The sequence below is a fragment of the Mycobacterium sp. genome, from assembly GCF_036273375.1.
In the GTDB taxonomy this organism is placed as follows: domain Bacteria; phylum Actinomycetota; class Actinomycetes; order Mycobacteriales; family Mycobacteriaceae; genus Mycobacterium.
The window spans coordinates 1-57,037 of record NZ_DASUHS010000134.1; the positions used below are offsets into that span (position 1 = coordinate 1).

The following is a 57,037-nucleotide window of genomic DNA, read 5'->3' on the forward strand; positions in this document are numbered from 1 at the left end:
TCCGGCGTGCGCGCCACCTGCGCGGCGAACAAGACCGGAACCGACATCGGCGCGGTCCCCGGCTGGGTCAACACCGCCCGGTTACCAAGCTCCTCCAACCGGGCCCGCTCGGACTCATCGAGCACATCCACCGACGACAACCGCCGGGTCGGGTCGACGGTCATCGCCACCAACACCCGCTGTAGCCGCGCAATGAACGCCTCGATGCTGGCGGCCTCGAACACATCGGTACGAAACTCCACTGTTCCGCCGATGCCGGCGGGCTCACCAGCCTCGGTGAAGCGTTCGGCCAAAGAAAACGCCAAATCCATGCGGGCAGTCTGGGTCTCCACCGGCAGCGAACCGAGACGAAGGTCCTTCAATACCAGCTCCGCAGCGGGATCGCTGTTTCCCGCATACTGCCAGCTCACCATCACCTGGATCAGGGGATGATGAGCCAACGACCTAGACGGGTTGAGCCGCTCGACCAGCACCTCGAAGGGGACGTCTTGATGCTCGTAGGCGGCCAGGCTGCGGGCCCGCACCTGGGCCAACAACTCAGCGACGGTCAACTCACCTGTCAGCTCGATGCGCAGCACCAAGGTGTTGACGAAGAACCCGACCAGTTCATCGAGCGCCGCATCACCGCGTCCGGCGATCGGGAACCCCACCGCCACATCGGCACTGCCGCTGAGCTTGGCCAACAGCATCGCCAAGGCGGCCTGGATAACCATAAAACTGGTCGCGTTGTGCTCCCGACCCATCTCGCGCACCCGCTGCTGCAACTCCGCCGGCCAGTCCACGACCACACGGGCCCCACGCTGATCGGCCGCCAACGGATAAGGCCGATCGGTGGGCAGCGTCAGCCGCTCGGGCAACCCGGCCAACGCCTGCTCCCAATACGCCAGCTGCGCGGCGATAGGGCTCTCGGCATCGGCCAGATCACCCAACAATGCGCGCTGCCACAACGTGTAATCCACGTACTGCACCGGCAACGGCGCCCAATCCGGGGCGTGCCCGGCACACCGGCTGGCATAAGCGATACCCAGATCACGCAACAACGGAGCGATCGACCAGCCATCGGCGGCGATATGGTGCACCACTGGCACCAGTACATGATCCTCATCACCTAGACGGAAAAGTGTTGCCCGCAAAGGGATCTCCGACGCCAAATCAAAACTGTGGCGCGCCGCCGCGCCGATGGCCTCGTCCAGCCGGCTAGCCGACCAGGCACTGGCATCAATCACATCGCGCCCGAAGTCGACCCGCTCTACAGGGACAATTACCTGCTGGGGTATCCCCTCGGGTGCCACAAACAGTGTGCGCAGGCTTTCATGGCGGCCAGCCACATCGGTCAGCGCTGCACCCAGCGCCTCGGCGTCAAGCTTGCCGCGCAGCCGCAGCGCGGTCGCCATGTTGTAGACCGGTGACGGCCCCTGCAACTGGTCGATGAACCACAACCGCTGCTGGGCATACGACAACGGCACCACCGCCGGCCGCGCCACCGCTACCAGCGGCTCACGCCGCCGCGAACCCACACCGACACGACACGCCAACTGGGCCACCGTGGGCGCCTCGAACACGGTGGGTACCGAAAGGTCGGCGTCCAGTGCAATGTTGATCGCCGCGAACAGGCGCATCGCCAACAGCGAATCCCCACCCAGGTCGAAGAACGAGTCATCGACCCCGACCCGCTCGAGTCCCAGCACGTCGCCGTAGATGCCGGCCAGGATCTCCTCGACGGCGCTGCCCGGGGCCCGGTAACCATCAACATCCTGGGACTCCGGTGTCGGCAGGGCGCGGGTGTCCAGTTTGCCGTTGGGTGTCAGCGGCAGCGCATCAATTACCACCACCGCGGCCGGCACCATATACGGCGGGAGCCGCTCGCCCAGCTCCACGCGTATCTCGGCTGGGTCCGCGGTGCCGGTGACATAGCCGACCAGGCGTTTGTCGCCGGGGCGGTCCTCACGGGCGATCACCGCCGCCTGCTCCACTCCAGCCAAACTCGCTAGGGCGCTTTGGATTTCGCCAAGCTCGATGCGATACCCGCGAACCTTGACCTGCTCATCGGCGCGCCCCAGATACTGCAGCTGCCCACCAGTACCCCAACGCACCAAATCCCCGGTTCGATACATCCGAGTCCCCGGACCCCCGAACGGACACGCCACAAACCGCGACCCGGACAACCCCGCCCGACCCACATACCCCACGCCCACGCCGCGACCGGCAACATACAACTCACCGACCCCACCGGCCGGCACCGCCCGCAACCACCCGTCCAGCACAAACAACGCCGCCCCTGGTACTGGGGCACCGACGGGCACCACCTCCGAGCCCGCCGTCAACGGCGCACTGATCGCCACGCACATCGTGGTCTCGGTGGGGCCATAGGCATTGACCATCACCCGCCCCGGCGCCCACCGATCCACTACCTCGACCGGGCAGGCCTCACCCGCCATCACCAATGCTGCCGACTCCAAACCCTTACCCGAGAGCATCGCCACGGCCGACGGCGTCTGGGTCAGCACGCTGACCTGCTCGGCGACCAGCACCTCGCGGAAGTCTTCCGGTGAGCTCGCGATGGATTCGGGCACCACCACCAGCCGCCCACCGCGCAGCAGCGCACCGAAGATCTCCCACACGGACACGTCGAAGGCCAACGAATGACACAGCGGCCACACCCCCGCCGCCGGCAGGCCAGCATCCAACGACCCCATCAACTGGGTCACGTTGTGGTGGGTGATGGCCACCCCCTTCGGCACACCGGTGGTGCCCGAGGTGTAGATCAGGTAGGCGATGTCATCGTGGGCCGGCGCCGGCAACGCGGTGCTGGGCTGAGTCTCAATGCGGGGATCGCTGAGATCGATGACGGTCAGCCCGGCGCTATCGAGCCGGCTGGCCAGCCCGGTGGTCGTGAGAGCGGCGGTCGGCGCGGCATCCTCGAGCACGAACCGCATACGGGCCGTCGGCACCGCAGGGTCGATCGGTAGATACGCCGCCCCGGTCTTGAGCACCGCCAACATCCCCATGACCGCCTCGGCCGAACGCTCCGCCAGCAGCGCCACGCAGGCTCCCGGGCCCACACCCTGGCCGGCCAACAGGTGGGCCAACCGATTAGCGGCCTCATCCAGCTCGCGATAAGTCCGCGAACACCCCTCGCACATCAGCGCCACCGCATCCGGTGTCTGGGCCACCCGCGCGGCGAACAACACCGGAATCGACGCCGGCGCGGTCAGGGGCTTGCTCAACACGGCCCGGTTACCGAGCTCATCTAACCGGGCATGGTCAGCCTCATCGAGCGGATCCACCGACGACAGCGGCCGGGTCGGGTCGGCGCTCATCGCCGCCAGCACCCGCTCCAAGCGCTTCACTAAATCGCGGATATCACAATCCGAAAACAATTGCCCAGCACCCGCCGTGCTGAGAAAAACCCGATCATCGTCCCTATAAAAGAACAGTCCACACTGATCGACGAGGTTAGTATGGGTCAGGGTCGCCAATGCCGGAGCATCAGCAAAATCCAACAAATGCGTAGTGGGAATGTAATTAACAATTACCCGATTGGACGCGTGCCCGGAGCCGCGGAGACGTGTTTCATTCTCAACACGGCGCACCGGGAACCGCTGATGCTGCAGCGCTTCCCGCAGTCGAGTGTCGACATGTTCACAAAAACCAGCCACTGCAGACCCCGGCGAAGCTCTCAACACGAGTGGGACGTTGCCGGAAACCATGCCTGGCACCATCTGTATTTCCGGACGCACGCGCCTGCTTACCGCAAAATCGAGCACCACCTCTGAACTCTCGACGTCGAACCCACGCACCAGCAGCGCGCACGCCGCTGTAATCACCGACGAGCGACGCACCCCCAATGCCCGCGACAACGCCTGCATCCCGGCCACGACGACAGGGTCCAATTCAACTGGTACAGAGGACTCATAGGGATCACGCCCGTCCGCGGCGGGCAAACGAAAACGCGGTTCGCTTTCCGGCGGCAGATTCTTGGTCCAATAAGCCTGGTCGTCGAGATAATCGGTGGACGCATCGTATTCTAACTCGCAAGCAATCAGATCACTCAGCGGCCCAAAAAAAGCAGGCGGAATGGATACGTCCGAAGCCATTGCAGAATAGACGTCTGCGATCCGATGACAAACAAGAGCAAGGCCGACCCCGTCCGCCACTATATGGTGCCAGCACAAGAACCAATAAAATTCATCCACTCGCGTCTGAAACAACGCAAATTTAAACAGCGGTCCACTAAGCGGCATCAGCGTGCGCTGAATCGAGGATGTCAGCCGATAGGCTTCCTGGACAGGATCCTGCGAGCCCATTAGGTCATAGCAAGAAAGCTCAACATCCGGATAATCAACCGTCTTTTGGAAAACCTGGCCGTCCACTTCGAAAAAGGCAGCTCTAAGCGGTTCGGCCTCGCGCACCACATGAACGATCGCACGCTCAAGCAAACCAGGGTCTACCCTGCCCTCGATGCGCAAAAGCTCGCCCATCTGCCACCTCGCAGCGAAGCGACCCGCTTCCTGCGCAAGCCAGATGTCTAATTGCCCATGCGTGAGCGGAAGGGCTTGGCCATGAGTTGCATCCATCTACCCACCCTGAAGATGAACTTGCCTTTGCCTAGGCTCCCCGCCATCCGCCCCGCGCGGACATGAGTCAGGCGATGCCAACCCTACTGCCGCCGACAACGTCGGTCCGGCGTTTCGGCAAAGTTCCTGATAAAACCCTGAGACTTCGGCCCCCGCCGGTGCCGTGCCACAGGATTGTGCCGTTTGCGCTTCCCTCACTATCGCTCTGGCGATTTGTCGGCTTGTAGCGTTGCCGTATCCGGGGGACATGAAGCCCTTCCGAAAGAAGAACATTCGGCGCTCGCCAATACTGCATTCGGACATGCCTCACCCCTTTGCTGAATAGTTCAGCAAAGCCGGGCTAATAGGAATCCTCAGCGCCCGAAGACCCTGCAATGAGAGAACCCTGCAGGGCAGGTGACTTACCCTCAGGGCGTGGAATCCCCGATGCACACCGCTTTTAGCCCCGCTATCCAGGTCGAGGGTCTGACCAAACGGTTCGGGCGCGTCGTCGCCGTCGAGGACCTGAGTATGACCGTCGCCCCCGGCGAGGTGTTCGGGTTCCTCGGCCCCAACGGCGCAGGCAAGTCGACGACGATCCGCCTGCTGCTCGGATTGATTCGCTCCACGGCAGGCACTGCGGAGATCTTCGGTTGCCCTGCGGCTGACGTCCGTCGGTCCCATCGTCACATCGCATACGTGCCCGCTGATGTCGCGCTGTGGCCAGGGCTGACGGGCGCCGAAATCCTTGAGCTGCTTGGCTGCGTGGGCGCCGGTGTCGACGCGGCCTACCGCGACGAGTTGGTCGACCGTTTCGATCTCGAGCTCGACAAGCCAGCCAGGACATACTCGACCGGCAACCGGCAGAAGGTTGCCCTTGTCGCAGCATTCGCGAGACGGGCTCCGCTTCTGGTGCTCGATGAGCCTACAAGCGGCATGGACCCGTTGATGGAGCGAAAGTTTCGCGGCTGTGTCGCAGAAGCACGCGAGCGAGGCCAGACGGTTTTCCTCAGCTCTCATCAGCTGGCCGAGGTAGAAGCCATATGCGACCGCGTTGCAATCCTACGTGCCGGGCGACTCGTGGAAGTTGACAGCATCGCTGACTTACGGCGGTTGCACCGGACCGTGGTCGAGGTGTCCTATCACGGCGTTCAACCTTGCCTGGAGCATGTCGCCGGTGTGTCGAGTGTCGAGCGGTTGGACGGTAAGCGGTTGCGGTTCAACTTGACTGGATCGCCGATCGCCGCGCTTCGAGCGCTCGCCACAGCCGACATTACCGCGCTCACTATGCACGAACCGACACTCGAGGAGATTTTTCTCGCCTATTACGGAGAAGCTGCACGATGACCACCGCCTCGCCGCCCGGTTCGAGGGTGGCCGGCGGGCCGCAACTCGGGCCGGGCCGGACTGTGAGCCGGCTAGCTGTGCGCCAGCTTCGCCTTGGTGCCGTGGTGGTCGCCTTAATCTGCGGGGGAATGTCGGTGCTGGCCGCCAGCCAATACCGGCTGATTAACCACGTGCTGGATGCATCAGGTGTGCGCGCCCTTGCTGAGAATCCCGCCATAAGGACGTTGGCGGGGCCACCGGTCGCTCTCGACGATCCTGGCGGTTTTACTGTGTGGCGCACCGGCACAACCGTTTCGCTACTCGCGAGCGTATGGATCATGCTTGCCGCCACACGTTTTACTCGCGGTGAGGAGGATGGCCGGCGGTGGGATCTGCTCCTTGCGGGACGCCTGCGAATGGCTGATGTGGTTGTCCGCTACCTGGCCGCCCTCGTTGGTTCCGCGACGCTGATCGGCGCGGCCGTCGCGGCGGGCCTATTGGCGGCCCGTACTGAACTGACCGGGGCAGTGATCCATGCAGCGGGGATCACGGGTGTTGTTTTGACTTTTGCGACAACAGCTCTGCTCGCCGCACAAGTGATGCCGACGCGATCCGGTGCCACGGGACTCACGGTCGCAGCTATGGGCGTTGGCGTGATGCTGCGCATGATCGCCGATGGCTCGCATCAACTGGCATGGTTGGCATGGGCGACGCCGTTCGGGCTGACAGCCCGCTCGGCGCCATACGCCGATAATCGAATCGCTCCACTGATGGTGTTGGGCGCGTTTCCGATCGTGCTGGCCGCTGCGGCCCTCTTCGCGGTCGGTCAACGCGATTTGGGCGACGGGATTGTGGCGGTGCCGGACACCCGTGCTCCACGAACCCGATTGTTGCAGTCGATCGGCGGGTTCGCGCTTCGGCGGACTGCGCGGACCACGCTGGGGTGGGCGATGGGCATCGCCGCATACTTCTTTCTGGTCGGCGCGATGCTCGCCTATCTTCTCGAGTTGATCGAAAACAACCGGCGGTTCGCTGAACTCGCCGCGGCCGCCGGGCTGCGCGGCCATGAGTTGTATGTCGTCGCTGCGGCTATGTTCGGTGTGCTCGCAGTCCCAACCGGGCTGTACGCCGCAATGCGTCTTGCCGCGATGGTTGTCGACGAAAAGGCCGGGCGGTGGACCCTGCTCTTCGCCCAGCCAGTTTCGCGCGTACGTCTGTTGTGCACTGAGATGGCGATCACGGTTGGCGGGATAGTTGCCCTGCATTGCTCAGCCGCAGTCGCCCTTTGGAGCGGTGCCAAAATCACCGGCACCCCACTGCAGTTGAGCGATTCACTGGCGGGTGCGCTGAATTCACTTCCGGTGGCATTGCTCGCCGCCGGGGCCGCCACGGTGGGCGTCGGGTGGCTACCATCCGCCGCCGGCGCAATCGGTGCACTGCCGGTTGTGGGCGGATTTCTGGTGAACGTGATCATGCAGACCACGAACGCCCCTCGCTGGGTTGTCAACCTGTCGCCGTGGGCGCACCTCGCGCCCGTACCCGACACGCCGCCCAATTGGGCGGCCACTAGCATTCTGCTGCTCATCGGCGCGATCCTCACTGGGCTCGGAGTGTACGGGTACGTCCGGCGCGATTTGGCATCGTAAGTAAGCGATTTGGCAACGTAAGCAAAGGACACGCCATAAAACGATTCGCCGATCTTCGGCATGTCGTCTCACTGACGAAAAGGACGGCATGTCAGCGGCCGCTTTTCTAAAGCGGCATGGAATCGAAGAGGAAGCTATCAGCCTCCTCAGGCGCGCAGTCGCGGGACTGGAAAAGCTGCGGCAGAACAGAAGCGCGCCATGACCTGTACGCCGAACTTAATCAGGTCGCAGTGGCGCAAGCCCAAAACCTGACAGAGCTATAGCTACGAGCAAGCCCAAGTGGGCCGTGAGGCAGCTTTTGCGCCGTGTTGGCAATCACGAAGTCGGCGGCCCTTCGGCAACGGCGTCCTTACCCAGTGAAGCATCAGCCGCTCGAGCACAATCCCCCTGGCCCAATTCCTCAGCAGCGCCGAGAACGCTGGCAGAGTCGACGTCGAGCCTCGACGGCGGAGCCTGGATAGTCCCAACCGGTCGGCGTGTGACGGGCGGCAGGTTCTGCCGGCAGACCGCGTTGGCTCGGCGCAGTGGGCCTCGACCTGTCGCTGCTGCGTCTCGAGCGGGCTCAGCCGGCGCGAGGCGACCGCCGATGTGACGGCGCGCGAAGTCGTGCGCCCGCGCGCCGGTAGGCGCTACGCGCTGGCCGATGGTCTCGCCGGACTCGGGTTACGCCTCTTCCCATGGGGTTTTAGGCGGCTATTTCGGTACCTGTGCCGAGGCGCTTAACATTTCTTGTACTGCTAGGCGATGGAGGCGGATTGAGCGGACCCGAAAACCTGGATTTCTTTACCGACAAGTCGCTCGTCGATGACCCGTACGGCTACTACGACGCGATCCGTCGTTGCCCAGTATGGCGTGAGCCAGCGCACGGCGTGGTGATGGTCTCGGGGTATGAAGAGGCTGTCGCCGTGCAACGCGACGCCGAACAGAACTTTTCGGTGTGCAATATTGTCAGTGGACCGTGGTCCGGTATTCCAAGAGCAACCGACAGTGTCGACGTTTCAAATCTGATCGAACAGCACCGCCACAGGGTTACGTTCGGCGACTACTTCATAACGTTTGATCCTCCCAGACACACCGCGCACCGCTCGCTGTTGAACAGATTGTTTACGCCGAAGCAGCTGAAGAACAACGAGGATTTCCTGTGGCGTCTGGCCGACGAGCAACTCGACTGCTTCGTCGCGCAGGGCAAGTGCGAGATCGTCATCGACTACAACTTTCCGTTCACGCTCGTCGCGATTACCAATCTGCTGGGCGTGCCCGAGGCCGACCATGAGCGATTCCGCCGCGCTGCGACAGCCAGCAGGCTCGAAGGCGAACGTAGCGGCTTCGTTGGCGTGAAAGAGGATTGGTTCGTCGAGTACATTGAGGATCGTCGGCGCACGCCGCGCGACGATGTGCTCACCGAGCTTGCGCTGGCAAAGTTTCCCGATGGCACGACACCCGCCGCGATTGACGTTGCCCGCGTTGCCACGTTCATGTTCGCCGCCGGCCACGGCACCACGATCGATCTGCTGAGTCTCGCAATGCTAATGCTGGCGGAGCGACCGGACTTGCAAGAGCAGCTGCGCGAGGACCGCTCAAAGATCCCCGCGTTCATCGAGGAAATGCTGCGCTTCGAGAGTCCAATCAAATCGAACTTCCGCATGGCGCGGCGCACCACCAGGATCGGCAACGTCGATGTGCAAGCCGGCACCAGCGTACTTGTAATGAATGGCGCGGCAAACCGCGATCCAGGACGGTTCGACAAGCCGAGCGAATTCCGCCTCGAGCGCCCAAATATATTGCAACACATTGCATTTGGCCGTGGTATCCACACTTGTCCGGGTGCCCCGATTGCCCGCGCCGAAGTGCGGGTGAGTTTGGAGCGAATCCTCGACCGGATGGCCGACATCCGGCTTTCAGAAGCCGAGCACGGTCCGGCAGGCGATCGTCGGCTCAAATGGGACCGCACCTTCTTGTTCAGGCGCCTCAAGGAATTGCACCTCGAGTTCACTCCGGTTGAGTAAGCCATTCCATTGCAAAAACGCGGTTCATCGAATCGGGGTGGGACGACTTCCCACCCGGAGCCGGCCGCGCTGGCGGCCGTGCCGGGGGACGTGTCCATCAGATGGGTCGGCGGGGCGTCAGCGCCCCCCACACACCAGCGCGGCCGCCTCCGGGGGCGCGGGCGCTAATTGGTCATGGTTAGTTGGTCCTCGGTGTGGGCGAGGATTTCGGCGTCGACGAGGTAGTGGCCAGCGAGTTCACCGCTGGACCGACGTGGTCTCAGGTGCGTTGTAGACCAGCTGGGCTAGTCGGCGCGGGAGCCCATATTTCCTGCAGGCGGGGCGCGTCCTTCGGGGCCGGACGGGCGTTGGGCAGGAGTGGGGCGCGGGTGGCGCTGTCAACGCCGAGCCGACGGAAAGCTGGAGGCGGTTTCGGCCGCGACCGGGCGGGTGCGCGCCCTGGACGAGCTCGAAGAGCACGGTCTGCTCAGCCGCCACCAACGGTCCAGCAGCAGTGCTGGCTGTGCGGAGGTCAGTTCCACTGCCCAGCGGGTATCAACTAGTTCACTGCGAGCGGTCAATAGGGCGATTAATCGGGCTTACCCGGTGACCGAAAATGTTTATCTGGTCAGATTTGCGGATAACAACTCTTCAGATTCCGTAGGGTGCCGCTAAGCCGACTCTCACTGATGCAGAGTGGCAGTACATCACTGGACGACACAACGCGCGAAACGAGCCCGATGCCCGTCAAACCGACCACCCCAGGCCGTACCAACAGAGACCTCTCGTCGAGGCTGCCGCCTCGCTGGTTTGTCGCCGCGGTTATCGCGATCGGCGGCATGCAGCTGATGGCCACGATGGACGGCATGATCGCGGTCGTCGCCCTTCCTAGGATTCAGAATGAGCTGGGCCTGTCTGATGCCGGACGGAGCTGGGTGATCACCGGGTACGTGCTGACCTTTGGCGGGCTGGTACTGCTGGGCGGCCGCCTCGGTGACACCATCGGGCGCAAGCGCGCCTTCATCGTCGGCGTAGCGCTGTTCACAATCGTCTCAGCGATTTGCGGCATCGCCTGGAACGGGGGCGTCCTCGTTTTGGCGCGGCTGCTGCAGGGCGTGTCCGCCGCGATCATCGCGCCGACCGGCATGGCGCTGGTAGCAACGACCTTCGCGAAGGGGCGTTTGCGCAACGCTGCGATGGCGGTGTTGGGCGCGATCGGCGGTCTCAGTTCGGTGCTGGGTCTGGTGGTGGGCGGCTTGCTCACGGAGGTGTCGTGGCGGTTGGTGTTTTTGGTGAACGTGCCGATCGGGCTGGTGGTGCTTTATCTGGCCTACACCGCGCTGCGGGAAACGCAGAAGGAGCGGACAAAGCTCGACGCGGCTGGCGCAGGGTTGGCCACGTTGGTCTTTACCGCGGCGGTGCTCGGCTTCTCGATGGGGCCGGAGAAGGGCTGGCTGTCACCCGTCACGATCGGTTCGGGTGTGGTGGCCCTGGGCGCTCTCGTGGCGTTCGTGGTGGTGGAGCGCAGGGCTGAGAACCCCGTGGTGCCGTTTAACTTGTTCTCTGACCGCAACCGGCTGGCCATGTTTGCGGCCATGTTTCTGGCCGGTGGGGTTATGTTCACCCTGACCCTGCTGATCGGCGTGTATGTGCAGGACATCATGGGCTACAGCACGTTGCGCGCGGGCGTGGCATTCATTCCGTTCGCCGTCGCGGTGGGCGTTGGGGCGGGCGCGTCGTCGCGGTTGGTGATGTCGTTCCCGCCGAGGGTGGTGGTGATCATCGGTGGCCTGCTCGTGCTGGGCGCGGTGCTGTACGCCTCGACACTCCACCGTGGCATCCCATACTTCCCGAATTTGGTTGTGCCCCTTGTTATTTCCGGTATCGGCATCGGTGTGATCAATGTGCCGCTTGCGCTTTCGCTGATCGCCAGCGTCGGTTTGGACCAGATTGGGCCTATATCGGCGATCTCGCTCATGCTGTCCCGTCTCGGCGGTCCGGTGGTGCTGGCGGTGATCCAGGGCGTCATCACCTGGCGCACGCTGCAACTCGGCGGCACCACCGGGCCAGTGAAGTTCATGAACGCCGCCCAGTTGCATGCGCTGGACCACGGCTACACCTACGGTCTGAGGTGGCTGGCCGGGGTGGCCTTGCTGGTCTGCGGGGTGGGGCTGCTCATCGGCTACAGTGCGCAGCAGGTGGCGCATGCGGTGGAAGTCAAGAAAGCCTTCGACGCGGGGGAACTGTAGCTAAAACCAACGGGCACAAGAGGACTGGCTCGGCCGTCGCTACAGGTCCCGTTCACAGTCGAGTTTTCGTGCGCCCGCGAGATGGTGCCGCGACTGCCTATCGAATCATTCGACGGCCCCAGAGGAGCACACCGCGGCTTTCAAGCCATCAGAACGGAATTCGCAACACAGGTGGCGATGGTCCCGAGCACCATCGTTGAACTCAAAACCCTTACTACGCACCGCGGCGCGGTGATGGTCGAGCGCGAGGAACGATTTGTCATCGAAGGCAAGCCCATCGATCACGAAGTGGTCGGCGTCTTGATGTCGATGACGACGGACGAATTAACGCGCTGGCGCGACTACTACGACCTCACCTCGCTAGTCGACCGTTTTGTGGCCACAACTACCCCGTCAATTTAGTTCGCAACACGCCACCTCATGCAGGGGCCGAAACCCGGCCGCTGAACCACCTCGGCACCCGGAAATCCCGATGAGCGCAGTCATCCCGAATTTGCGCCGCGGCTCGCCAATTGGTCGCGAATTTGAGCACGCACTCGCAACCGCGGCGGCGCGGAAGGTGGCCGTCATCGAGTCAATGACCAACCAGCGGGCGGATCACGCAATGATTAGCAGCGGCTGAGCTAACCATTGGGATTCCGCCTCGGTCATTGATTACGCCGGGCGTTTATCGGCCAGGCGCCGTTAATACGCCTTTCCGATTGGGGCGGTCGGGAGGTCGATCGTTATGCAGCCCGACGACCCCAGCATCACACCGGTCAGAACCGCGACCACTGCGGCAGCTTTCAGCATTTTCTTGGTGCTCTTCGTCTTCATTGATCGCGCCTTTCTGCTGGTCGGGACAGCCGAGGCGGCTAACTACCGCCGGCTAGCTGATGCTATCCATTTTCTTTAAGCACGTGTCAAATACTGCGCAAATTGGGCGAACTTTTTTTGGAATAAAAAGGCTCACAAGATGAGGCTGGACCCGGATGGCCTACTAATGCTTTTGATGATTGAGGCTGATGAGGGGAAGCCTCTCGTTGCAACCCAGGCGTTTACATTCCCATGACAGGGATTCTGGAGCGGTTCTAGCCGCCGGTGCGACCGACAAGAATCGATTGCGCAACGGTTTTGTGGCACATGCATACCCTTTTCCCGCCGACGTGGCGCGGGGGAACCGGTCGGCCTGACCATCGATGTCATGACGAGTGAGTTGCTTTGTCCTGATCTCTGTCCCGAGTGCAGCTATCCCCAGCTCGTGCGCGGTCTGTGCTACTTCTGCCTTCCCGAAGTGGATACGTCAGTCATCGTGCTCTCGGCCGCCAGGCGGCCTCGGGAACCGCGCGCCGACGCTGAACGCAGCTTGTCCAACAGCGCGGTCAGTACCTTCGCTGCGACCGGCTGACTCGAAACCGCCCTGGGGATGTACAAGACCCACGCCAGCACCGCTGCGATGTGCGCCAGACTCCATTAGGCCGTTAGCAAACGAAAACGTCTAGCGGGAATGTTGCGTCTCATGTTTCAGAGCCCCCTGTCAGGATTGAACTGACGACCGCTCGCTTACAAGGCGAGTGCTCTACCACTGAGCTAAGGAGGCGGGGTAAAACCGGACCCAGCCTAATCGGTCACCCGTCGCTGTCGATCACGCCCGCTGAGCGCACTGCCCGCGACGAGGGACGCCGCCGCCCCGGCAGCGGAATCCGGTCGGCAATGTTGCTCAGCGGGTTGACCACCATGGTGAGCGCGATGACGGCGTCTTGCAGGGTGGCGATGGCGGGCTCGAGTGCCTCCATCCCGGGCGTCAGTCGAGCCAGGGTGTCGGCCAGGTCGGTGAGCTGATCCAGCGGCCCGTTTTTTGCCGTCAGCTTGTCGATAAGCCCGCCCTCGCTGAGCAGCCGGTCGGCCAGGCCGTCCTCGGCCAGCAGCCGCTCGATCAGACCGTCTTCGGCGACCAGCTGATCGGCCAGGCCGCCGGGCTGCAGCGTGCGCTGCAGGGCGCCGCCCTCGGCGGTCAGGCGGTCGAGCAGGCCACCCTCCGACGTCAGCATGTCGACCACCCCGCCCGGGCGCAGCAGGCGGTCGATCGGGCCGTCCGTGGCCACGGCCCGGCCCAGCGGGGCGTCGTCGTCGAGCAGCCTGGCCAGTCGGTTGGCCCGGACGATCGCGTCGTCGATCCCCAGCAGGGACGTCATCGCGGTGGTTCCGGCGGTCCCGCTCTCACCCACAGCCCGCTTCGCCACGCCGACGGCCGCGCTCGCGACGCTCAAACTCGCGTCCGCGGCGGCCAGTCCCACCCGGGCGGGGGCGGTCGCAGCCGACACGATGCTTCTGGTGAGGTTCATTCCAAGAGTCTATTCGCGACGCAGACAGGGTAAGGGCTTTACTTCCCAAGGCAATGCGATGAATCCTGGCAGACTACTATCAGTCCGTTGGCACTGAGCTTTCAGGAAGCGCACAACCTTCACATAGCAAACGTTCAAGTAAGGGACATGAGCATCTGATGACATCGGCAACCCCCACTGACACGAAATCCGAGGCTCGCGTCCTCGTCGTCGACGATGAAGCCAACATCGTCGAGCTGCTCTCGGTAAGTCTGAAATTTCAGGGGTTCGAGGTCTACACGGCAACCAACGGCGCCCAAGCCCTGGATCGGGCGCGCGAGGCGCGTCCCGACGCGGTGATCCTCGACGTGATGATGCCGGGCATGGACGGGTTCGGGGTGCTGCGGCGGCTGCGCGCCGACGGCATCGACGCCCCCGCACTGTTTTTGACCGCCCGGGATTCCCTGCAGGACAAGATCGCCGGCCTGACGCTGGGCGGCGACGACTACGTGACGAAGCCGTTCAGTCTCGAAGAGGTCGTTGCCCGGTTGCGGGTCATCCTCCGCCGTGCCGGCAAAGCGGGGGCCGAACCGCACAGCGCGCGCCTCACTTTCGCCGACATCGAGCTCGACGAGGAAACCCACGAGGTGTGGAAGGCGGGTCGGCCGGTATCGCTGTCGCCGACCGAATTCACGCTCCTGCGTTACTTTGTGATCAATGCCGGCACGGTGTTGAGCAAACCGAAGATCCTCGACCACGTGTGGCGCTACGACTTCGGAGGTGATGTCAATGTCGTCGAGTCCTACGTGTCGTATCTGCGTCGCAAGATCGATACCGGGGAAAAGCGGCTGCTGCACACCCTGCGCGGAGTGGGTTATGTATTGCGGGAACCGCGCTGAGCCGCCCCACGGTGAGCAGCGATAGCGAAGAAGCAGGTAGATGGTCACCAAGCCTCGACGTGGGTTGCCCCTCCGGATAGGGCTCGTCGCCGCCACCCTGGCCCTGGTCGCCTGCGGCCTCGCCGTTTCCGGCATCGCGGTGACGTCCATCCTGCGGCACAGCCTGGTCAGCCGCATCGACTCCACACTGCTCGACGCGTCCCGCGGCTGGGCGCAGGCCCCGCGGCGGCAATCGCCCTTCGACGGTCCCGACCCGGGCCGGCCGCCGTCGAAGTTCTATGTGCGTGGCGTCAGCACCGACGGCACGCCGTTCACCGCCATAAACGACCGCAATGCGGAACCTGCGCTACCGGCCGACAACGACGTGGGCCCCAACCCGACGACGCTACCGTCCGTGAACGGCTCAGACATTCAGTGGCGGGCCGTCTCGGTGCACGGTCCGCACGGGTTGACCACGGTCGCGATCGACCTGTCCGACGTCCAGCACACGCTCACCTCGCTGGTCTGGTTGCAGATGGGCATCGGGGCGGCGGTGCTGGCGGTGGTCGGAATCGCCAGCTTCGCGGTGGTGCAGCGCAGCCTGCGGCCGCTGGTCGAGGTCGAACAGACGGCCGCAGCCATCGCTTCCGGCCAGTTGGATCGCCGTGTGCCAGAACGAGATCCGCGGACTGAGGTGGGCCGGCTGTCCCAGGCCCTCAACGGGATGCTCGCGCAGATTCAGCAAGCGCTGGCGTCCTCGGAGTCCTCAGCGGAGAAGGCCCGCGGCTCCGAGGACCGGATGCGGCGGTTCATCACCGACGCCAGCCACGAACTGCGCACCCCGCTGACCACCATCCGGGGTTTCGCCGAGCTGTATCGCCAGGGCGCCGCCCGCGACGTCGCGATGCTGTTGTCGCGAATCGAAAACGAGGCTTCCCGGATGGGCCTGCTGGTCGACGACTTGCTGCTGCTGGCCCGCCTCGACGTGCAACGCCCCCTCGAACACCATCGGGTGGATCTGCTGGCGCTGGCCAGCGATGCCGTGCATGACGGGCAGGCGATGGACCCGGGGCGCACCATCACCATGGAGGTCCTCGATGGTCCCGGCACCCCGGAGGTGCTCGGTGATGAAGCCCGGATCCGCCAGGTGTTGAGCAATCTCGTCGCCAACGCTGTGCAGCACACCCCGGAAAGCGCCGACGTCACCGTGCGGGTGGGCACCGACGGCGACAACGCGGTGCTCGAAGTGGCCGACCAGGGACCCGGCATGAACCAGGAGGACGCGTCGCGCGTCTTCGAGCGGTTCTATCGGACCGATTCGTCGCGGGCACGGGCTAGCGGCGGTACCGGCCTGGGGCTATCCATCGTCGAGTCGTTGGTGCGCGCGCACGGCGGTCTTGTCAGCGTGACCACCGCGCCCGGCGAAGGCTGCCGCTTCCGGGTGACGCTGCCTCGCATCAGTGACGTGCCGGCGCACGAGCCGGTTCACGCCAACTGAGCCAGCGCCGCCTTGATCCTGGTCTGCGCCTCGTCCAGCGATTCCGCCGACGGGTTGCGGTCGACGTTGGCGAAGCCGAAGTCACTCAGGCTGCGGGTGGGAAAGACGTGCACGTGCAGATGCGGCACCTCTAGCCCGGCGATGATCAGGCCGGACCGCTCCGTTCTGAAGGCCTTGCACACCGCCTTGCCGATCAACTGGCTCACGGACATGACCCGGGCGAACGCCGACCCGTCGACGTCCTGCCAGTTGTCGATCTCGACGCGCGGCACGACGAGCGTGTGCCCCTGCGTCATCGGCTCAATCGTCAGGAACGCGACGACGTCGTCGTCCTCGTAGACGAAGCGGCCGGGAAGTTCACGGTTGATGATCTTGGTGAAGATCGACGCCATGGGCCCCAGCATAGGTGCGCCGGTCTGACGGGCCGGCCGCAGCCCGTGTCAGCCCTCCTTGCCGAACTCCATGACGTCGAGGTTCCAGTACCCGCGCATGTTGGTGATCAGTCCGGCTTCGTTGACCTTGTATGTGAACACGCCGCGGACCTTGCTGGTGATTCCACCTTCAAACTTGCTCTGCAGCACCAGAATATGGGCGATCTCGTCGGGCGAGCTCGACGGGAAGGTCTCCTCGCAGGTGATGGTCAGCTGGTTCTGCGCGATGTTGTTGTCGAAGAAGGCGCCCACCGCTTCCTTGCCGCGCACACCGCTGCCGTCGGGGTTGGTGACCGATTTGCCGATCGGGTCCTCGATGACGACATCGTCGGTCATCAGCGCCAGCCAGCCCTCCCGGTCCTTGCCTTGCGCGCAACGCCAAGACGACTGCGACGCGGTCAGTGCGGGGGATTGGGCGGTTTGGGTCATCGTGGTTTCTCCTGTCTTCCCAAATGGCGCACGCGGTGCGCCGGAGTCGCTGCGTGGTGATGGTCAACCCCGTTGGCGCCCAACGTGATCAGGCCGACACCGCCGCAAGCGCGTGCCGCGAAGTAGTCACGGGTGCGCTCCGAAGGCAGCCCATCCGGCGTGCCATACATCGTCTCCATTGAGGACATGACCAGGCGGTTGCGCACGCTCATGGCGCCGATTCGTCCCGGCGCCATGAGGTGGCCGAAGCCGGTCACTGAACGGACGCGGCTGATAGGTGTTTACCGGTCGGCGTCGGTGAACCGGATGACGCCGCGAATGTTCTTGCCGTCCAGCATGTCCTGGTAGCCGTCGTTGATCTGCTCCAGCTTGTACTGGCGGGTGATCATGTCATCCAGGTTCAGCTTGCCGGCCTTGTACATCGACAGCAGCTGCGGGATGTCGTACTGCGGGTTGCCGCCGCCGAAGATGGTGCCCTGCAGGTTCTTCTGCATCAGGGTCAGCATCGCCAGGTTCAGGTTGACGTTGGTGTCGAGCAGGCTGCCGATGGCGGTCAGCACGCAGGTGCCGCCCTTTTGCGTGATGTTCAAGTAGTTGTCGATGTCGGCGCCATGCAGCTCGCCCACGGTGACTACGACCTTGTGGGCCATCAGACCGTAGGTGACCTCAGCCATGCCCGCCATCGCGGCCATGATGTCGGGATAGACGTGGGTGGCGCCGAACTTGAGCGCTTGGTCACGCTTCCACTCGACCGGGTCGATCGCGAAGATGTAGCGGGCGCCGGCGTTGACCGCGCCCTGCAGTGCCGCCATGCCGACCCCGCCGACGCCGACGATGGCGACGTCCTGGCCCGGGCGGATGTCGGCGGTGCGGACCGACGAACCGTAGCCGGTGGTGACGCCGCAGCCGACCAGCGCGGCGACCTCGAACGGGACGGACGGGTCGATCTTCACCACTGAGCTGCGGTGCACGACCATGTAGGGGCAGAACGTGCCCAGCAGCGTCATGGGGAAGACGTTCTGGCCGCGGGCCTGGATGCGGAAGGTGCCGTCGGACACCGCGGCGCCGCCCAGCAGGCCGGCGCCCAGGTCGCACAGGTTGCGCATACCCGCCTGACAGGTCGGACACTGCCCACACGACGGGATGAACGACAGCACCACGTGGTCACCCGGCTCGATGTCTTCCACGCCCGGGCCGACCTCGGTGACGATGCCCGCGCCCTCGTGGCCGCCCAGCACCGGGAAACCGGCCATCGGGATGCCCCCGGTGACCAGGTGATGGTCGGAGTGGCACATGCCCGCCGCTTCCATCTGGATCTTGACCTCATGCGCTTGCGGGTCGCCGATCTCGATTTCCTCGATAGACCAGGGCTGGTTGAACTCCCAGATCAGTGCGCCTTTTGTCTTCACGATGGTCCTGACCCCATTTCGCCTTTGAATCGATCAGAGCTGACCGGCCCCTTCATGCCGGTCAGCTAGGTGACGAGTGCCACAGGCACCCTTGTCGCGCCAGCATAGCGCGTGCAACAAATCAAATGCTTGGTTGGCTCCAGCGGCGATCGCAAGCGCGGCGTAGCCGGGCGTAGCGGGTCGTCGCCATTGAGCCCAGCGGCGATCGCAAGCGCGGCGTAGCCGGGCGTAGCGGGTCGTCGCCATTGAGCTCAGCGGCGATCGCAAGCGCGGCGTAGCCGGGCGTAGCGGGTCGTCGCGATTGAGCTCAGCTCTCACCAGATAGGGACCGGTGCCTCGCCAAGCGGGTAGTAGCCGGGTAGCTTTTCGCCGGCGATGCTTCGCTCGATGCGCTTCTGCATGCCGTCGCTCAGGTCCCCGGACTCGATGAGCTTGCCGAACATGTACGCGACGTGGCCGAAGTCGAAGAAGTCGCGCTGCCACTCGATGAGCCGCTCGCTGTTGAGGCGGAACCAGCTGCCGCCGATGCCGTAGATCTCGTCCTGGGTACCGTCGGTCTTGTTGACGATCTGTTTCCAGAAGCCGACGATCTCGCCCTGCTTCTCGTCGATGAGCACCTTCTGGTACTCGTACACCCAGTTCTCCAGGCCCTCCATCTCCAGGCACAGGGCGACGTCGCGGATCTCGTCGACGCCCACGCACATCACGTCTTCCTTGGGGCCGATGTTCCAGCCGTACGTGGCATCTTCGGTGTAGAAGTCGGCCAGCGGCTTCCAGTCACCGGCCTTTTCGCAATCCCTGTTGACCTGCAGCCAACGGTCGACCCATGCCTCGAGGTCTGCACGCGAGTGTGACGCCTGTGAATTCATGGGTCAATCTTCCTTCTCTTTGATGAATAGTGCTTGTGTTGGGCACATATCGACCGCGCGCTCGACTTCTTCGCGGGCGTCTTCGGGGGGTTCGGGGTCGACGACCTCGACCTTGCCCCGCTTAGGCACCCGGAAGTAGTCCGGCGCCTCCAGTTCGCACATGGCGTGGCCCTGACACAAATCCAGATCCGCTTCGATTCTGAACCCGCCCATCGGACTTACTCCTTACGCGCTGCGCTTGCGGTAGCGCACCTTGGCCGGCCGGGCAAGCTGCACGACCATCTTGGAGTGGTCGTTGTGATAGCTGTCTGCCGGCTGTGCCATCTCGAATTCATACTCGCGCAACAAAACCGAGAAGATCGCCTTGATCTGCATCTGGGCGAAAGCTGCGCCGACGCAGCGGTGCCGGCCCGCGCCGAACGGGATCCAGGTCCACCGGTTGACGATGTCGGCCTGCTCGGGCTTGTTGTAGCGGTCCGGCTTGAACGCGTCCGGGTCGGGGAAGTCCTCGGGAATCCGATTCGAGATCGCCGGGGATGCCGCGACGAAGTCACCGTCGAGAATTCCGAAGCCCTCGACCTCGAACTCGCCCTTGGCCACCCGCATCAGGATGATCAGCGGCGGGTGCAGCCGCAGCGTCTCCTTGACCACGTTGTCCAGTTTCGGAATCGACCGCAACGCATGGAAACTCACCTCCTGACCGTCGGCGTAGAGCTCCTCGAGTTCGGCCAGCACGTCGGCGTAGACGTCGGGGTGGCGAATCAACTCGATCAACGTCCACGCCGAGGTCCCCGAACTGGTGTGGTGCCCCGCGAACATCAGCGAGATGAACATCCCGGTGACCTCGTCGGCGGAGAAGCGGGGTTTGCCCTCTTCGTCTTTGATCGAGACGAGCACGTCGAGCATGTCGCGGTCGGCCTTGTCCTTCGGCGGATTGGCCAGCCGGTGGTCCATGATCTCCTGCACCAGCGCAACGAGTTTCACGCGGGCCTCGTCGCGGCGCTGGAAGCTCTCGATCGGCAGGTACGGATCGACGTAGCACAGCGGGTCGGTGCCGCGCTCGAGTTCGTGGTAGTACTCGGCGAACCGATGATCGAGTTGCTCGCGGAACTTCAACCCGATCAGGCAGGCGGTCGAGGTGTAGATGGTCAGCTCGGCGAAGAAGTCGAGTAGCTCGATCTCGCCTTCCTCGCCCCAGTTGGCGATCATCTTCTTGACTTCGCCCTCGATGGTGGTGGCGTGGCCCTTCATCTGCTCGCCTCGCAGCGCCGAGTTGTGCAGCATCTCCTTGCGCCGCTCGGGGCTGGCGTCGAACACCACACCCTTGCCGAAGATCGGCGTCATGAACGGGTAGGCCTCGGCCTGGTCGAGATCCTCGTCCGCGGAGCGGAAGAAGAATTCGTTGGCCCCGGCGCCGGAGAGCAGGATGACGTGCTTGTCGACCAGCTGGAACCAGCCGACGTCACCGCACTCCTCGCGGACACGTTTCATCAGACCGATTGGGTCGGTGCGGAATTCCTCGAGATGGCCATGCTTTTCCTCGCCGCCGGAGACCCGCGGCACAGTGGCAGTTGTCGTCATTTGCTCACTCCTCCTCGGCGCTCGTGCCTCGCGCCGCATCGTCGTATCGCGAAGTTGTCATGACGGCATCCCCTCTTCGCCGAGTGCGAGTTTCTGGCGATCTTTGCTGTCGGCCAGCGGCGCTTCGGGCTGAAGCTCCATGTTCGCGATGAAGCCGCCGCGCGGTGTCTCGGCGACGAACGTGATGGCACGTCCCAAATCCGCCGCGCGCAGAAAGTAGTCGTGACGGGCCTGGCCCCACTTGGCCCAGTCCTCCAGTGCGGGCCCGATCTTCTCGGCCGGCAGGCTCCAGCCCATCGAGGTCTTCGTCGGACCGGGATGCACGATCGAGGCCCGCACGCCGGTGCCCTCGAGCTCCATCTGGAAGTTGGTGACCATCGCGACCAGCGCGGCCTTGGCAGCGCCGTAGGCGCCCATGTGTGGGCGCTGGCGCAGGGCGACGTCGGAACCCACGAAGATCAGGTCGCCGCGTTGCCGGTCGAGCATGCCGGGCAGCACCGCGGTGGCCAGCCGGTTGGCGCCGACCAGGTGGATCTGCAGCTGCGAGTCGAACTCGTCGGTGGTGATCTCGGCGAGCTTGCCGAAGTAGGTGTCACCGGCGCCGGCCACCAGGACCTCGATGTCGCCGAGCGCCTCGGTCGACTGTGCGACAAAGGACTTCACCGAATTCGGGTCGGTGACGTCCAGGTGGAATCCGACCGCCTCGCCGCCGTTGGCATTGATCTTGCCGACGATGTCGTCGAGCTTCTCGACTCGGCGCGCACCCAGGGCGACGGGGAAGCCGTGCGCCGCGAGCTCGATAGCGGTTGCCTCCCCGATGCCGGAGGAAGCGCCGGCCACGATGGCGGGCCGGCGTTCGGGCAAGGGTTCAAACCGGGGCATTCAGCGGACCTCCACGCTCATTGGTAGGTGAGCGAATCCGCGGACATTGCTCGAGTGGACGCGGACGGCGTTGGCCTCGTCCACCTCGTATCCGCGGATTCGCTTGAACAACTCGGTGAGCGCGACCCGGGCTTCCATCCGCGCCAGATGCGCGCCCAGGCAGAAGTGTGCGCCGCTGCCGAAACTCAATAGTTTGGGCCCGATTTCGCGCCCGATCACGTAGTCGTCAGGGTTGTCGAAGGCCCGCTCGTCACGATGCCCGGAACCGGGCAACAGCAGCAGGACGTCGCCGTCAGGGATGGTGGTGTCGTAGAGGGTGAGCTCGCCGGAGACGGTACGAGCCAGGATCTGGCTGGAGGTGTCGTAGCGCAGGGTCTCCTCCACCCACAGCGGCACCCGTGACAGGTCCTCGTAGACCGGCGTCAGTTGATCCGGGTTCTTGTGACCCCAAAATGCGGCATTGGCAAGCAGTTTGGTGGTTGTCTCGTTACCGGCGATCACCATCAGGAACATGAAGCCGAGCACTTCGTCGTCGGTGAGCCGATCGCCGTCGATCTCGGCTTCCAGCAGCGCCGAGGTCAGATCGTCGGTCGGCTTCTCGCGCCGCTCGGCGACCATTCCCTGGTAGTAGACGATCAGGTTGAGCGAGGCCTCGACCGCCTCCGGCGGCACGTCGGTGACACCTTCCTCGCGGTGCATCACCCCGTCGGCCCAGGCCCGAACCTGATCCCGATCCGGTTCGGGGACTCCCATCAATTCGGAGATGACGTCCATGGGCAGCTTGCCGGCGAACTCGTCGACGTAATCGACCGCACCGTCCTTGACCTTGTCCAGCATGGTGTCGAGATGTTGGGTCGCGATCTCGGTGACGCGTGGTTCGAGTTCGCGAATCCGGCGCGGGGTGAAGCCTTTTGAGACGAGCGTCCGCAGCCGCAGATGGGCGGGATCGTCCATCGCCAGGAACGACATCGTCTTGCTGGCGTGCGGACCTCGCGACGCGGGGTCCAGCGAGACGCCGTACTTGTTGGAAAGCGTTGTGCTGTTGCGGAATCCCTGCAGCACATCTTGGTGGCGCGACAGCGCCCAGAACTTCAGCTCGTCATTGCGATACAGCGGGGCCTCGTCGCGCAGCCGCTTGTAGTAGGGGTACGGGTCTTCGTGGAAGTCGTAGTCGTAGGGATCGAGGACCAGCTCGTGGTCGCCCACACGGACGGTCATTTAAGTTCTCGTCTCCTGGCTTGTCTTCCCGGGCAGGATCAGACTCACTACATAGGCCAATTGGTCGGCGATCTGGTGATAGGTGAACTGGCCACTGGCGGCCTGTACCAATGCGCCGAAGAACGTCATCTCGAGCGCTGCCACCGTATTCGGGTCGGCTCCGGGCCCGATGGCCGTCGCGATGCGGCGGTGGATCTCCGCGCCGATGCGGTCACGCACGGCACCCACCGCCGGATCCGTGCCGCCGCCGAGCAGCGCCGTCGTACACGCGGCGCCGACCTCGGGTTCGTCGGCGACCACCAGCGCCAGGTGGCGCAGCACCTTGTCCACTCGGACGGGCATCGGGTCGTTGACGTCGGTGAAGAACGGAACTTGGCGCACCAGGTCCAAATACACCTCGGCGATCAGGTGGTTCTTCGACGAGAAGTAGGTGTACGCGGTGGCCGGGGCGACTTTGGCGCGGGCGGCGACCGCGCGCACCGTGAGGTCGGCGTACGACTTCTCCCGCAATGTCTCGATGCCGGCCGCCAGCACCTTGCGGAAGGTCTCCTCCTGGCGACGGTTGCGCGGCGGCTGACCGGTCTGGCGGTCGCCGTCGGATGTGATCGTCACCAGTGCGTCGCTGGACACATGTCCAAGCTAGCGGATGGAAATGGCGAGAAGCAAGCCCGTCCCACAAATATGCTGATCAACGACCATGCCACACGGTTCTATCGGTGACATTCGAGATCGGCTCTTGCACCTTCGACGGCCTGGCGACTATGGTTCGATCGGACAATATCGGACAACTGTCCACCAGATGGCGTGCCGCGTTGGCCGGCACAGACGGGAGCGGGACATGGCCTTGTTGGCCGACGGCGTGAGTGAACTGTTCATCGACGGCAAGCTGTCGGCCGGTAGCGCCGGCAACTTCCCCACGGTGAACCCGGCGACCGAGGAGGTGTTGGGCGTCGCCGCCAACGCCGACGCCACCGACATGGACCGCGCCATCGGCGCCGCGCGGCGCGCCTTCGACGAGACGGACTGGTCCCGCAACACCGAATTGCGGGTGCGTTGCATACGACAGCTGCGCGACGCGATGCGTGGCCACATCGAAGAACTGCGCGACATCACCATCGCCGAGGTCGGCGCGCCGCGAATGCTTACCTCGGCCGCTCAATTGGAGGGGCCGGTCAACGACTTGAGTTTCGCGGCCGACACCGCCGAATCCTACGAGTGGACCCGGGACCTCGGCCAGGCATCGCCGATGGGCATCCCGACCCGGCGCACGATCGCGCGGGAAGCCGTCGGTGTCGTCGGCGCGATAACCCCGTGGAACTTCCCGCACCAGATCAACCTCGCCAAGCTGGGACCCGCGCTGGCCGCCGGCAACACCGTGGTGTTGAAGCCCGCACCGGACACACCCTGGTGTGCCGCCGTGCTCGGCGAAATCATCGCCGAGCACACCGACTTCCCGCCCGGTGTCGTCAACATCATCACGTCGAACGACCACCGAGTGGGGGCGCTGCTCTCGAAAGACCCTCGGGTGGACATGGTTTCGTTCACCGGATCGACCGCGACCGGCCGCAGCGTGATGGGCGATGCCGCCGCGACCATCAAGCGGGTGTTCTTAGAGCTGGGCGGCAAGTCGGCGTTCGTCGTTCTCGATGACGCCGAACTGGGCGGGGCATGCTCGATGTCGGCGTTCACCGCGGCCATGCATGCCGGGCAGGGCTGCGCCATCACGACGCGGCTGGTGGTGCCGCGGGCCCGCTACGACGAGGCCGTCGCCATCGCGGCCGGCACCATGGGTTCGATCAAGCCCGGCGACCCGGACGACTCCGGAACCGTGTGCGGGCCGGTGATTTCCGCCCGGCAACGGGAGCGCGTGCAAAGCTACCTCGATCTGGCGATCACCGAGGGTGGGACATTCGCCTGTGGCGGTGGCCGCCCCGCGGACAAGGACCGCGGATTCTTCATCGAGCCCACCGTGATCGCCGGTCTGACCAACGACGCGCGGCCCGCCCGCGAGGAGATCTTCGGGCCGGTGCTCACCGTGATCGCCTACGACGGCGAAGACGACGCACTGCGCATCGCCAACGACTCGCCATATGGCTTGTCGGGCACCGTGTTCAGCGCCGACCCCGAACGTGCGGCCAACTTCGCCTCGCGGATGCGGGTGGGCACCGTCAATGTCAACGGCGGCGTTTGGTACTCCGCCGATGCGCCGTTCGGCGGATACAAACAGTCCGGCAACGGACGAGAAATGGGCCTGGCCGGCTTCGAGGAGTACCTGGAAGTCAAAACCATTGCCACAGCTGTGCAATGACCGCGCCAAGTAGGCGACCGAGAGGAAAACATGCGATTCGAGAATAAGGTCGGCATCGTCACCGGATCCGGTGGTGGCATCGGGCAGGCGTACGTCGAGGCGCTGGCCCGCGAGGGCGCGGCGGTGGTGGTCGCCGACATCAACGTCGAGGCCGCCGACGCGGTCGCCAAGCAGATCGTCGCCGACGGCGGAACCGCCATCAGCGTTCCGGTCGACGTGTCCGACCCCGCGTCGGCAAAGGAGATGGCCGACCGCACGCTGGCCGAATTCGGCGGCATCGACTACCTGGTGAACAACGCCGCGATCTTCGGCGGCATGAAGCTGGACTTCTTGCTCACCATCGATCCGGAGTACTACCGCAAGTTCATGAGCGTGAACCTGGACGGCGCGCTGTGGTGCACGCGTGCGGTGTACAAGAAGATGGCCAAGCGCGGCGGTGGCGCGATCGTCAACCAATCGTCCACCGCTGCCTGGCTTTACGCGAACTACTACGGCCTGGCCAAGGTCGGGCTCAACGGTCTGACCCAGCAGCTCTCCCGCGAACTGGGTGGCCAGAAGATCAGGATCAACGCGATCGCTCCCGGCCCCATCGACACCGAGGCCAATCGGACCACCACCCCGAAGGAGATGGTCGACGACATCGTCAAGGGCCTGCCGCTGTCGCGGATGGGAACGCCTGCGGATCTGGTCGGCATGTGTCTGTTCCTGCTCTCCGACGAGGCGTCGTGGATCACCGGACAGATCTTCAACGTTGACGGCGGACAGATAATCCGATCATGAGTCAGGAAATGAAGCTCGGCTACATCGGCCTGGGCAACATGGGCGCGCCGATGGCCACGAAGATGACCGAATGGCCGGGCGGGGTAACGGTTTACGACATCCGGACCGAGGCGATGACCCCGCTGGTCGAAAAGGGCGCCAGCCTGGCCGACAGCGTCGCCGACGTCGCGGCCGCCGACATCATCCACATCACCGTGCTCAACGACGCCCAGGTGCGTGAGGTGGTCGGCGAGCTGGCGGCCCACGTGAAACCCGGCACCGTCATGGCGATCCACTCGACCATCAGCGATACCACGGCGGTCGAACTCGCGGCGGAGCTCAAGCCTCAGGGCATCCATATCGTCGATGCACCGGTGAGTGGTGGGGCCGCGGCGGCGGCAAAGGGCGAACTCGCCACGATGGTGGGCGCCGAGCGCGAGGTCTATGAGCGGATCAAGCCGGCGTTCAAACACTGGGCCGCTATGGTCATCCACGCCGGTGAGCCGGGTGCCGGGACGCGAATGAAGCTGGCCCGCAACATGTTGACGTTCACCTCCTACGCCGCGGCGTGTGAGGCCATGAAACTCGCCGAGGCGGCCGGGCTTGATCTGCAGGCCCTGGGCCGGGTGGTCCGCCACACCGACGCTCTCACCGGCGGCCCCGGGGCGATCATGGTGCGCGAGGACATGAAAGACCTTGAACCGGATAACTTCCTGTACCAGCCCTTCCTGCACACCCGGGGGCTAGGGGAGAAGGACCTGAGCCTGGCGCTGGCTCTCGGTGAGGCAGTCTCGGTCGACCTGCCGCTTGCCCAGTTGTCTTTACGGCGGTTGGCCGCCGGCCTTGGGGTTCCGCACACAGAGAAAGAGGCGTAATGGACGAGCTGCGCAGCAAGGGCCTCGCGAAGATGAACGAGGTCTACGGCTGGGAGATGCCCAACATCGAAGGCGACGCATACTTCGACCTGACCGTCGACCACCTGTTCGGCAGCATCTGGACGCGACCCGGATTGTCGATGCGCGACAAGCGCATCATGACGCTGACGGCGGTGACCGCGATCGGGAACCGCGACTTGGCCGAAATTCAAATTAACGCCGCACTTCTCAACGGCGAGCTCACCGAGACCGAGCTGAAGGAGATGGCCGTCTTCCTCACCCACTACCTTGGCTTCCCACTGGGTTCGGCACTCAACGGCGCGGTCGATGCGGTCGTGGCGAAGCGCAAGAAGGCGGCGGCGAAGGGCGCCGGCGAGGACAAGAAGGCCAATGTCGAGGGTGCGCTGAAGATGCACTCGGGCGAGTGACCTCTCAATCTCAGTACGGCTGAACGCCTTCGGGCATCACGTACTCGGAGATCGGCCCGGAGACCCCGTTGATCGACGTCCCACCGTTGATGATGCCCGGCGCCATCTCCAGCATGTTGTGCGGGAATCCGAACCTGGGTTTGGTCAGTGCGTCCAGTCGCGCCAGCTCGTCGGCGCTCAGATTCACGTCGACGGCCCGGACGTTGTCCTCGAGCTGGGAGAGCCGGCGCGCCCCGATGATGACCGATGAGACGGCATGCTGCGCGCGCACCCAGGCCAGCGCCACGCTGGCGACGTTGGTCTCGTGCGCCTTCGCGATGGTCTCGAGCTCATCGATGACGGCGTAGGTCTTTTCGTTGAGAAAGGCATCGACCATGGCGCCGCGGTCGGCATTGTGCTGGCCACCGTTGGCCCGGGTGTACTTGCCGCTGAGGACGCCGCCCTTCAACGGCGACCACGGCGTGATGCCGAGTCCGAATTCGGACGCCATCGGGACGAGGTCCTGTTCGATGGTGCGTTCCAGCAGTGAGTACTCGACCTGCAGCCCGACGAACGCCGACCAGCCGCGGAAACGGGCGATGAGGTTGGCCTGGGCGATCTTCCACGCAGGGGTGTCGGAGACGCCGATGTAGCGCACCTTGCCGGCGCGAACGAGGTCCTCGAGTGCCGCCATGGTCTCCTCGATGGGGGTGTTCTTGTCCCAGATGTGCAGCCAGTAAAGGTCGATGTAGTCGGTTTGCAAGCGCCGCAATGAATTTTCGCAGGCATTGATCAGCGATTTGCGGCCCGAGCCGCCGCCATTGGGGTCACCGGGATAGAGGTTGCCGCTGAATTTGGTCGCGATCGCCAACCGGTCGCGCCGGGCGGGGTGGCGCCCGATGTGGTCGCCGATGATCTTCTCGGAGTGGCTTCGGGTGTAGAAGTTGGCGGTGTCGATGAAGTTGCCGCCGAGTTCGATGTACCGATCGATGATCTGTTGGGACTCTTCCACACTGGTGCCCCAGCCGAGATCTTCGCCGAACGTCATCGCACCCAGGCACAGGGGGCTGACACGCAAACCGGATCGCCCGAGTGTCACGTATTGATCCAGCGGCATGATGCCCACCTCCTGGTAGATTGTTCGACCATGCGGTTGTTCAGAACAAAACTAGTTCATAGCTGAACGATCTGGCAAGTCGATGTCTGCAGTCGATGCGGCCAAGATCTGGTCATTGAACTACCGGGTGCTGCTCTCGGTCATCTCGTGCGCCGAGGCCGACATCTGCGCGCTGGGCCTCGAGTCCAAGGAGCTCTTTCTGCTCGCCGAGGTCGATGAGCATCCCTATCCGGCCGAACTGGCCGCGACGCTGAGCATGCCCAAGGCGACGGTCACGCTTTATCTGAAGCGGCTCGAGGCCGCGGGGTTCGTGCGCCGCGAGATCGACCCGTCCGATCTGCGTCGCCACCGGCTGCTGCTCACCCCGGCCGGGCGTCAGGCCGCCAGGAAAGGCCTGACCCTGCTCTCCGACGAGTTCGACAAGCGCCTCGGACGCCTCACCGTCGCGCAGCGCAACGACCTCAAGGGTCTGCTCGAGAAAATCGTCTGAATCCTCCGGGGAGTGTGAGCGTGAGCCTTTTGACCGGGCTAGTCTGACGTGTCGTGCGCGTCCTGGTGATTGGTTCCGGTGCCCGTGAACATGCGTTGCTGTTGGCGCTTCGCAAAGACCCCCAGGTCACGGGGCTGGCGGTCGCTCCCGGCAACGCGGGCACCGCCCGGGTGGCCGACCAGCACGAGGTCGATATCGCCTCGGCGGACGACGTCGTCGCCCTGGCGCGCGAGGTCCGCGCCGACCTGGTGGTCATCGGTCCCGAGGTGCCGCTGGTACTCGGGGTGGCCGACGCGGTGCGAGCCGCCGGCATCGTCTGCTTCGGTCCCAGCAAGGACGCCGCTCGCATCGAAGGCTCCAAGGCTTTCGCCAAACAGGTCATGGCCGCAGCGGGGGTGCGCACCGCGACCAGTGAAATCGTCGATACCCCCGCGCGTTTGGACGCCGCCCTGGACCGGTTCGGCCCCGCGGTGGGGGATGCGGCCTGGGTGGTGAAGGACGACCGCCTGGCCGCCGGTAAGGGCGTGGTGGTGACCGCGGATCGCGGGGTCGCACGCGTGCACGCCGCCGGGCTCCTCGAGGCCGGACACCCGGTGCTGTTGGAGTCCTACCTGGACGGCCCCGAGGTGTCGCTGTTCTGCGTGGTTGACGGCGAAACCGTGGTGCCTCTGCTGCCGGCGCAGGATTTCAAGCGCGTCGGTGACGGCGACAGCGGGCCCAATACCGGCGGTATGGGTGCCTACGCGCCCGTCCCATGGCTTCCCGACGAGATGTATCGAGACGTGGTCAGCAACATCGTCGAACCCGTTGCGGCCGAGATGGTTGCGCGTGGAAGCTCGTTCAGCGGATTGCTGTATGCCGGACTCGCCATCACGGCGAACGGACCCGCCGTGGTCGAATTCAATTGTCGCTTCGGTGATCCCGAGACGCAGGCGGTGCTGGCTCTACTGGAATCGCCGCTCGGGCAGCTGTTGTACGCTGCCGGCAGCGGTAGATTGGCGGACTTCGGCGAGCTGCGCTGGCACGACGGTGCCGCCGTGACGGTGGTGGTGGCGGCGGAGAGCTACCCCGGGCGCCCCCGGGTGGGTGACGTCATCGTCGGCTCGGAAGCCGACGGGGTGCTGCACGCCGGAACGATGCGGCGCGACGACGGCGAGATCGTCTCGTCGGGCGGCCGGGTGCTGTCGGTGGTGGGCACGGGCGCCGACCTGACGGCCGCGCGGACCAGAGCCTACGAGGTCGTGCGTTCAATTCGACTGCCGGGCAGTCATTTCCGCAGCGATATCGCCCAGCTGGCGGCCGATGGGCAGATCCGCGTCTAGAACGCGGCGGCCTGACCGTCCCGACGCGGATCGCTGGCCGCGAAGTAGCCGCCATCGAGACGCCAGATCGCCTGACAGCTGCCGAATTGGTTGTAGTCGTCGACGGCAACCAGATCGTGTCCGCGCCGGCGTAACTCGTCCAGCGTCGAATCCGGAAAACCCTTTTCGCAGCTGACCTGCATACCCTCCACCCAACGGAATCGCGGGCCGTCGCATGCCGCCTGCGGGTTCTGCCCGTGGTCGGCGATGCGCACCATCACTTGCACGTGCCCCTGGGGTTGCATCATGCCGCCCATCACCCCGAAGCTCATGACCGGGGCGCCGTCTTTGGTCACGAAGCCCGGGATGATGGTGTGGTAAGGACGTTTGTTCGGGCCCACGGTATTCGGATGTCCCTGGGCCGCAACGAAGTTCGCGCCTCGGTTTTGCAGCGAGATCCCGGTGCGCGGCACCACTATGCCCGAACCGAACCCCATGTAGTTCGACTGGATCATCGACACCATCATCCCCGTGGCGTCGGCCGCGGTCAGATAGACGGTTCCGCCCGCCGGGGCGCCGGCGGATGCGGGCTTGGCTCGCCCGCGGTCGATCAGCGCCGCGCGCCGCCTCAGATACTCGTTGTCCAATAGCCGTTCCGGCCCCAGCGGCATGTGCTCGAGGTCGGCGACATAGGCCTGGGCGTCGGCGAACGCCAGCTTCACGGCCTCGATCTGTAGGTGCACGCTGTCGGCGGAATCCGCTGGGAGCGAGCCCATGTCGAAATGCTCCAGGATGCCCATGGCGATCAGCGCGACGATCCCCTGCCCGTTGGGCGGGATCTCGTGCACCGTGTACCCGCGGTAGCCGCCGTCGACGGTGCCGACCCAGTCGGCACGGTGAGACGCCAGGTCACTGGCCCGCATGGCGCCGGTGTTGTCCAGCGAGTGTGCCTCGAGTTTGGCGGCCAGTTCCCCACGATAGAAGGCCTCGCCGTTGGTCGCGGCGATCGTTTCGAGCGTGGCGGCATGATCGGGCAGGCTGAAGCGCTCGCCGGGTTTCGGCGCTCGCCCGCCAGGCAGAAACGCCTGGGCGAAACCGGGCTGGTTCTCGAATAGCGGCACCTGCGCCGCCCATTGCTCCGCAACCGTCGGTGAGACCAGAAATCCGTTTTGGCCGTACGATATTGCGGGTTCGAAGAGGCGCTCGAACGGCAGCTTGCCGAACTTGGCATGCAGTTCGGTCCATGCCGACACCGCGCCGGGCACCGTCACCGCATTCCAGCCGAAAAGCGGAACACCCTTGCCGCCAAAGTATTCCGGCGTCCAGGCCGCGGGCGAGCGACCCGAGGCGTTCAGTCCGTGCAATTGCTTGCCATCCCAGACGATGGCGAATGCGTCCGAACCGATGCCATTGGATACCGGCTCCACGATCGTCAGCGTGATGGCCGTGGCGATGGCCGCGTCCACCGCACTGCCGCCCTGTGTGAGCATCCGCAGGCCCGCCTGGGCGGCAAGCGGTTGCGATGTGCACACAACGTTTTCCGCCACGATGGGCTTGCGTGGCCAGGCGTACGGGAAGGTCCAGTCGAAAGGTGCGGTCACCACCGCGAGCGTAACGCGTCAGGCCGTCAGCAGCGGTGCCATCCAAGTCAGCTCGGCAGGCAACTGCGAGCTCCAGAATGACCCGTCGTGACCACCGGGCGAGAAGCCACCGGCCGGCGGATTGGGCAGTTGCGCAATGAACTGCTTTGTCGCGGCGTAGAACGGATCGCTGTCGCCGCAGTCGATCCGGATGGGGATCGAGCCCAGGGCGGGCATGCCGAACACCGAGTTCGCCGCGAAGTCGTCCGGGCCGTCAAAGGCTCCCGGCGCGGCCGCACCCGAGGACATCCACAGCGCCGGGCTCACCGCGCAGATTGCCGCGGTGCGGGCCGGTCCCAACCGGCCGCCCAGCAGCAATGCGCCGTATGCGCCCATCGACCAGCCCAAGAACGCCACCCGCGAGGTGTCCAGAGTCTGGTTGCCCAGCATCGGGATCAGCTCGTCGAGCACCATGGCGCCGCTGTCCTCACCGGACGACCGCTTGTGCCAATACCCGCCGCCGCCGTCGACGGCGACGACCGCGAACGGCGGTAGTCCGGCGTCGACGGCCTGTGCCAGACCGTGTTCGACGCCGCCCGCCATCACGGTGGACGCGTCACTGCCCTTGCCGTGCAGCGCGATCACGGGTCGCAGCGGCTTCGTCTGGCCCGGCGGACGCGCGATGGCCCAATTCGTGTTCACCCCGCCACGCGCGGCGGAGACGAAGGAACCGGTCACCATGGTGGGCGCGGGCGCCGCCGAAGGAGCCGGATCGCGAGGCGGGCTTGGCGCCGGCGCCAACGGCACCCGGGTGCCGGCCGTCGATACCGGCATGGCGTGAGATGTGCGGGGCTCTAACAGGATGTCGAGCCCGTAGGCGCCCATCGCCCCCACGGCCGCGCTGGCGCCGAGGCCGAGCAGGGCGCGTCGGCTCAAGTCGGGCATGCGGGCCATTATGCCTTGGCCGTTTGGCCGAAATGGCAATGCAGTACCACTTTGGCTGGCACGATGGCTACTCGTGACTGCAGCGGTTACTCCAAAAGGAGAACGTCGGCGGTACGCGCTCGTCAGCGCCGCCGCCGAGCTGCTGGCCGAGGGCGGGTTCGAAGCGGTGCGGCACCGGGCGGTCGCGCGGCGAGCCGGATTGCCGTTGGCATCCACCACTTATTACTTCTCTTCGCTCGACGATCTGATCGCGCGCGCCGTCGAACACATCGCCATGATCGAGGTGGCACAGTTGCGGTCGCGGGTCAGCGCCTTGTCGCGCCGGCGCCGGGGACCGGAGACCATCGCCGAGGTTTTGGCGGATCTGCTCGTGGGCGACGTGTCCGGTCCGGGCCTTACCGAACAGCTGATCTCGCGCTATGAACGGCACGTCGCGTGCATCCGCCTGCCCGCGCTGCGCGAGACCATGCGTCGCAGCCTTCGCCAGCGCGCCGAGGCGGTGGCCGAGGCCCTCGGGCGCTCGGGCCGCTCGGTGCATATCGAACTGGTGTGCACCCTGATCTGCGCGGTCGATGGTTCGGTGGTGTCGGCACTGGTGGAGGGCCGTGATCCGCGCGCGGCGGCGCAGGGTGCGGTGGTCGACCTCATCGAGGTGCTCGCGCCCATCGATCAGCGGCCCGTGCAGATCTGACCGACCCCTACGCGCGGAGCGGATCCACCGGTAGCGACGGCGTCACGATGTACCCGGTGTCGAGGTCGCCGTAGATCGTCACATTCCCCGGTTGGCGCTGCGCATACAACGCCACATAGGCGCAGACCACGGCGTCGACGGGATCCTCCGCGCGGCGCAGCTCGCTTTTGCGCTGCGTGACCGCGACTGCCCGGCGCAGCGCGACCCAACCGTCGTGCCCGTCGACGCGCAGCGGTACCGGAGCGTCCGCCAGCCGCTCGACGCCGTCCATCAGCAGCAACAGCTCGGATTTGAGCCGGTCGACGGCGCGCCCGGGCTTTGCCTTGTACTTCAGCGTGCGCTCCAGGCGGAACAGCGCGACGGTGGCCGCATGCGGGTAGACCTCGATGGCGCGCCGGGCGGCCGGCGACCGCGGATCGAGATCGAGCCCCAATGTCGCGGCCAGACGGCCCGCGCGGGGGCCGTCGGCGAATTCGGGCTTTCCGGTGTTGCAGGGGTGGGCACCGGCCTCGTACCTGCGGAAATCGCGGTTGAGCGCGGTCTCGGCGGGGCGCTGGCCGGTCGGGTTGTTCACCACCAGCGGCGCATCGAAGGCGACCAGGCAATCGCCGTCCACATAGGGGTGCAACGCGGCCAGGATCTCGTCGTCGTCGCGGACCGCGCACATGCTTACCAGAGCGCCGCCGGAGCCCACGACGGCCACGCCGGTCGGGTTGCGACCTGCCCAGGCAAGGTCGACGCCGACGAAGTACATCCGCATAGGCTACGACCCGCGAGCGGTCGCCACATCCGTCACATTTGTCGCGCGGGAGGACGTGCGTTTGTGCCCGCGTTCGAGCATCAACTAGAGGCTCCGCGACGCCCTGCGGCGAGTTGTCGCTCGGAGGCGGCAATTTACTTCTCATCCGGGCCAGGGACTCGTGGGGCCGCTGTGACCGATGCGACCCGGTCGGCCGGCGCCGTAAGCTGTGTGTTCGTGAGGACCAAGTGAGCATTCCGAATGTGCTGGCCACTCGGTACGCCAGTGTCGAGATGGTCGCGATCTGGTCGCCGGAGGCCAAGGTCGTCGCCGAGCGGCGGCTGTGGCTGGCCGTGCTGCGCGCGCAGGCCGAACTGGGCGTTGCGGTGCCTTCCGACGCCGTCGCCGACTACGAGCGGGTGATCGAGGACGTCGACCTGGCGTCGATCGCCGACCGCGAGCGGGTGCTACGCCATGACGTCAAGGCGCGCATCGAGGAGTTCAATGCGCTGGCCGGTCACGAGCACGTGCACAAGGGCATGACCAGTCGCGATCTGACCGAGAACGTGGAGCAACTGCAGATTCGGCGCTCGCTGGAGCTCGTCTTCGGTCACGGCGTGGCGGTGGCCGCGCGGGTCGCCGAGCGGGCAGTGGCCTACCGCGATCTGGTGATGGCCGGACGCAGCCACAACGTCGCCGCGCAGGCCACCACGCTGGGCAAGAGGTTCGCCTCGGCGGCCCAGGAAACGCTGATCGCGTTGACCAGGCTGCGCGAATTGATCGACCGCTACCCGCTGCGCGGCATCAAGGGCCCGATGGGCACCTCGCAGGACATGCTCGACCTGCTGGACGGTGACGCGGCCAAGCTGGCTGAGCTCGAGCGGCGCGTAGCCGAATTCTTAGGCTTCGCAACGGTATTGACCAGCGTGGGGCAGGTGTATCCGCGTTCGCTGGACCACGACGTGCTCTCGGCGCTGGTGCAACTGGGCGCTGGGCCGTCGTCGATGGCTCACACCATCCGGCTGATGGCCGGGCATGAACTGGTCACCGAGGGATTCGCGCCCGGACAGGTCGGATCCTCGGCCATGCCGCACAAGATGAACACCCGCAGCTGCGAACGGGTCAACGGCCTGCAGGTTGTGCTGCGCGGCTACGCCTCGATGGCGGCCGAGCTGGCGGGGGCGCAGTGGAACGAGGGCGACGTGTTCTGCTCTGTGGTGCGCCGAGTGGCGTTGCCGGACAGCTTCTTTGCCATCGATGGGCAGATCGAGACGTTCTTGACGGTGCTCGACGAGTTCGGCGCCTATCCGGCGGTGATCGGTCGCGAGCTGGATCGCTACCTGCCGTTCCTGGCCACCACCAAGGTGTTGATCGCGGCGGTGCGCGCCGGCGTGGGACGCGAGACCGCGCATCACGTGATCCGCGAACACGCGGTGGCCACCGCGCTGGCCATGCGCGAACACGGAGCCGAGCCCGACTTGCTGGAGCGCCTGGCGGCCGACGAGCGGCTGCCGCTGGACCGGGCCGCGCTGGACGCCGCGCTGGCCGACAAGAAAGCATTCACCGGCGCCGCCGGTGACCAGGTGGACGAGGTGGCGGCGCAGGTGGACGCGTTGGTGAACCGCTATCCGGACGCGGCCAAGTACGCCCCGGGTGCGATCCTGTGACGCTGGCCGGCGCGCTTGCCGAGATCGACTTCACCGATCTGGACAACTTCGCCAACGGATTTCCGCACGATCTGTTCGCGATGCATCGTCGTGAGGCGCCGGTGTACTGGCACTCACCGACCGACAACACCCCGGACGGTGAAGGCTTCTGGTCGGTGGCCACCTACGCGGAAACGCTTGAGGTGCTCAAGGATCCGGTGACGTATTCATCGGTCACCGGTGGTCCGCGGCCGTATGGCGGCACGCTGTTGCAGGACCTGGCGATCGCGGGTCAGGTGCTCAACATGATGGACGATCCGCGGCATTCGCAGATTCGGCGGCTGGTCAGCTCGGGGCTGACGCCGCGGATGATCCGGCTGGTCGAGGACGACCTGCGGACCAGGGCGCGCCGCCTGCTGGACGCGGTGGTGCCCGGCGAGCCGCTCGATTTCCTGGTCGACATCGCCGCCGAATTGCCGATGCAAATGATCTGCATCCTGCTGGGAGTTCCTGAATCCGAGCGGCATTGGCTGTTCGAAGCGATCGAGCCGCAGTTTGACTTCGGCGGCTCACGCAAGGCTGCATTATCGCAGTTGTCGGTCTCCAAAAGAGACGCAGCGGCCGGGTCGCGGATGTATGAGTACGGTCAGCAGTTGATCGCGTCCAAGCGCGAGAACCCGACCGATGACATGTTGTCGGTCGTGGCGAACGCGATGCTGGATGACTCTGACGGACATGACGGATCGGCCCTGTCCGATCTCGAGCTGTACCTGTTCTTCAGTCTGTTGTTCAGCGCCGGCGCGGAGACGACGCGCAACGCGGTCGCGGGCGGCCTGCTGGCATTGGCCCACCATCCGCAGCAGTTGCAGTCGCTGCGCGGTGATCTCGATGCGCTGCCTACGGCCGTCGAGGAGATGGTGCGGTGGACATCGCCGTCGCCCTCCAAGCGCCGCACCGCCACCCGCGACGTGACGCTGGCCGGGCAGTCGATCGAGGCGGGGCAGAAGATACAGATCTGGGAAGGCTCGGCGAATCGCGACGCCTGCGTGTTCGAGAACGCCGACGAATTCGATATCGCCCGAAAGCCGAATCCGCACCTGGGATTCGGTCAGGGAGTGCACTATTGCCTGGGTGCCAATCTGGCCCGGCTGGAGCTTCGGGTGTTGTTCGAAGAGCTGCTGTCTCGGTTCGGCGCAGTGCAAGTTGTCCGGCCGATCGAATGGACCCGCAGCAATCGGCACACCGGCATTCGGCACCTCGTCGTGGAGCTCCGCGAAGAATCGTGACGATCCGGTTCGCTGATGTCGAGCCCTCACCCGATGTGTTCGCCGCGGTGATGGCGACGGGAATCTTGTCAATCGATGCGCACAATCACGGGTACCGGTTGATCAGCGACACGATGGGTGTCATCGCCACAGCCGGGCTGTTATTGCTGGTTGCCCTGGTCGTCGCGAAGGCCGCCAGCCCCGGCGAGGGGTTGCGCTGGGACCTCACCGATCCCGACGTCACTCTGCGACTTATCACTTTCGTCGCCGCCTGCGCAGTGATCGACACTCGCTTGTCATCCAACGTGTGGGTGGCGCGGGTGCTCGGCGTGCTCGGCCTGGCTTCCTGGCTGATACTGATCCTGGTCAGCGCGCGAAATATGTTGGTGCACCGGTGGATAGAGCTGCGTGACCGCGCCCACGGCCCCTGGCAACTGGGCAGCGTGGGAACCTCCGGTTTGGCGATCGTGATCGCCCGGGCGGCCCGACAGACCGGCCATCACTGGTGGCTGGCGGTGGCCGTGGCCGGATGGATCGCGGCGCTGTGCATCTACGGCCTGATGACGTGGTTGACCATGTGGCGTGTCGTCAACGAACGACAGGACCGCGACGGTTTCGAACCCGATACCTGGATCCTGATGGGCGCCATGGCGATTGCGACGCTGGCCGGCGACAACATCCATGCCGTGGCCCCCGCCTGGCTGGGCGGCCCGGTGCGCGCGATCACGATCGTGACCTGGGTGACGGCCACCCTGTGGATACCGCCGCTGATCTACTTTGCGCTGCACCGCATCAGGCGGTACCCCAACATGCTGCGATTCGCCGGTGTGTGGTGGGCCTTTGTGTTTCCGTTGGGCATGTACTCCGCGGCCAGCTTCGCCATGGCACGCGAGATCGATCAGCGATCGCTGTTCACCGTTTCGCTGGTGTTCTTCTGGGATGCGTTAGCCGCGTGGCTCATTGTTGTCGTCGCCGGGCTACTGCTCTTGTCACGGGCGCTGCTGCTGACTCCCGCGAATCGCGATACCGGCCGACCGTAGTTCGAGCGCGGCCAGGGCCGCGATGGTGGCCGGATCCTCACGGCGCCACCCACCGACCGGATCCGCGCTGACGGCGATCAACTTCCTGGGCGCACGATTGGTCAGCGCGCGCAGCGCAAGCAATTGCGCACCGGCCGGGGTTGCGGCCAGTGCGGTCGCCGTCAACTTGCGCCGAAAGAATCGCAGTCGCAGAAACAACCACGGGAGCACCGCGATGAGGATCGGGACCGCAACAACGGCCATCGCGAGGAGCACCGCGAGCCAGCTCGCCGCGCTGTCCAGATCATGGCCCGCCCCGGCGATATCCAGCGCGGCATGGCTGGCGGAGTTGAGCGGCTTGCTGACCGTGTCGCCCACCACCGGAATGTGCTGGGCTCCGTGGCCGGCGGACGCGAGGTCGCCCGCGATCCCGTTCGCGCCGCTCTCGACCTGCCGGCCGGCGTCGGCGATGGTGGCGATCGCGTCGTAGACAGCCAGGCCGACGAGCAGCCAGAGCACCGTCCACACGACGACGGCAAAGTCGCTGAACAGCTGGACAGCCAGCCGCCCGGGCCTGGTGGAGTAGGGCAGAAACCGCGGTGTCATAGCCCCGATCCCAGCACAAAGCCCGTTTGCGGGTGCCCGATAGGCTGACCGGATGCCCGCACTGTCCGACTACCAGCATCTGGCCAGCGGCAAGGTCCGTGAGCTGTATCGCGTCGACGACGAGCACTTGCTGCTCGTCGCCACCGACCGGATCTCGGCGTACGACTTCGTCCTGGACAGCACCATCCCGGACAAGGGTCGCATCCTCACCGCGATGAGCGTCTTCTTCTTCGGACTCGTCGACGCCCCCAACCATTTGGCCGGGCCGCCGGACGATCCACGCATCCCCGACGAGGTCCGGGGCCGCGCGCTGGTGGTGCGCCAGCTGGAAATGCTTCCGGTGGAATGCGTGGCGCGCGGCTACCTGACCGGCTCGGGATTGCTGGACTACCAGGCGACCGGAACGGTCTGCGGTATCACGCTGCCACCGGGACTGGTCGAAGCCAGTAGGTTCGCCGAACCACTGTTCACCCCCGCGACGAAAGCCGCATTGGGCGACCACGACGAAAACATCCCCTTCGCGCGGGTGATCGAGATGGTCGGTGCCGTGCCCGCCAACCAGCTGCGCGGCCGCACATTACAGATCTACGTTCAGGCCGCCGATCACGCGCTCCGGAAAGGAATCATCATCGCGGACACCAAGTTCGAGTTCGGCAGAGACCGCGACGGTAACCTTCTGCTGGCCGACGAGATCTTCACACCGGATTCGTCGCGGTACTGGCCGGCAGACGAGTACCAGGTCGGCGTCGTCCAGAACAGCTTCGACAAACAGTTCGTCCGCAACTGGCTGACCGGCCCCGAGTCCGGCTGGGACCGCAACGGCTCACAACCCCCGCCAGCACTGCCCGAGCACATCATCGGCGCCACCCGTGATCGGTACATCGAAGCCTACGAACGCATTTCCGGCCTGAGCTTCGACGACTGGATCGGTCCCAGCGCATGACCGAAGTGCACGTGGACGGGTCGGTACCCCCCGTCGCCAAGCGGGTGGACAGCCGGCGTGAGCATCACGGCGACGTCTTCATCGACCCGTATGAGTGGCTGCGCGAAAAGGCCAACCCTGAAGTCATTGCCCACCTCGAAGCGGAAAACGCCTACGTGGATCAGATGACCGCCCACCTCGAACCGTTGCGGCAGCGGATTTTCGACGAGATCAAGGCACGCACCAAAGAGACGGATCTGTCGGTACCGACCCGGCAGGGCGAGTGGTGGTATTACGCGCGCACCTACGAAGGCAAGCAATACCGCGTCCAATGCCGCTGTCCGATAAGCGGATCCGACGACTGGGATCCGCCGACCCTGGACGAGAACACCGAGATCCCGGGCGAGCAGATCTTGCTCGATTCCAACGCCGAAGCCGAGGGCCACGAGTTCTTCTCCCTGGGCGCCGCGACGGTGAGCCTGGATGGGAACCTGCTGGCTTACTCGGTCGACACCCTCGGCGATGAGCGATACACGTTGCGGTTCAAAGACTTACGCACCGGCGAGCTGTACCCCGACGAGATCGCCGATATCGGGGCTGGTGCGACGTGGGCCGCCGACAACCGCACAGTGTATTACCTGACCTTGGATGACGCCCACCGCCCCGACAAAGTGTGGCGGTATCGGGTGGGCTCCGGTGCAGAGTCGGAGCTGGTGTATCACGAAGCGGACGAAAAGTATTGGCTTGGCGTGGGGCTCACCCGCAGCGAGGCCTACGTCTTCATCGCCTCGGGATCCTCGATCACCTCCGAGTATCGCTACGCCGACGCCACCGATCCGCAGGCCCAGTTCACCGTCGTGCTGCCGCGCCGCGAAGGCGTGGAGTACTTGGTCGAGCACGCGGTCATCGGCGGGCAGGACCGGTTCTTGATCCTGCACAACGACGGCGCGGTCAACTTCACCCTCACCGAGGCGCCGGTCAGCGATCCGGCACAGCAGCGCACCCTGATCCCGCATCGTGACGATGTCCGGCTCGATGGAGTGGACGCTTTCGCCGGTCTCCTGGTCGTCAGCTATCGGCGCGAGGCACTGCCCCGGATGCAGCTGTGGCCCATCAACACCGACGGCACATATGCACAGCCCGAAGAGATTTCGTTCGATTCCGAACTGATGACCGCCGGTCCGGCCGGCAACCCCAACTGGGAGGCGCCCAAGCTGCGGATCAGGGCGGGATCGCTGGTCATTCCGGCGCGGGTCTACGACATCGACCTCGCCACCGGTGAACGCACCTTGCTGCGCGAGCAGCCCGTACTCGGCGATTACCGGACCGACGACTACGTGGAACGGCGTGACTGGGCGGTCGCCGACGACGGCACGCGCATCCCGGTGTCTATCGTGCACCGCGCTGATATCGAATTCCCGGCACCCGCCTTGATTTACGGTTACGGCGCTTATGAACTGTGCACCGACCCGAGCTTTTCCATCGCCCGGCTGTCGCTGCTGGACCGTGGCATGGTGTTTGCCATCGCGCACGTTCGTGGCGGCGGTGAGATGGGCCGGCTGTGGTATGAGCACGGCAAGCTCTTGGAGAAGAAGAACACCTTCACCGACTTCGTTGCGGTCGCACGGCATTTGGTGGATGCCGGTTTCACCCGGGCGCGTCAGCTGGTGGCGCTGGGGGGTAGCGCCGGCGGTTTGTTGATGGGGGCGGTGGCCAATCTGGCGCCGGAGCTTTTCGCCGGCATTCTCGCGCAGGTCCCATTCACCGACCCGCTGACCACGATCCTGGATCCCTCTTTGCCGCTGACCGTCACCGAGTGGGATGAATGGGGAAACCCCTTGGCGGACAAGGAAGTTTACTCGTATATGAAGTCCTATTCGCCGTATGAGAATGTCGAGGCCAAGCGGTATCCGGCGATTTTGGCGATGACGTCGCTGAACGATACGAGGGTTTACTACGTGGAGCCGGCCAAGTGGGTTGCGGCGCTGCGCCACGCCAACGGTGACGGTAATCCGGTCCTGTTGAAGACCCAGATGAACGCCGGGCACGGCGGCGTCAGTGGCCGCTACAAGGGCTGGGAGGAAGCCGCCTTCCAATACGCGTGGCTGTTAAGCGCCGCCGACGCCCGGTTGTCGACATAGGCCCCTCCAGGCCGGCCAACGGTCCGCGCGGGAGTTGCCCGGGAGCGGCTGCGCTAGTCGCCGGCCGTTTCGATTGCCGGCTTTTTCGGCAAGAACCACGCCGGAATGAGGGTGCACACCACCAGCACGACGGCAATCACGAATACCGCGGTATAGGCGTGTGAAAGATCGTGCACCACATCGCTCGAAAATCCGGGGGCGAGCGACTCCCGGGGTATTGCGGACTGGTCGACCGGCACCCCGTCGACGACCGCCCTCTGATGCAGGGCGGCAAGCTTGTTTGCTGCGACGATGTTGGGGCTCCGATTGAACTGGTTCGTCAGGATCATCGACATCAGCGCGGTTCCGACCGAGCCGCCCACCTGGTGGCTGACGCTCATCAGCGTCGTTCCCCGGGCGATCTGATGGGGTGCCAGCGCTTGCACCGAGGCGACCGACAGCGGCATCATCGTGCAGCCCATGCCCAGGCCCATGATCGCCAGCCCGACCAGCAGCGTGGGTAGATAGTGGGCCTGAGTGGCCGCCCCGAAGGCGAAGGTGCCCAGGCCGGCGGTGATCAGCGCGATCCCGACCAGCACGATCTTGCCCGGGCCCTGCCTGTCCACCAGCGGTCCGGTCAGGCGCATGGTCAGCATGGCGCCCAGCCCCTGAGGGATCATGTGCACGCCCGCCTGCATCGGCGTTTGGTGCAGCACCTGCTGGAAATAGCTTGGAAGCAGCAGGCCGGCGCCGAAGAATGCGCCGGCGAAGACCAGCATCGTCACGTTGGCGTGCGTGAGCACCGGATTGCGGAATAGCCGCAGATCAATCAGGGGATGGTCGGCGTGATGCCACGCGTGCGCGACGAAGCCCCCGATCAATGCCAGTCCAATCGCCGCCGGTATCACCACGTGGCGGTCGGCCACGGTGCCGCGGCCCGGGATGGAGGACACCGCGAACAAAAATGTCGCCAGGCCCGGCGAGAGCAGCAGCACGCCGATGGCGTCGAAGGTCTCCGACCGCGCCGGGTGATCCCGCGGGAAGATGATGGCGGCGAGCGCGATGGTGAGAAACCCGATCGGCACATTGATCAGGAATATCCACCGCCAGCTCGAGGTGTCGATCAGCCAGCCACCCAGGATCGGCCCGCCGATCGGGGCGAGCAGCATCGGGATGCTCAGGATCGACATCAGGCGCCCAAGCCTTCCCGGGCCCGCTTCGCGAGTCATGATCATGAAACTTAACGGCAGCAGCATGCCACCGCCGAATCCCTGGACCACGCGAAAGACGATGAGCTGCAAGATGTTTGCGGCAATCGCACACAGTAGCGAGCCCAGCATGAAGGCCACCACGGAACCCATGAAGAGCCGTTTGGTGCCGAACCGGTCGGCCGCCCAGCCGGTTATCGGGATCACGGTCGCCAAGGCGAGCGTATAGCCCGTCATAGTCCAGGCCACCACGGCCTGCGAGGACGCGAATTGGTCGATGAAGGTGCGTTGCGCGACGCTGACGACCGTGATGTCGAGGATCGCCATCACCGTGGCCAAGATGCACACACCGGAGATCCGCAACAGCGCGGCATCGAGTTTGTCGGGGTATTCCCGTTCCTCGACGCCCGGCTGTCCGGTGGGGGCGTGGGGCAGCGGCGTTTTGGCCGCTGCGTACGAGGCCTCGTCCATGGCGTTGCTTAGCATATCGAACTGATCGCATCGGCTGACGCTCGCGGCGGCTGTGGTCTGGGCAGGTCCGGCGGCGCCGAAATCTTAATGCCCGGGCGAGTGCGTATACGCCTGCTGTCTGCGTGTCCTTCACCATTTCGATACTTGGGATCGGCAAACTGCTGGTGTGTCTGGAAAATTGATCGTCTCGGTCTCGGGGATTGGCGAACGCACGCTGCCCGATGTCGAGACGTTCTGCGCGCAAATGGACGCCCGCAAGGTACCGGTGTCGTTACTCGTGGCTCCCCGCCTGTCCGGTGACTACCGGCTCGACCACGACCCGGGAACCGTCGAGTGGCTGACCAACCGTCGCGCCGGCGGTGACGCCATCGTGCTGCACGGCTATGACGACGCGGCCACCAAGAAGCGTCGCGGCGAATTCGCGATCCTGCGGGCGCATGAGGCCAACCTGCGATTGATGGCCGCCGACCGGGTGCTCGAGCACCTCGGGCTGCGTACCCGCCTGTTCGCGGCGCCCGGCTGGGTGGTGTCGCCCGGGGTTGTCAAAGCATTGCCGGACAACGGATTCCGCTTACTGGCAGATCTGCATGGGATCAGCGACCTGGTTCGTCACACCACCGTCCGCGCACGCGTCCTCGGCATCGGCGAGGGCTTCCTCACCGAGCCCTGGTGGTGCCGGATGGTGGTGCTGTCCGCCGAGCGGATCGCTCGGCGCGGCGGCGTCGTGCGGGTTGCGGTCGCGGCTCGCCACCTGCGCAAACCCGGGCCGCTGCAGGCCATGGTGGACGCGGTCGACTTGGCGTTGATGCACGGCTGTGCACCCAGCGTGTACCGCTGGCAGCCGGCCAATGCGGTGCTCAACGCCGCCTGACGAAGCGACTGTCTGACCTGCTCATCGGGGCACTACCCTGGTCCGACATGAGCGATTCTTCGGTTGCGGGGTTCGACGCTGACGCCATCGTCGTCGGGGCGGGCCTGGCCGGCTTGGTCGCCGCCTGCGAACTGGTGGATCGCGGCTTGCGGGTGCTCATCCTCGATCAGGAGAACAGCGCCAATCTGGGCGGGCAGGCCTTCTGGTCCTTCGGCGGCCTGTTCTTGGTCGACAGCCCCGAGCAGCGCCGGCTGGGTATCCGCGACAGCCATGAACTCGCGTTGCAGGATTGGCTCGGTACGGCGGCATTCGATCGTCCCGAGGACTACTGGCCACGCCAATGGGCACATGCCTATGTCGATTTCGCCGCCGGGGAGAAGCGCAGTTGGCTGCGGTCGCGGGGGCTCAAGCTTTTCCCGCTGGTGGGCTGGGCCGAGCGCGGCGGGTATGGCGCACAGGGGCATGGCAACTCGGTTCCCCGCTTCCACATCACCTGGGGTACCGGGCCAGCGCTGGTCGAGATTTTCGCTCGTCAACTGCGCGACCGCTCGTCGGTGCGCTTTGCGCACCGCCACCAGGTCGATGAGTTGATCGTCGAGGGCGAGGCGGTGACCGGCGTCCGGGGCACGGTGCTGGAGCCGACGGCCACGCCGAGAGGAGTCGCGTCATCACGGAAACCGATAGGGCAGTTTGAATTTCGTGCCGACGCGGTGATTGTGACGAGCGGCGGCATCGGCGCCAATCACGAATTGGTGCGAAAGAACTGGCCCAAGCGCATGGGCCGCGTCCCCGAGCAACTCCTGAGCGGGGTGCCGGCCCATGTCGACGGCCGGATGATCGCCATCTCGCAGCGGGCCGGCGCGCGGGTGATCAACCCCGACCGAATGTGGCACTACACCGAGGGCATCACCAACTATGACCCGATCTGGCCGCTGCACGGGATCCGGATCATTCCGGGTCCGTCGTCGCTGTGGCTGGATGCGAGTGGCAAGCGGTTGCCGGTCCCGCTCTACCCCGGCTTCGATACGCTGGGCACTCTGGAGTACATCACCAAGTCAGGGTTCGACTACACCTGGTTCGTGTTGAACGCCAAGATTATTGAGAAAGAGTTCGCGCTCTCCGGGCAGGAGCAGAATCCGGACCTGACCGGACAGAGCATCCGCGAGCTGCTGCGAAACCGGGCGCGTTCCGGGCCGCCGGGTCCGGTGCAGGCGTTTGTCGATCGGGGTGTGGACTTTGTCAGCGCGAACTCGTTACGCGACTTGGTGACCGCGATGAACAAGCTGCCCGATGTGCAGCCGCTGGACTACGCCACGGTGGAGGCCGAGGTCACCGCGCGGGATCGGGAGGTGGCCAACAAGTTCAGCAAGGACGGACAGATCACGGCGATCCATGCCGCCCGAAACTATCTGGGCGATCGGCTGGGCCGGGTGGTGGCGCCGCACCGGCTGACCGATCCGAAGGCGGGACCGATGATCGCGGTCAAGCTGCATATCCTGACCCGAAAAACGTTGGGCGGCATCGAAACCGACCTCGCCTCGCGGGTGTTGAAGGCCGACGGCACGCCGCTGACCGGTCTGTATGCCGCCGGCGAGGTGGCCGGGTTCGGTGGCGGCGGCGTGCACGGCTACCGCGCCCTGGAGGGTACATTTTTGGGCGGCTGCATCTTCTCCGGTCGCGCCGCCGGACGTGGCGCCGCCGACGACATCACATAGCCCGGCGGGGCGTGCCCCCGCTTGCTTTCGAGCGTCACGCCAGCGTGACCGCGGAACGCGAGCGTTACGCCAGCGTGACGGCGGCTAGAACGTGACGGCGTCTTCTTCGGGCAGCACCTGGAAGTCGGTGGTGGTCATCTCGGTGAGCCGTCCGTAGTAGATCCCCCGCGCATCCGGGGCGATGATTCCCTGGTGAATGGGAACGGCACGCTCTGGAGCCACCGCACGCAGGTAATCGACCGCCTCGGATACCTTCATCCAGGGTGCGGCCGCCGGCGTGGCCAACACGTCCACCGGCTCGTCGGGCACAAAGAGCGCGTCACCGGGATGCATTAATCGGGCGCGGTGGTCGGCATCGCCCACCAGAAACGAAATGTTCTCTATCACAGGGATTTCCGGGTGAATGACCGCATGTTTGCCGCCGACGGCGCGAACGGTCAGTTCGCCGATGTGCAGCTCGTCGCCGACATGGACCTCGCGGCAGGGCGCGCCCAGTTGCGCACTGGTCTGCGGGTCCGCGTAGAGCGCCGCATCCGGGTTACCCTCGAGCAATGCGGGCAGCCGTTTGGCGTCGACATGGTCGGGGTGCTGATGGGTGATCAAGATGGCGGTCAGGCCGGTGATTCCCTCGAAACCGTGCGCGAAGTTACCAGGATCAAAGAGCACGCGGGTGTGGTCGAACTCGGCAAGTAGGCACGAATGCCCGAAATGCGTCAGTTGCATATCTACGATTGTGCCTTGATGGACAAGCTGCCGATACGCATGATCCTGGCCACGATGCTGGTCGCCGGCAGTTTTGCAGTTGCTCTAATCGTCGTCATTCCTGCACACGCAGAGCCGGAGACTTGCCCGGGCCTGTGCGATCGGATCCCCAACACGGCGTGGATCGATCAGCATGCCGTGCCGCTGGACGCCCTGTACCACTGGCCCGCGCTCGCCGGTTTGGCCGTGCAGACGACCGGTTCGGTCCCCGGCCCGCGGTTCCGGTTCGAGGAGTTGTGCGCCGCGCCGGCGATACCCCAGGATCCCCGCGACTCGGCCGTCGCGGCTCGCTCGACGGTTCAGCATCCCGACGGGCAGTGGCAACTGCAGGCCCAGATCCTGCACTGGCGGGGTGACACCGCCCGCGGCGGGACGGTCGCGACCACGGTTTTCAATAATGCCGTCGCCGCTTTGCGAGCCTGCCAGCAGCGCGCACCGCTGGAGTCACCGTCGCTGACCAGCGACGAAGCGAATCGGATGGCCGCCGTGATCAGCGGCCCGGTGGTGATGCACACCTATCTGTTCGCCCAACCGGCCAGCAGCACGATCAGCGAGGTCACGCTCTGGTCGACAGCGCCGCCGCAGGCGGCCTGGCCGGCGATGGCGGACGATCCGGTGCTCAATGCCATGAGCGCACCCCTGTGCGAGGCCTACATTGCCTCGTGCCCGTGAGCCCGAGCTGCGCTTTCGCCGGTAGAGTGGCGCCGGAACGCCAACTGAGGAGGAGCGCCGGTGGCCCGGGTGATCGTAAGCGTGATGCCCAAAGCGGAGATTCTCGACCCGCAAGGTCAAGCGATTGTGGGCGCGCTGGGTCGCCTCGGACATCCGGGAATCTCAGAAGTGCGGCAAGGCAAGCGATTTGAGCTCGAAGTGGACGACAGTGTCGACGATTCGGCGCTCGCCGAGATCGCGGAATCGCTGTTGGCTAACACCGTGATCGAAGACTGGACGATCAGCCGGGAGAAGCAGTGACGGCACGCATCGGGATCATCACCTTTCCCGGCACGCTCGACGACGTGGACGCCGCCCGCGCGGCGCGGCGTGTCGGTGCCCAGGCGGTCAACCTGTGGCATGCCGACGCCGATCTGAAGAGCGTGGACGCCGTGGTGGTGCCCGGCGGGTTCTCCTATGGCGACTACCTGCGGGCCGGTGCGATCGCCAGGTTCGCCCCAGTGATGACCGAGGTGGTGGAGGCCGCACGGCGTGGCATGCCGGTGTTGGGCATTTGCAACGGTTTTCAGGTGCTCTGCGAGGCCGGACTGTTGCCCGGGGCGCTGACCCGCAATGTGGGTCTGCACTTCATCTGCCGCGACGTGTGGCTGCGGGTGGCCTCGACGTCGACGGCCTGGACGTCGCGTTTCGAGCCCGACGCCGACCTGCTGGTCCCGCTGAAATCGGGAGAGGGACGTTACGTGGCGCCTGCCGAGGTGATCGAGGAGCTCGAGGGCGAGGGGCGGGTGGTGTTCCGATACCACGAGAACACCAATGGCTCGCTGCATGACATCGCTGGGGTCAGTTCGGCCGACGGCCGCGTGGTGGGTTTGATGCCGCATCCCGAGCATGCCATCGAGGCGCTGACCGGGCCGTCCGATGACGGCCTGGGCCTGTTCTATTCGGTGCTGGACGGCGTGCTCGCCGGCTGAGCGGAAACGCCTGCGGCATCCCGTAATTCGGCGAAGGACGCGCCGATGGCGTCCGTCGCCTCGTGCGGGTCGTTGAAGGTCCGGTCGTCGGTGAGCACCGCGACGCCGAGTCGGTCCACGTAGCTCCACACCGTGATGTTGACCGGGGCGCCGGGCGACAGCACGCCGGTGGAATAGATCTCGCTGACGGCCGCGCCGCCGAAGTGGCCCCGCGCGCGGGGCCCCACCACGCTGGACACCGCGACGTTCATCAGCTTGTTCGGCGCGTCGCGCAGGCCCAGCCACCGGAATGCGGCGGGGGCGAATGCGCTCGGAAGGTAGGCCATCATTTTCCCGTAGAGCTCGGGGCCCAGGACTTCGTGGTCCTCCTTGGCGATCTTGGTGGCCAGGGCGACCAGTCGGGCCCGCTCAATCGGGTCGTCGACATGGACCGGCAGTGAGACCATCAGCCCGCTGATCTCGTTGCCGGTGATGCGGTCCGACTTGTCGGTGGCCGTCGGCACCGAGGCAATGATCGGGCGTTCGGCCGCACCGTCATAAGCCAGCAACAACGTTCGCAATCCGCCGGTTGCCATGGCCAGCACCACGTCGTTCACCGTGACGCCCAACGCCTTTGCCGTCGCTTTCACCTCCGGCAGCGACAACGACGTGCTGGCGAACCAGCGCCGCGGCGAGACGAGATGGTTGAGGAAGGTCGGCGGCGCGTCGAACGCGTCGGCCAGGTCGGGGTGATCCCCGCGCTCCCGGGACCGGCGGCGCACCCGCATCATTCCGACGGCCGCGTCCTTGAGCAGCCCGGGCAGTGCGCCGATCTGCCGGACGTGGTCGCGGGCCGCCCCGCGCAGCAGGTCGGTGTTGGACGTGGTGACGCCGGCTTCGTCGTTGTCGCGCTCGTTGGCGAGCCCGTCGCGCAGATCCATCGCGCGGGCCAGCAGGTTGACTGATGCGACGCCGTCGGCCAGCGCATGGTGAATCTTGCCGATCAAGGCGAATCGTCCACCGGCCAGTCCCTCGGCGAAATGAAACTCCCACAGCGGCCGACTGCGGTCCAGGGGAGTGGACGCCACCTCGCCGATCACCTGATCGAGCTCGCGCCGACCGCCCGGTGCGGGCACCTGCACCCGCCGCAGGTGATAGTTCAGGTCGACGTCGCAATTCTCCTGCCACATGGGATGATGCAAATGCCAGGGAATGTCAACGAGCTTGTAGCGCAACGGTTCTAGTAGATGGAGCCGACGACGCACGTGGCGGCAGAAGTCCTCGAAACCGAATTCTCCGTCGAAGTCGGCGGGGTCGATCACGGCCACCTTCAGCGTGTGCGTGTGTAGGTTGGGCGTTTCGCTGTAGAGCAGCATCGCGTCCATGCCATTGAGTCTTTTCACACGCCACCCCCAGCGGCCCCAGACACCGTCAGCCCAGGATCGGGAAGCGGCGCTGATCGGCGAGCCGCGTGAGCGCGGCTTCCATGACGGCGCGTACGTGGGCGTCGACCTCGTCGATGTCGGGGTCGTTGCCGAATTGCGCGGTGATGTCGATCGGCTCGAGAACCTCAGTGACGACCTTTGCCGGCAGGGGCACGTTGGGGGGGAAGACCACGCTCAGGCCGAACGGGAAGCCGAAGGTGACCGGCAAGATGTCCACGCGCGCCTTGGTGAGCCCCAACTTTCGGGCCAGCCAGTTGCCCCGGGTCAGGAACAGCTGGGTCTCCTGGGCTCCGATGGACACGGTCGGCACGATCGGCACCCCAGCTTCGATGGCGGTCCGCACGTAGCCGGTGCGGCCATTGAAGTCGATGGTGTTCGCACTGAAGGTCGGCCGGTAGGAGTCGTAGTCGCCGCCGGGGAACACCAGCACCACCGCGCCGGAGTGCAGGGCGGTGGCGGCGTTTTCGCGGCTGGCCTCGATGACCCCGAGGCGGCGCAACCAGCCGTCCAAAGGCCCCATGAACAGCCCGTAGTGGCCCAGTGTGTAAACGGGGCGGTCGTAGCCGAACCTGTCGTAGAAGGCCGGGGAGAAGACCAGCACGTCCGGGGTCAGCATGCCGCCCGAGTGGTTGGAGACCACCAGAACTCCGCCCGAGGACGGGACGTTGTCAATGTTTCGCACCTCGGCCCGGTAGTACCGCTTGATGGCCGGTCCGAGCACCTTTGCCACCTGTTCGGTAAAAGCCGGATCCCATTTGGCGGTTTCGTGATTGTCCGCCGCGTCAACACCGTTGCCCTTCATGGCTCCCCGCTGTCTGTTCCTGCTCTTCACTAGTTGTTGCCGGTGTGACGCCAGTCTCAAACCTGAGACTCCGATTGACATATGCTACTCTCCGTTTAGGAGAATGTCATATCCGTTTGCTGGAAGGCGAACAGCTGATGGGGGAGCATGTCCGAAAAGGTCTTGGTAACAGGAGGTTTCGGGCTCGTCGGCTCGCAGACGGTGCGCCGCCTGGTGGCCGACGGCCACCGCGTCGTCGCGACCGACCTGGGCACTGCCGCCCAGCGCAAAGCCGCGAAAGCGCTGCCGGCCGGCGCCGAGCCGCACTGGGCGGATCTGACCGATCCGGGTCAGGTTGATCAGCTACTCGCCGAGACGTCGCCCACCGCCATCGTTCACCTGGCCGCGGTGATTCCACCGGTGATCTATCGGCAGCCGGCGCTGGGACGCCGGGTCAATGTCGACGCGACGGTGACCTTGCTGCGCGCGGTGCAGTCGAGGCGCCAGCCGGTGCGGTTCATTCTGGCGTCGAGCAACGCCGTGTATGGCGCGCGCAACCCGCACCGGCATCACGAGCTGTTACGACCGGACTCCGCGACGAACCCGGCCGACCTCTACGGCGCTCACAAGTCCGAAGCGGAACAGCACCTGCGAGCATCGAATCTCGAGTGGGTCATCTTGCGTCTGGCCGGGGTGATCAGTGTCGAACCGGAGGCCATGCCGTTCAGCGTCGATGCGTTGTTCTTCGAAAGCGCCCTGCCGGCCGATGGCCGCATTCACACCGTCGATGTCCGTGATGTCGCGCGCGCGTTCGCCGCAGCGGTCACGGCCGACGTCGCCGGTGAGACGCTGCTGATCGCCGGTGACGAGTCGCACCTGCTGCGGCAGGGGGAGGTCGGTAAGGCGCTGGCCGCCGCACGCGGTCTGGTCGATGTGTTGCCCGGCGGCCGGCCGGGCGATCCGGACAGCGACGACGATTGGTTTGTCACGGACTGGATGGATACGGTTCGCGCCCAGCAGGCTCTGGAATTCCAGCGGCACTCGTGGCCGGACATGCTCACCGAGATGCGAGCCGCCGCGGGGTGGCGGCGTTACCCGATGCGGCTGATCTCGCCGCTGGCGCGACGGTTCCTCAAACGCCGTGCAGCTTACCGGGATACGCCCGGACGCTACGCCGACCCGTGGGGCGCGATCCGGGCCAGATTGGGTGACCCGCGCCCGGATGCTCCGCCTGGTAGTTAGCCCGCCCGTAGTTCAGCCGGCGTCGCGCAGCAACGGCCGTTCGATGGGCGGCAATTCGATCAGGGGGTTCAGCTCCTCGAAGAGCTCGGTGGCGTCCGCGATGGTCTGGTCGACGAAGGAAGCGAAATCGTTGAAGGAGACGTCGTTTCGGATCCATTGCGACTTGCGGGCCACCACGCCGATGCGCTGCGGATCCGACGAACCGTGCACGATCGCGGTGACCTGGCGGTCAAGACGGTTCCATCGGTCGCAGAAGTACGTCACCCAGGGGCGATCGACCGCCGGGAAATAGCACCCAGGGCTGACGCGGATGATCAACACGTCGTCGTGCGCGGGAGAGATCTCGAAGTGAACATGCAGGCGCCGCGGAGCGTTGGTGACAAAGAAGTATTCGCCGTCGTGGTGGCCGCGAAAAAATCGTCGCCCGCGGGTGCGCAGGTAACGTTCGACCAGGTTCGCGCACAGCTGCTCATTCGTCATGAGTTCGATGGTGCGGCCTGTGACTATGGGAATGCTAGGAGCCAAGCCAAGCGGCACCGAAGAATCGGTTGAGAATTTGCTGAGTGAGCGGGCGGATTACTCTGGCAGCGAATGGTTTTCGCGCATGAATAGCCCGGATGATGTTCGCGCCCATCTCGCCGCGTGCGGAGTGGAGGTGATCTCCGGACCGGTCACCACGGTGGGGGCGCTGGGTGAGATGACGTCGCACTACTGCCGTGACGTCGACGGCAACCTGATCGAGATCGCCGTTTACCGAGGGTCGGTCAGCGGATACAGGGCCGGGAGATTGACCACGATGGCTTCCTGGCTGCTGCGTGCGATCACCACCTCGGCGGTGGTGTTGGGGTCGGGATTTTCCTCCCGGTGTGGCAGGTACGGCGGAATGAACACATAGTCGCCGGGTGCCGCGGCGATGCGGACCTCTCCGGTGCCGTCATGAAAGACGAATTCCGGGTTGCCGCTTCGCACATAGATGGCGGTCTCGGAGTCACCGTGATGGTGGTTGTCCGAAGCCGATTGCGGCGACGCGTGCGTCTCGCCCATCCAGAGCTTCTCCGCGCCGACCGAGCTGCCGGACAGGGCGGCGAAGCGTCGTAGCCCCTCCGACTGCGCGGTGTCGGAGCTGATCTCGGACGCCTTGATGTGGCGTACCCGGTTGCGCGTGACCGGCGCCGTGTCGTCGAAGTCTGGATGGAATCCGTCTGCGGTGGCCATCGGTCAATTATCGTCCGAGGCGTCCCGATACGCCTCGAGCAGTCTGAGCCACAACTCGCTGATGGTGGGGAAGCACGGCACGGCGTGCCACAACCGGTCGACGGGCACCTGGCCGGCGACGGCGATGGTGGCCGAGTGCAGCAGCTCGGTCACGCCCGGGCCCACCATGGTGACACCGAGCAGGTGGCCGCGATCGACGTCGACCACCATCCGCGCGCGGCCCGTGTAGCCGTCCGCATAAAGCTTGGCCCCCATCACCACATCGCCGATTTCGATGTCGACCGTGCGGACCCGGTGTCCGGCTTTGTCGGCTTGCTGCGCCGTCAGTCCGACGGCGGCGGCTTCGGGGTCGGTGAAGAAGGCCTGCGGCACCGCATGATGGTCGGCGGTCGTCGCATGCGCGCCCCACGGTTTGGTGTCCAACGGCTTCCCCGCAGCGCGGGCGCCGATGGCCGCACCGGCAATGCGGCCCTGATACTTGCCCTGGTGGGTGAGCAGGGCCCGGTGATTGACGTCGCCCGCCGCATAGAGCCAGCCGCCCTCGACGGCGCCGTGCACCAGGCAGGTGTCGTCCACATCGAGCCAGCTGCCCGGCCTCAATCCCACTGTCTCCAAACCGATGTCGTCGGTCAGCGGTGCGCGGCCGGTGGCGAAGAGCACCTCGTTGACCCGCAACTCGGTGCCGTCGTCCAAGTCGAGGACAACGTGGGAATCGTCCGGTCGGCGCAGCGCGCGAACCGATACCCCCACCCGCACGTCGACGCCGCCCTCGGTGAGCCCGCGCCCGATCAACTCGCCCACAAAGGGCTCCATCCGCGGCAGCAGTCCCGGGCCGCGCACCAACAGCGTCACCTGGGAGCCCAACCCCTGCCATGCCGTAGCCATTTCGACACCCACCCCCCCGGCGCCCACGACGGCCAGCCGCTTTGGGACCGCGCTGCTATCGGTGGCCCGCCGATTGGTCCATGGCCTCGCCTCTGCGAGGCCGGGCAAATCGGGCAATGCTGAGCGGCTCCCGGTGCAGATGACCACCGCATGCCGTGCCGTCAGCGCCAGCCGCTCGCCGGTGCCGTCGGTGACGACGACGCGGCGCGGGCCGTCCAACCGCCCGTGCCCCCGCACCAGGGTCGCGCCGATACCGCTCACCCAATCGGCCTGGCCACTGTCGTCCCAGTCGCTCACGTAGCGGTTGCGGCGGCCGAACACGCCGTCGGTGTTCAGGGACCCGGTGACCGCCTCCCGCGCGCCGTCGATCCTGCGCGCGTCGGAAAGCGCAATGACGGGCCGCAGCAACGCTTTACTGGGCACGCATGCCCAATAGGAGCATTCACCGCCGACGAGTTCTCGCTCGACCAGAGCAACACGCAGTCCCGCGGCCCGCGCGCGTTCGGCGGCGTTCTGGCCGATCGGGCCGGCGCCGAGCACCACGACGTCGAAGTCTCCTCCGCCAGCTGCTGCCATGGTCGACGATCCTTTCGCTTGGTGGCCGCGGCGCCGAGTGCACCTCTCAGCAGTCAGCGGATCCGTTGATGAGTTGATTGGCGAGCTGGCGCAGATCATTGACGACGATATTCGGCTGCGGCAGACCGTCCACCGGCAGCGGTGCGTTGCCACTCCGGGTGATCAAAGCCCCACCAAAGCCGACCTTCTGCGCACCGATGGTGTCCCACACATGTGCGGCCGCCAGCGGGCCTTGCTGCCATGCCAGACCCATGTGAAGCCCGTCCTTCCTGAAATCCGTTCGCGCAGTGACATTTCGCGCCGGCACTACTCCATCACGACGACAAGCTTTCCTGCGGCTTCACCCGCCTCGGCGACACGATGCGCTTCGCGGATGTCGTCGAACGAAAAGATCCGCGCCGGGGCCGCGTCGAGTTTGCCGTCGGCTATCTGCCGGGCGATCTCCCCGAACGGCACATCCGATACCGGGAATCCGGGATCTCCGAACACGGGGCTGGCGAAGAAACTGAAGCTCACGCCGCTGGCCATTCGCGCGAGTGGATTGAAATCGCCGATGGGTGCCAGACCACCCAGCCATCCGGCGAGGCAGGCGGTGCCGCCGCGGCGCAGCATGTCCAGGGAGTCGAGGATGGTGCTGTTGCCGACGAGGTCGAGGACGGCGTCGATACGGTTGGCTTCCGCGATGTGGGCGGCAAGGTCACCGCGTTCCACCTCCACACGGGTCGCGCCCAGCTCTTCGAGCATGCCGAAGCGTTCACGGCTGCGTGCCGTGGCAATGACATTCGCGCCGGTGATCACAGCCATCTTCAGTGCGGCCTGACCCAAAGCCGAAGTCGCCCCACGGATCACCAATGTTTGTCCCGCGGTCAGATTCAGGTTGCGGTACAGGCAGGTCCACGCCGTCGCATAGGTTTCCGGCAGCGCCGCCAGCTGCGACCACGGCAGGTCGGATTCGACGAGTGCCACATTAGCCGCGCGCACTCGAGTGTATTCGGCGTAGCTACCGTTGATGGTGCGCCCAAGACCGCCCATCAGCGCCACGACCTTGGCCCCGACCGGGAACTCGCGTCCCGGACACGAGTCGACGATGCCGACGCATTCGATTCCGCTGACCTCGGCCGCCTCCGCCCATTCCCCGCGACGCATATGGATCTCGGCGTGGTTGATGCCGAAACCCTTTACCGCGATGACGACTTCGCCGTCCTTGGGCAGCGGCTTGGGGATGTCGGTGTAGACCAGGCTGTCCAGGCCGCCGAACTTTTCCAAGATGATCGCCCGCATGGTTTGTCCACCGGGTTGCTCGCGTACGACTGCCGGCGCGGTTGGCAGCTCAGGTGACTCGAGCATGGACATCGACTGCCTCTTTCACAATCGTTGGCCGGCGACGACACCAGGTGGCGCGGCCACTAATAATGGGCCAGCTGACCCATTATTATGTTCGACCGTACCCGCGATGTCCAGCGGATGCCACCGCTCAAGATTTGCGCTGACCGCGAGACGACGCGGATCGACCCTTGCGCGGCGGGGGCTGGGCCGCAAAGGAGCGGACGTAGTCGACAGCGGCGTTGACGGCGGTCCGCAGCGGTTGCGGATCACCGGTGACGTGGGTGAGCATCGCACCGCCCTGGTGTGCGACGACCAGCGATACGGCCAGATGTTGCGAGTCGGCTTCCGGACGCAGGTCGCCCCGATCGCGCATCGACTCGATGCCGGCCCGAAACAGTCCAATCCATTGGTCATATCCCGCGGAAAGGTCACGGTGTATTTCGGTATCGGCCTCGATCAGCTCACCGGCCAAGGACCCATAGACACAGCCCCCAACCCGGTATACGGCGTCGATGTCGGAGACGCAGGCATCGGCCCACGCCTGCAGGGCATCGAGGCTGTCGAGTCCGGCGAGCTGCGGTCGCGTGTGAAAGTTCTGCACGTCAGTGCGGCGCGCATCGACGACATGGCGGGTCAGGTCGCGTTTATCCCTGAAATAGTGCGAGATTTGCGATCCCCCCACTCCGGCCGCGCGCCGCACCGTGTCGATGCTGGTGTTGGCGACGCCATGCTCGAACATCAGCCGGGCGGCGACCTCGATGATGCGCGCACGCGTTGCGAGTCCCTTGCGAGTGAACCGCGATGGGGGGTTTCCAGTCACGATGTCGCCTTTGCCGCGGAGGTCAGCCGGCTTTTCATGCCGGGCGAC

54 protein-coding genes, 1 tRNA gene and 1 pseudogene (1 of these 56 cut by a window edge) are annotated in these 57,037 nt (G+C 65.3%); 27 read left to right on the plus strand and 29 right to left on the minus strand.

Annotated elements, in window-relative coordinates; all coding sequences use genetic code 11:
* On the minus strand, window positions 1-4,577 hold a 4,577-nt coding region (locus VFW69_RS12680), incomplete at its 3' end, for a non-ribosomal peptide synthetase (protein ID WP_526501730.1).
* 426 nt (window positions 4,578-5,003) lie between these two features.
* Here VFW69_RS12680 and VFW69_RS12685 point away from each other — a divergent pair.
* The 6 genes from VFW69_RS12685 (at window position 5,004) to VFW69_RS12710 (ending at window position 12,657) form a co-directional block, all read left to right on the plus strand.
* Window positions 5,004-5,903 (plus strand): ABC transporter ATP-binding protein, encoded by a 900-nt coding sequence (locus tag VFW69_RS12685; protein WP_526501837.1) that lies wholly within the window; start codon window positions 5,004-5,006, stop codon window positions 5,901-5,903.
* Window positions 5,904-6,031: 128 nt separating this feature from the next.
* On the plus strand, window positions 6,032-7,528 hold the full coding sequence (locus VFW69_RS12690) for an efflux permease Rv1217c-related protein (protein ID WP_526501732.1): 1,497 nt from the start codon (window positions 6,032-6,034) through the stop codon (window positions 7,526-7,528).
* A gap of 755 nt (window positions 7,529-8,283) precedes the next feature.
* Window positions 8,284-9,534 carry a cytochrome P450 gene (locus VFW69_RS12695; RefSeq protein WP_526501734.1) on the plus strand — a complete coding sequence of 417 codons (1,251 nt, stop codon included), beginning with the start codon at window positions 8,284-8,286 and terminating at the stop codon, window positions 9,532-9,534.
* Between the two features lie 719 nt (window positions 9,535-10,253).
* On the plus strand, window positions 10,254-11,762 hold the full coding sequence (locus VFW69_RS12700; protein ID WP_526501736.1) for an MFS transporter: 1,509 nt from the start codon (window positions 10,254-10,256) through the stop codon (window positions 11,760-11,762).
* A gap of 171 nt (window positions 11,763-11,933) precedes the next feature.
* The gene (locus tag VFW69_RS12705; protein ID WP_526501738.1) at window positions 11,934-12,164 is read left to right on the plus strand and encodes a limonene-1,2-epoxide hydrolase family protein; all 231 of its coding nucleotides are present in this window, start codon (window positions 11,934-11,936) and stop codon (window positions 12,162-12,164) included.
* Between the two features lie 325 nt (window positions 12,165-12,489).
* Window positions 12,490-12,657, plus strand: a complete 168-nt coding sequence (locus tag VFW69_RS12710; RefSeq protein WP_526501740.1) for a hypothetical protein — start codon at window positions 12,490-12,492, stop codon at window positions 12,655-12,657.
* A 612-nt stretch (window positions 12,658-13,269) separates the two neighbouring features.
* On the opposite strand, the gene VFW69_RS12715 is transcribed toward VFW69_RS12710, so the two are convergent.
* Both VFW69_RS12715 and VFW69_RS12720 read right to left on the minus strand, forming a co-directional pair.
* Window positions 13,270-13,341: transfer RNA gene (locus VFW69_RS12715), tRNA-Thr, on the minus strand.
* A gap of 28 nt (window positions 13,342-13,369) precedes the next feature.
* Window positions 13,370-14,086 (minus strand): hypothetical protein, encoded by a 717-nt coding sequence (locus VFW69_RS12720; protein ID WP_526501742.1) that lies wholly within the window; start codon window positions 14,084-14,086, stop codon window positions 13,370-13,372.
* A gap of 158 nt (window positions 14,087-14,244) precedes the next feature.
* Between VFW69_RS12720 and VFW69_RS12725 the strand changes: the two genes are divergently transcribed.
* The gene (locus tag VFW69_RS12725; protein WP_526501744.1) at window positions 14,245-14,964 is read left to right on the plus strand and encodes a response regulator transcription factor; all 720 of its coding nucleotides are present in this window, start codon (window positions 14,245-14,247) and stop codon (window positions 14,962-14,964) included.
* A 40-nt stretch (window positions 14,965-15,004) separates the two neighbouring features.
* Window positions 15,005-16,441 (plus strand): sensor histidine kinase, encoded by a 1,437-nt coding sequence (locus VFW69_RS12730; protein ID WP_526501746.1) that lies wholly within the window; start codon window positions 15,005-15,007, stop codon window positions 16,439-16,441.
* Here the strand turns inward: VFW69_RS12730 and VFW69_RS12735 are convergent.
* From VFW69_RS12735 to VFW69_RS12780, 10 genes are all read right to left on the minus strand, one after another.
* The gene (locus tag VFW69_RS12735) at window positions 16,429-16,833 is read right to left on the minus strand and encodes an HIT family protein (protein WP_526501748.1); all 405 of its coding nucleotides are present in this window, start codon (window positions 16,831-16,833) and stop codon (window positions 16,429-16,431) included. The two genes, VFW69_RS12730 and VFW69_RS12735, sit on opposite strands and share 13 nt — an antisense overlap.
* Before the next feature lie 48 nt (window positions 16,834-16,881).
* Window positions 16,882-17,301: a nuclear transport factor 2 family protein gene (locus tag VFW69_RS12740; protein ID WP_526501750.1), complete on the minus strand. Its 420-nt coding sequence runs from the start codon at window positions 17,299-17,301 to the stop codon at window positions 16,882-16,884.
* Entirely contained in the window at window positions 17,298-17,537 is a 240-nt protein-coding gene (locus tag VFW69_RS12745; RefSeq protein ID WP_526501839.1) for an oxidoreductase, read from the minus strand. Before VFW69_RS12745 ends, VFW69_RS12740 begins: the two co-directional genes overlap by 4 nt.
* 45 nt (window positions 17,538-17,582) lie before the next feature.
* Window positions 17,583-18,710 (minus strand): NDMA-dependent alcohol dehydrogenase, encoded by a 1,128-nt coding sequence (locus VFW69_RS12750; RefSeq protein ID WP_526501752.1) that lies wholly within the window; start codon window positions 18,708-18,710, stop codon window positions 17,583-17,585.
* A gap of 314 nt (window positions 18,711-19,024) precedes the next feature.
* Entirely contained in the window at window positions 19,025-19,579 is a 555-nt protein-coding gene (locus tag VFW69_RS12755) for a nuclear transport factor 2-like protein (protein WP_526501754.1), read from the minus strand.
* Window positions 19,580-19,582: 3 nt separating this feature from the next.
* Complete coding sequence (gene fdx, locus VFW69_RS12760) at window positions 19,583-19,792, minus strand: ferredoxin Fdx (RefSeq protein WP_526501756.1); 210 nt, start codon at window positions 19,790-19,792, stop codon at window positions 19,583-19,585.
* Window positions 19,793-19,804: 12 nt separating this feature from the next.
* Window positions 19,805-21,160 (minus strand): lanosterol 14-alpha demethylase, encoded by a 1,356-nt coding sequence (cyp51, locus tag VFW69_RS12765; RefSeq protein ID WP_526501758.1) that lies wholly within the window; start codon window positions 21,158-21,160, stop codon window positions 19,805-19,807.
* 57 nt (window positions 21,161-21,217) lie between these two features.
* The gene (locus VFW69_RS12770) at window positions 21,218-22,042 is read right to left on the minus strand and encodes an SDR family oxidoreductase (protein ID WP_526501760.1); all 825 of its coding nucleotides are present in this window, start codon (window positions 22,040-22,042) and stop codon (window positions 21,218-21,220) included.
* Window positions 22,043-23,260: a cytochrome P450 gene (locus tag VFW69_RS12775; protein ID WP_526501762.1), complete on the minus strand. Its 1,218-nt coding sequence runs from the start codon at window positions 23,258-23,260 to the stop codon at window positions 22,043-22,045. It lies immediately after the preceding gene.
* Window positions 23,261-23,890: a TetR/AcrR family transcriptional regulator gene (locus tag VFW69_RS12780; protein WP_526501764.1), complete on the minus strand. Its 630-nt coding sequence runs from the start codon at window positions 23,888-23,890 to the stop codon at window positions 23,261-23,263. It abuts the gene before it with no gap.
* A 208-nt stretch (window positions 23,891-24,098) separates the two neighbouring features.
* Here VFW69_RS12780 and VFW69_RS12785 point away from each other — a divergent pair, with 208 nt between their 5' ends.
* From VFW69_RS12785 to VFW69_RS12800, 4 genes are read left to right on the plus strand one after another with little or no spacing between them, the layout of a single operon-like run.
* On the plus strand, window positions 24,099-25,568 hold the full coding sequence (locus VFW69_RS12785; protein WP_526501766.1) for an aldehyde dehydrogenase: 1,470 nt from the start codon (window positions 24,099-24,101) through the stop codon (window positions 25,566-25,568).
* 30 nt (window positions 25,569-25,598) lie between these two features.
* Window positions 25,599-26,348: an SDR family oxidoreductase gene (locus VFW69_RS12790; protein ID WP_526501768.1), complete on the plus strand. Its 750-nt coding sequence runs from the start codon at window positions 25,599-25,601 to the stop codon at window positions 26,346-26,348.
* Window positions 26,345-27,202, plus strand: a complete 858-nt coding sequence (locus VFW69_RS12795) for an NAD(P)-dependent oxidoreductase (RefSeq protein ID WP_526501770.1) — start codon at window positions 26,345-26,347, stop codon at window positions 27,200-27,202. The genes VFW69_RS12790 and VFW69_RS12795 overlap by 4 nt, the downstream gene beginning before the upstream one ends.
* Window positions 27,202-27,630 (plus strand): carboxymuconolactone decarboxylase family protein, encoded by a 429-nt coding sequence (locus tag VFW69_RS12800; protein WP_526501772.1) that lies wholly within the window; start codon window positions 27,202-27,204, stop codon window positions 27,628-27,630. The genes VFW69_RS12795 and VFW69_RS12800 overlap by 1 nt, the downstream gene beginning before the upstream one ends.
* A gap of 10 nt (window positions 27,631-27,640) precedes the next feature.
* On the opposite strand, the gene VFW69_RS12805 is transcribed toward VFW69_RS12800, so the two are convergent.
* Window positions 27,641-28,735: an aldo/keto reductase gene (locus VFW69_RS12805; protein ID WP_526501774.1), complete on the minus strand. Its 1,095-nt coding sequence runs from the start codon at window positions 28,733-28,735 to the stop codon at window positions 27,641-27,643.
* A gap of 73 nt (window positions 28,736-28,808) precedes the next feature.
* Between VFW69_RS12805 and VFW69_RS12810 the strand changes: the two genes are divergently transcribed.
* Both VFW69_RS12810 and purD read left to right on the plus strand, forming a co-directional pair.
* The gene (locus tag VFW69_RS12810) at window positions 28,809-29,216 is read left to right on the plus strand and encodes a MarR family winged helix-turn-helix transcriptional regulator (RefSeq protein WP_526501776.1); all 408 of its coding nucleotides are present in this window, start codon (window positions 28,809-28,811) and stop codon (window positions 29,214-29,216) included.
* A 53-nt stretch (window positions 29,217-29,269) separates the two neighbouring features.
* On the plus strand, window positions 29,270-30,538 hold the full coding sequence (gene purD / locus VFW69_RS12815; RefSeq protein ID WP_526501778.1) for a phosphoribosylamine--glycine ligase: 1,269 nt from the start codon (window positions 29,270-29,272) through the stop codon (window positions 30,536-30,538).
* Here the strand turns inward: purD and VFW69_RS12820 are convergent.
* Window positions 30,535-32,118: a gamma-glutamyltransferase family protein gene (locus VFW69_RS12820; protein ID WP_526501780.1), complete on the minus strand. Its 1,584-nt coding sequence runs from the start codon at window positions 32,116-32,118 to the stop codon at window positions 30,535-30,537. The genes purD and VFW69_RS12820 overlap by 4 nt on opposite strands.
* Before the next feature lie 18 nt (window positions 32,119-32,136).
* Entirely contained in the window at window positions 32,137-33,054 is a 918-nt protein-coding gene (locus VFW69_RS12825) for an alpha/beta hydrolase (RefSeq protein ID WP_526501841.1), read from the minus strand.
* A 61-nt stretch (window positions 33,055-33,115) separates the two neighbouring features.
* On the opposite strand from VFW69_RS12825, the gene VFW69_RS12830 reads away from it, so the two are divergent.
* Window positions 33,116-33,733 (plus strand): TetR/AcrR family transcriptional regulator, encoded by a 618-nt coding sequence (locus tag VFW69_RS12830; protein ID WP_526501782.1) that lies wholly within the window; start codon window positions 33,116-33,118, stop codon window positions 33,731-33,733.
* A gap of 7 nt (window positions 33,734-33,740) precedes the next feature.
* Here VFW69_RS12830 and VFW69_RS12835 read toward each other — a convergent pair whose 3' ends face one another.
* Complete coding sequence (locus VFW69_RS12835) at window positions 33,741-34,487, minus strand: DUF429 domain-containing protein (RefSeq protein WP_526501784.1); 747 nt, start codon at window positions 34,485-34,487, stop codon at window positions 33,741-33,743.
* 233 nt (window positions 34,488-34,720) lie between these two features.
* Here VFW69_RS12835 and purB point away from each other — a divergent pair, with 233 nt between their 5' ends.
* The 3 genes from purB to VFW69_RS12850 are packed head-to-tail and all read left to right on the plus strand — an operon-like array spanning window position 34,721 to window position 38,423.
* Complete coding sequence (gene purB, locus VFW69_RS12840; protein WP_526501786.1) at window positions 34,721-36,139, plus strand: adenylosuccinate lyase; 1,419 nt, start codon at window positions 34,721-34,723, stop codon at window positions 36,137-36,139.
* Window positions 36,136-37,404 carry a cytochrome P450 gene (locus VFW69_RS12845; protein ID WP_526501788.1) on the plus strand — a complete coding sequence of 423 codons (1,269 nt, stop codon included), beginning with the start codon at window positions 36,136-36,138 and terminating at the stop codon, window positions 37,402-37,404. The genes purB and VFW69_RS12845 overlap by 4 nt, the downstream gene beginning before the upstream one ends.
* Complete coding sequence (locus VFW69_RS12850; protein WP_526501790.1) at window positions 37,401-38,423, plus strand: tellurite resistance/C4-dicarboxylate transporter family protein; 1,023 nt, start codon at window positions 37,401-37,403, stop codon at window positions 38,421-38,423. The genes VFW69_RS12845 and VFW69_RS12850 overlap by 4 nt, the downstream gene beginning before the upstream one ends.
* On the opposite strand, the gene VFW69_RS12855 is transcribed toward VFW69_RS12850, so the two are convergent.
* Window positions 38,373-39,008 carry a hypothetical protein gene (locus tag VFW69_RS12855; protein WP_526501792.1) on the minus strand — a complete coding sequence of 212 codons (636 nt, stop codon included), beginning with the start codon at window positions 39,006-39,008 and terminating at the stop codon, window positions 38,373-38,375. The two genes, VFW69_RS12850 and VFW69_RS12855, sit on opposite strands and share 51 nt — an antisense overlap.
* A 52-nt stretch (window positions 39,009-39,060) precedes the next feature.
* Between VFW69_RS12855 and VFW69_RS12860 the strand changes: the two genes are divergently transcribed.
* Together VFW69_RS12860 and VFW69_RS12865 are read left to right on the plus strand one after the other, a co-directional pair.
* Window positions 39,061-39,951, plus strand: coding sequence for a phosphoribosylaminoimidazolesuccinocarboxamide synthase (locus VFW69_RS12860; RefSeq protein ID WP_526501794.1), 891 nt, complete (start codon window positions 39,061-39,063; stop codon window positions 39,949-39,951).
* A complete protein-coding gene (locus VFW69_RS12865) occupies window positions 39,948-42,071 on the plus strand; it encodes a S9 family peptidase (RefSeq protein ID WP_526501796.1) in 2,124 nt (707 codons plus the stop codon). Before VFW69_RS12860 ends, VFW69_RS12865 begins: the two co-directional genes overlap by 4 nt.
* A 53-nt stretch (window positions 42,072-42,124) precedes the next feature.
* Here the strand turns inward: VFW69_RS12865 and VFW69_RS12870 are convergent, their stop codons facing one another.
* Window positions 42,125-43,744: a DHA2 family efflux MFS transporter permease subunit gene (locus VFW69_RS12870; RefSeq protein ID WP_526501798.1), complete on the minus strand. Its 1,620-nt coding sequence runs from the start codon at window positions 43,742-43,744 to the stop codon at window positions 42,125-42,127.
* Window positions 43,745-43,895: 151 nt separating this feature from the next.
* Between VFW69_RS12870 and VFW69_RS12875 the strand changes: the two genes are divergently transcribed.
* Both VFW69_RS12875 and VFW69_RS12880 read left to right on the plus strand, forming a co-directional pair.
* On the plus strand, window positions 43,896-44,600 hold the full coding sequence (locus VFW69_RS12875) for a DUF2334 domain-containing protein (protein WP_526501800.1): 705 nt from the start codon (window positions 43,896-43,898) through the stop codon (window positions 44,598-44,600).
* A gap of 47 nt (window positions 44,601-44,647) precedes the next feature.
* On the plus strand, window positions 44,648-46,315 hold the full coding sequence (locus tag VFW69_RS12880; protein ID WP_526501802.1) for an FAD-binding dehydrogenase: 1,668 nt from the start codon (window positions 44,648-44,650) through the stop codon (window positions 46,313-46,315).
* Between the two features lie 84 nt (window positions 46,316-46,399).
* Here VFW69_RS12880 and VFW69_RS12885 read toward each other — a convergent pair whose 3' ends face one another.
* On the minus strand, window positions 46,400-47,038 hold the full coding sequence (locus VFW69_RS12885; protein ID WP_526501805.1) for an MBL fold metallo-hydrolase: 639 nt from the start codon (window positions 47,036-47,038) through the stop codon (window positions 46,400-46,402).
* On the opposite strand from VFW69_RS12885, the gene VFW69_RS12890 reads away from it, so the two are divergent.
* Genes VFW69_RS12890 through purQ form a run of 3 tightly spaced genes read left to right on the plus strand, consistent with a single transcriptional unit; the run spans window position 47,015 to window position 48,720 of the window.
* Window positions 47,015-47,749 carry an ATPase gene (locus tag VFW69_RS12890; RefSeq protein ID WP_526501807.1) on the plus strand — a complete coding sequence of 245 codons (735 nt, stop codon included), beginning with the start codon at window positions 47,015-47,017 and terminating at the stop codon, window positions 47,747-47,749. The two genes, VFW69_RS12885 and VFW69_RS12890, sit on opposite strands and share 24 nt — an antisense overlap.
* Before the next feature lie 60 nt (window positions 47,750-47,809).
* Window positions 47,810-48,049, plus strand: a complete 240-nt coding sequence (gene purS / locus VFW69_RS12895; RefSeq protein ID WP_526501809.1) for a phosphoribosylformylglycinamidine synthase subunit PurS — start codon at window positions 47,810-47,812, stop codon at window positions 48,047-48,049.
* Window positions 48,046-48,720, plus strand: coding sequence for a phosphoribosylformylglycinamidine synthase subunit PurQ (gene purQ / locus VFW69_RS12900; protein ID WP_526501811.1), 675 nt, complete (start codon window positions 48,046-48,048; stop codon window positions 48,718-48,720). Before purS ends, purQ begins: the two co-directional genes overlap by 4 nt.
* Here purQ and VFW69_RS12905 read toward each other — a convergent pair.
* Both VFW69_RS12905 and VFW69_RS12910 read right to left on the minus strand, forming a co-directional pair.
* Window positions 48,687-50,102: a WS/DGAT/MGAT family O-acyltransferase gene (locus VFW69_RS12905; RefSeq protein WP_526501813.1), complete on the minus strand. Its 1,416-nt coding sequence runs from the start codon at window positions 50,100-50,102 to the stop codon at window positions 48,687-48,689. The two genes, purQ and VFW69_RS12905, sit on opposite strands and share 34 nt — an antisense overlap.
* Window positions 50,103-50,130: 28 nt before the next feature.
* Window positions 50,131-50,946 carry a lysophospholipid acyltransferase family protein gene (locus VFW69_RS12910; protein ID WP_526501815.1) on the minus strand — a complete coding sequence of 272 codons (816 nt, stop codon included), beginning with the start codon at window positions 50,944-50,946 and terminating at the stop codon, window positions 50,131-50,133.
* Between the two features lie 147 nt (window positions 50,947-51,093).
* Here VFW69_RS12910 and VFW69_RS12915 point away from each other — a divergent pair, with 147 nt between their 5' ends.
* The gene (locus tag VFW69_RS12915) at window positions 51,094-52,167 is read left to right on the plus strand and encodes an NAD-dependent epimerase/dehydratase family protein (protein WP_526501817.1); all 1,074 of its coding nucleotides are present in this window, start codon (window positions 51,094-51,096) and stop codon (window positions 52,165-52,167) included.
* Between the two features lie 12 nt (window positions 52,168-52,179).
* Here the strand turns inward: VFW69_RS12915 and VFW69_RS12920 are convergent, their stop codons facing one another.
* A complete protein-coding gene (locus tag VFW69_RS12920) occupies window positions 52,180-52,647 on the minus strand; it encodes a hypothetical protein (protein WP_526501819.1) in 468 nt (155 codons plus the stop codon).
* Between the two features lie 130 nt (window positions 52,648-52,777).
* Between VFW69_RS12920 and VFW69_RS12925 the strand changes: the two are divergent.
* Window positions 52,778-52,921, plus strand: a pseudogene (locus VFW69_RS12925) (VOC family protein); the annotation flags it as partial.
* Here the strand turns inward: VFW69_RS12925 and VFW69_RS12930 are convergent.
* The 6 genes from VFW69_RS12930 to VFW69_RS12955 form a co-directional block, all read right to left on the minus strand.
* Window positions 52,918-53,382 (minus strand): cupin domain-containing protein, encoded by a 465-nt coding sequence (locus VFW69_RS12930; protein WP_526501821.1) that lies wholly within the window; start codon window positions 53,380-53,382, stop codon window positions 52,918-52,920. The pseudogene VFW69_RS12925 and the gene VFW69_RS12930 overlap by 4 nt on opposite strands.
* 3 nt (window positions 53,383-53,385) lie before the next feature.
* The gene (locus tag VFW69_RS12935; protein ID WP_526501823.1) at window positions 53,386-54,843 is read right to left on the minus strand and encodes a dihydrolipoyl dehydrogenase family protein; all 1,458 of its coding nucleotides are present in this window, start codon (window positions 54,841-54,843) and stop codon (window positions 53,386-53,388) included.
* 46 nt (window positions 54,844-54,889) lie between these two features.
* Complete coding sequence (locus VFW69_RS12940) at window positions 54,890-55,096, minus strand: hypothetical protein (RefSeq protein ID WP_526501825.1); 207 nt, start codon at window positions 55,094-55,096, stop codon at window positions 54,890-54,892.
* 53 nt (window positions 55,097-55,149) lie between these two features.
* Window positions 55,150-56,196 (minus strand): zinc-binding dehydrogenase, encoded by a 1,047-nt coding sequence (locus VFW69_RS12945; RefSeq protein ID WP_526501827.1) that lies wholly within the window; start codon window positions 56,194-56,196, stop codon window positions 55,150-55,152.
* Between the two features lie 121 nt (window positions 56,197-56,317).
* On the minus strand, window positions 56,318-56,989 hold the full coding sequence (locus tag VFW69_RS12950) for a TetR/AcrR family transcriptional regulator (RefSeq protein ID WP_526501829.1): 672 nt from the start codon (window positions 56,987-56,989) through the stop codon (window positions 56,318-56,320).
* A gap of 34 nt (window positions 56,990-57,023) precedes the next feature.
* On the minus strand, window positions 57,024-57,037 hold the 3' end of the coding sequence (locus tag VFW69_RS12955; protein ID WP_526501831.1) for a TetR/AcrR family transcriptional regulator. 670 nt of this gene lie beyond the right edge of the window; only the last 14 of its 684 coding nucleotides appear in the window; the start codon falls outside the window, past its right edge — the gene reads right to left on this strand; its stop codon occupies window positions 57,024-57,026.

Coding starts and splice junctions, on each gene's coding strand:
- VFW69_RS12685 (WP_526501837.1), top strand. CDS start 5,004: ATGCACACCGCTTTTAGCCCCGCTATCCAGGTCGAGGGTCTGACCAAA.
- VFW69_RS12690 (WP_526501732.1), top strand. CDS start 6,032: ATGTCGGTGCTGGCCGCCAGCCAATACCGGCTGATTAACCACGTGCTG.
- VFW69_RS12700 (WP_526501736.1), top strand. CDS start 10,254: ATGCCCGTCAAACCGACCACCCCAGGCCGTACCAACAGAGACCTCTCG.
- VFW69_RS12710 (WP_526501740.1), top strand. CDS start 12,490: ATGCAGCCCGACGACCCCAGCATCACACCGGTCAGAACCGCGACCACT.
- VFW69_RS12720 (WP_526501742.1), bottom strand. CDS start 14,086: ATGAACCTCACCAGAAGCATCGTGTCGGCTGCGACCGCCCCCGCCCGG.
- VFW69_RS12725 (WP_526501744.1), top strand. CDS start 14,245: ATGACATCGGCAACCCCCACTGACACGAAATCCGAGGCTCGCGTCCTC.
- VFW69_RS12730 (WP_526501746.1), top strand. CDS start 15,005: ATGGTCACCAAGCCTCGACGTGGGTTGCCCCTCCGGATAGGGCTCGTC.
- VFW69_RS12735 (WP_526501748.1), bottom strand. CDS start 16,833: ATGGCGTCGATCTTCACCAAGATCATCAACCGTGAACTTCCCGGCCGC.
- VFW69_RS12740 (WP_526501750.1), bottom strand. CDS start 17,301: ATGACCCAAACCGCCCAATCCCCCGCACTGACCGCGTCGCAGTCGTCT.
- VFW69_RS12745 (WP_526501839.1), bottom strand. CDS start 17,537: ATGGCGCCGGGACGAATCGGCGCCATGAGCGTGCGCAACCGCCTGGTC.
- VFW69_RS12755 (WP_526501754.1), bottom strand. CDS start 19,579: ATGAATTCACAGGCGTCACACTCGCGTGCAGACCTCGAGGCATGGGTC.
- fdx (WP_526501756.1), bottom strand. CDS start 19,792: ATGGGCGGGTTCAGAATCGAAGCGGATCTGGATTTGTGTCAGGGCCAC.
- cyp51 (WP_526501758.1), bottom strand. CDS start 21,160: ATGACGACAACTGCCACTGTGCCGCGGGTCTCCGGCGGCGAGGAAAAG.
- VFW69_RS12770 (WP_526501760.1), bottom strand. CDS start 22,042: ATGCCCCGGTTTGAACCCTTGCCCGAACGCCGGCCCGCCATCGTGGCC.
- VFW69_RS12775 (WP_526501762.1), bottom strand. CDS start 23,260: ATGACCGTCCGTGTGGGCGACCACGAGCTGGTCCTCGATCCCTACGAC.
- VFW69_RS12785 (WP_526501766.1), top strand. CDS start 24,099: ATGGCCTTGTTGGCCGACGGCGTGAGTGAACTGTTCATCGACGGCAAG.
- VFW69_RS12790 (WP_526501768.1), top strand. CDS start 25,599: ATGCGATTCGAGAATAAGGTCGGCATCGTCACCGGATCCGGTGGTGGC.
- VFW69_RS12795 (WP_526501770.1), top strand. CDS start 26,345: ATGAGTCAGGAAATGAAGCTCGGCTACATCGGCCTGGGCAACATGGGC.
- VFW69_RS12800 (WP_526501772.1), top strand. CDS start 27,202: ATGGACGAGCTGCGCAGCAAGGGCCTCGCGAAGATGAACGAGGTCTAC.
- VFW69_RS12810 (WP_526501776.1), top strand. CDS start 28,809: ATGTCTGCAGTCGATGCGGCCAAGATCTGGTCATTGAACTACCGGGTG.
- VFW69_RS12835 (WP_526501784.1), bottom strand. CDS start 34,487: ATGTACTTCGTCGGCGTCGACCTTGCCTGGGCAGGTCGCAACCCGACC.
- VFW69_RS12855 (WP_526501792.1), bottom strand. CDS start 39,008: ATGACACCGCGGTTTCTGCCCTACTCCACCAGGCCCGGGCGGCTGGCT.
- VFW69_RS12860 (WP_526501794.1), top strand. CDS start 39,061: ATGCCCGCACTGTCCGACTACCAGCATCTGGCCAGCGGCAAGGTCCGT.
- VFW69_RS12865 (WP_526501796.1), top strand. CDS start 39,948: ATGACCGAAGTGCACGTGGACGGGTCGGTACCCCCCGTCGCCAAGCGG.
- VFW69_RS12870 (WP_526501798.1), bottom strand. CDS start 43,744: ATGCTAAGCAACGCCATGGACGAGGCCTCGTACGCAGCGGCCAAAACG.
- VFW69_RS12880 (WP_526501802.1), top strand. CDS start 44,648: ATGAGCGATTCTTCGGTTGCGGGGTTCGACGCTGACGCCATCGTCGTC.
- VFW69_RS12890 (WP_526501807.1), top strand. CDS start 47,015: ATGCCCGAAATGCGTCAGTTGCATATCTACGATTGTGCCTTGATGGAC.
- VFW69_RS12885 (WP_526501805.1), bottom strand. CDS start 47,038: ATGCAACTGACGCATTTCGGGCATTCGTGCCTACTTGCCGAGTTCGAC.
- VFW69_RS12910 (WP_526501815.1), bottom strand. CDS start 50,946: ATGAAGGGCAACGGTGTTGACGCGGCGGACAATCACGAAACCGCCAAA.
- VFW69_RS12915 (WP_526501817.1), top strand. CDS start 51,094: ATGTCCGAAAAGGTCTTGGTAACAGGAGGTTTCGGGCTCGTCGGCTCG.
- VFW69_RS12920 (WP_526501819.1), bottom strand. CDS start 52,647: ATGACGAATGAGCAGCTGTGCGCGAACCTGGTCGAACGTTACCTGCGC.
- VFW69_RS12930 (WP_526501821.1), bottom strand. CDS start 53,382: ATGGCCACCGCAGACGGATTCCATCCAGACTTCGACGACACGGCGCCG.
- VFW69_RS12935 (WP_526501823.1), bottom strand. CDS start 54,843: ATGGCAGCAGCTGGCGGAGGAGACTTCGACGTCGTGGTGCTCGGCGCC.
- VFW69_RS12940 (WP_526501825.1), bottom strand. CDS start 55,096: ATGGGTCTGGCATGGCAGCAAGGCCCGCTGGCGGCCGCACATGTGTGG.
- VFW69_RS12945 (WP_526501827.1), bottom strand. CDS start 56,196: ATGTCCATGCTCGAGTCACCTGAGCTGCCAACCGCGCCGGCAGTCGTA.